This window comes from Calditrichota bacterium (assembly GCA_013112635.1).
Lineage (GTDB): Bacteria > Calditrichota > Calditrichia > Calditrichales > J004 > JABFGF01.
Genome location: JABFGF010000001.1, coordinates 922742 through 980412, shown reverse-complemented (window position 1 = coordinate 980412; position 57671 = coordinate 922742). Strand labels below are relative to the sequence as shown.

The window sequence follows — 57671 nt, the reverse complement described above, 5'->3', positions numbered from 1 at the left end:
CTCGATTTCAGATTTGAATTATCTCAAGACAAAAAACATGCACTAATTCCTGAAAACCAAAACTGGTATAGCACTTTGGCAAGCTTAAAGAATTTGCAAAAAGATTTTTCACGAGCTTTGGATCAGTATTTTCCTGAGGAAGAAAATCACCTGTTTATTTGGGAAGATAGTACTAATAATTTTTATCTCGATTATGAACAGGTATTTACGATGGATATCCGTTCAGATAAGCTTAGCCGAAATGCCAACGAGCAGTCCTATATGGCACGTGGAACGCTTAATAATGATTTTGCTTATCAGGTTAAAGTTAGTTTACAGGGAGTGCGGGGTGATGATGGATACAGGGAATCCGATCCGATTATTAAAAGTGGTTTCAGCCAGGAAAGTGAAGATGGCGATGTGGTATTCACAGATCGGACCGGTGGCGAATTAGCCTGGCATACAAAGTATATGGATGTTCATTTTGCGCATCAGGAAATAAGTTGGGGGCATGGCGAATCCGGTAAATTAATTTTGTCAAATTTTCCGGAGCAATATCCATACTTTCAGGTTTCCCGGGAATGGAGCTGGGGGAAATTCACAGCCATGCATGGCAAATTGCAATCTTTTCAATCGGATACGCTGGCTGATGAGACGCGTATTTTCCCGGACAAATGGGTTGCTGCGCATAGGCTGGAAATAGCACCATTCAGCAATTTTACATTTGGGATTAATGAGGTTTTTATTTACGGGAACCGATACGCTGACTGGGCCTATCTAATTCCATTTAACTTTTACAGGGCTGTACAGCATAAATTACGAGACCGTGACAATGCTACAATCTCACTGGATTTTGAATATATTCCAATTAACAGGTTAAAATTTTATACAACAATTTTCCTTGATGAGATGAAATTTGAAAAGCTTGGCACAAATTGGTGGGGAAACAAACACGCCATTCAAAGCGGTTTGCATATAGCAGATCCTTTTGGCTTATCAAATACCGAATTGAGGGCGGAATACTCTGCAATTATGCCCTGGGTTTATACCCATAAATTTAAAATAAATCGTTATGAATCAGATAGCCGTTCGCTTGGTCATTGGGCAGGACCAAATTCTGAAGTTATTTATTTGGCTCTTCAAAAAGATTTTCATGCTCGTTTAAAAGGCGGCATTCAGTTTTTACAGTATAAAAAGGGCGCCAATACAGACAGTGTAAATGTTGGCGGTAATTTACTAACCGGAAGAAATATCCTTGGAGCCGGACAAGAGGAGCCTAAAGAAACACGCAATTTTCTTGAAGGTAACTTAACAACCGAGCGTCGTACAAAACTGTATCTGCAATATGAAATTTTTAACGATTTATATCTCTCCGCTTCGTATATTTGGATCAACACAAAAGATAAAATTGAAGAGAAAAGCCTTAATGAAATCCACCTGGGCTTTTTATTTAACTATTAAAATTCCGGCAATATTGCTTTGGCTCAATTATCATATCCTTTATTATTTCTTGTTGTAATAGTTGCAACAACCGTTGCATTGCTTGTTACGTCTCTGGTTAAAAAACAAGCCATCAAAAATAAAATCGGCTCCTTTCCAGATGAGCGAATGGTTCATACAGGATTTATTCCCAGACTTGGCGGGCTTGGTATATTTAGCGGATTTCTTTCCGGGATCGTTTTAAGTGTAATATTATTCCAACCGGACTACATTGTAAACTCGCACTACCTGTTTATTCTTCTTGGTATTTTTGTAATAGTTGCTGTTGGCGCATATGATGATTTTAAAGGCCTTAATGCGGCACGAAAATTTTTGGGTCAGTTTATTGCTGCAACTCTTGTAATTTATTCCGGTTGCACTATAGATGTTGTTATAAATCCATTTGGTGCTGATTTATCACTGGGCTATTTTTCAATTCCTATTACATATTTATGGATAATTGGCGTAACAAATGCCGTTAACCTGCTGGATGGCCTGGATGGATTAGCAGCCGGGGTAAGTTTTGTTGTCGCGGTTGTATTTGCGATAATTGGCTTTGTTGGCGGTAATATGATGGTGATTGTTTTCAGTCTTTCCCTGGCCGCGGGAATACTTGGTTTTTTGCGATATAATTATCATCCTGCCTCTATTTTTATGGGCGATACCGGTTCGCTGTTTTTGGGATTTATTTTAGCATCATTAAGTTTAAAATCTTTTGAGAACAGTAGTACAAATATTGCCATGCTCTTACCGATTATCACTTTAGCAATCCCAATAGGCGATACGGCCGTTTCTTTTTTCCGGCGTTTGAATAATGGCAAACATCCTTTTAAACCAGATAAAGACCATCTCCATCACAGGCTTATTTTTCTTGGATTAACCCACAAACAGGCAGTTCATATAATTTATATGCTCTCGGTTGCTTATGGTGCAACAGCACTTTTAATGGCGCTGGACATACAAGTTTTAGGCTTTGTAATGTTGATACTTTCTCTTGCGTTTTCAGCCCTTGGATTAAAAAGACTTGGTTATCTCGAAGCCCGAAAAAGTAAAACCATATATGGCGATTATACCTCATTTCAGGTTGAAAATGAATTGGCACCGCTTTCTATAAAACGCTTTTTGCACAGAATGATTCTAGGGTTAAGCGACCTGATTACTCTGAATTTGTCAATGATGATTTTTATATGGGTTCGGTTCAAGCTTGGGCTAATGGCCAATACAACACAAACATTTGAAGAAATATTATCGTTGCAACCAATGATGGCAGTTACATTTACCTGGTTGTTGCTGTTTGTTTTAAACGATCTTTATTCAATGCGCTGGGATGTTTCGCGGTTTGATAAAACCCGGAGAATAAGCAAGACAATTCTATTTGGCATATTTATTTTTTTTATAGTGACTCTGGATAGTAATAATATTGTCTCTCAAAGCCGCTTAACAATTTTGCTTTATGCCGTTTTGCTAATTGTGTTTGTAAACATTGGACGTCTTTTGGTAATTGCCTTTGAGAAAAAACTGTCAATTCTTGAATATGCTCCTCAAAATACTTTGCTCGTAGGAGCTACAGAGAAATCAAGAAAGCTTTTAAAAGATATACGCAAAAATCGACACCTTTTATATAAAGTAATTGGGTTTGTTTCTAAAAGTGGCCAAAAAGAAAGTTTTAGCGATTTGAAATCTTTGGGAACTTATAAGGATATTCCGGAGATTGTACGGTCATACGGTGTCAGTGAAATTATTATTGCGATAAATGAACGATCTCGCGATGAAATTTTGTCGATATTAGCCTCTGTTGAAAATATGAAAGTTGTTTTTAAAATTATCCCCCAGTTTTATGATGTTGTATCCGGACATAAAACCGAAGAGGTTATTGGACACCCCTTAATTAGACTTTTCCCGGATCATATGCACCTTTGGCAATGGTTGAGTAAACGCTTTTTTGATATTGTTGTATCTTTTACATTACTTGCTATTTTTTTTCCTATTGGTGTATTGGTTTACATTTTAGTGCTAAGTAGCAGTGCAAATCCCAGATTAAACATTCTAAACAGTGTTGGAAAAAATGGCCATATCTTTGGTAAATTGAACTTTAATGTCTTAGAAAGGAAGTCGGTAATTCAAAGGTTCCTTTACAAAACCAATTTATATAAATTTCCAGAATTGATAAATATTTTGATGGGAAAAATGAGTTTTGTTGGGCCAAGGCCTGAATCACCAGAAGTTGTATCTGAAATGAAAGAAAAAATCCGTTTTTATAACAGACGTTTTCAAATAAGACCTGGATTTACAGGTTGGGCACAAGTAAAATACAGATATGATGATTCGCTAAAATCAAAAAGAGAACAATACAAGCAAGATTTATTTTATCTGGAAAATATGTCAATCACTTTTGATATAAGAATTTTGTTACGTTCGCTTTACATTTTTCTATTTACAAAGTTTTAAAATGAGTAAACAATCAATAAAAATATCAGTTATTATTGTAAACTATAATGTCCGTGACTTCCTTGAACAAGCTCTCGAGTCTGTAAACAGGGCGCTTAAGAATATTCCATCGGAAATTATTGTAGTTGACAATGATTCCATTGATGGCTCTGTGCAGATGATGCAAAAACGTTTTCCCGGGATTGATGTAATTGCCAGTAAAACAAATCTTGGCTTTTCCGGCGGAAATAACCTTGCCCTAAGTAAAGTGGTTGGCGAGTTTGTGGTGCTACTTAATCCTGATACAGTTGTTCAGGAAGATACCTTTCAAAAATTGCTTCAGTTTTTTGATGAAAATCCGCAGGCTTCAGCGGCGACATGCAAAATTTTAAACCCGGATGGAACCTTTTCGATTGATTGCCGGCATAGCATTCCAACTCCATCTACAGCCTTTTGGAAATTGCTTGGCCTAAACAAACTGTTTCCCAAAAGCAAAATCTTCGGACGCTATAACCTTACTTATCTTGATGAAAATAAAACTTATCCTGTTGAGGCTATTTCCGGGTCCTTTATGATGATTAAAAAGGAAATGGTTGACAAGACTGGTCTGTTGGATGAGACATTTTTTATGTATTGTGAGGATATTGATTATTGCCACCGCATCAATCAACAGGGAGGTGAAATTTATTATGTTCCGGATACACAAATTGTACACTACAAAGGAGAAAGCAGCAAAGCGAATAATCTGGATTATGTGATAACATTTAACCGGTCCTTGTATCAATTTTATAAAAAGCACTACCAGCAAAAATACATTTACCCATTTAAATGGTTTATTCTTCTTGGGGTTATTTTCCGTGGAATTGTTATTTACATAAAAAATATTGTAAAAACGTATTATCCTTTTTTATTAGATCTGGGCATTCTTAACGTAGTTTTGTTTTTCAGTTTCCTTGTAAGATACGAGCTAAAACATTCATTTCACTTACAAGATTTTTTTTCTGAATATATTATCATCAACCTGATAACCTCAGTTATATATTTTATTAGTGCGCTGTTTTTCGATCTAAGCAGAAAAGACAGGTTTAAACCTGAAAAAGTTTTCAAAGTTTTGCTCTCTACATTTTTATTTGTTGCCGCCCTTACTTTTTTCTTTAAACAGTTCGCCTTTTCTCGTTTTGTGGTTTTAATTGCTGCAATTGCCAGCAGTATTTTAATGATTGGCTGGCGGGTGCTATTTAATAAATATGCTTCAAAATATTCCACTGCGCTTGGTAAGGAATTTGTTAGAAAAAAAACCCTCATTGTTGGTGAAGATGCTGAAACCGGTAAGCTGTTAGAGAAACTGAATCATACGCTGGATTCGGGGTTGGATATTCTTGGAGTGGTGGCCACATCAAGAGAACAGATTGGAACAAAACTAGCTGGCTTTGAATTTGTTACATCACTGGATCAGCTTCAGGAGTATGTTCGGATTAAAAAACTGGATATGATTATTTTTAACACACATAACATCTCCTATGAGGCTATTTTAAGGACAATGACTGCATTGCAGGATACGCAAGTCGAATTTAAAATGGTTCCAGGCCATTTGGAATTTATGATAGGAAAGTCGAATATTGAGCGATTTGACTCCATGCCGCTTGTTGATATTGAGTACGCTTACGGAAGGATTTTTAACCGCTTTGTAAAAAGGGTTTTTGATTTGGGAGTGTCTTCATTTTTTCTGATTTTTTTAGCGCCTGTTTTGATCTTTCAATTTCTGTTTTTGAGAAAAAGCATTTTGAGAAAGAAACTTTTATCCGGGTCGAAGAATTTTTTAGTTTTTACAACATCTAAAAAATCAGGTCTGTTTAGCTTTACACTTAATTTGCTGAATATCTGGTTAGGGCAACTCTCATTTGTTGGTGCTCCGATAAGTTTTAAAAAGGATCAAAGTTCAAAGTTTGAATATAAGCCCGGGCTCACAGGCTTAATACAATTGAATTCTCAAAAAATACCTGATTCACAAACCTTCGAAAAATACGAATTGCACTATTTAAAAAACCAGTCTGTTTTTCTCGATGTAGAGCTACTTTTAAGATCAATATTTAAAAAGAAAAATTAGACTGCACAGCAGTTTGTAATATCGATTGGTTTGCTTTCAGGTTTCTGGTAAATAATTTTGCGGATAGTTTCATACTGCAAATATGGATATTCATCCTGGATCATTTCAATAATCATATATGTAGGATGGCTTATTTTAAGTTCATTAAATCTTTTGCGGATATGGTAGTCGCGAATTCCTTTTTCGCGTAAAAGGTTGTTTTTGATTAAAAACTGAAATGCATCATCGGTGAGATGTTTTTTAAGTGGGTTCTGCATCATTACTTCCTCCTAATTGTTTATTTAGATGAAAATCAGTAACAATGCTTTATAAAATATTCCTCCTTATATTTGTGGATTATTTTTTTACTTTTTGATGATAACGAATTTAAGGTAGCTTTGCAAGAGGGAAATTTTTCCCTTCTATATTATTTTGCCTTAAAAAGCCTATAAGAGTAAATTTTCACCTAATTTAAAATTAAAAAATTATATATAGAAACGGAGCAATATCAATAATATGATTGATATAAAATATTTAAGAGAAAACCCGGAAAAAGTTGTTGAGGGTATTAAGAATAAAAATGAAAATGGCAATATTGACTCTATATTAAAAAATGATCAAAAACGCAGGGATTTAATATTTGAGGTAGAAAATTTAAAACGGCAAAGGAACGAAAACTCAACACTGGTTGCTCAATATAAAAGAGAAAAGAAAGATGCCGCTGAATTAATCACAAATACCAAAACAATTTCATTGAAAATTAAAGAAATTGATCAACAGCTTCAGGAACTTGAAGAGCTTATTTTCGCAGAGCAAAGTAAAATCCCAAATATGCCACATGAAACAACTCCCATTGGCCGGGACGAATCTTTTAATAAAACAATTAAAGAATGGGGGAATAAACCTCAATTAAGTTTTGAACCCAAAGACCACATCGAATTAGGTGAAATGCATGATATATTGGATTTTAAAAGAGGTGGAAAAATAAGTGGCAGCGGTTTTGCGGTTTATAAAGGCCTTGGAGCAATGCTTGAGCGAGCCTTAATAAATTTTATGCTGGATGTACATATCGAAAAACATAATTACACTGAGGTATTAACTCCATTTATTGTAAACCGTGATAGCATGTTTGGTACGGGCCAACTACCTAAAATGGAAGATGACATGTATTTTGCGGAAAAAGATGATCTTTTCTTAATCCCGACAGCAGAGGTGCCAGTTACAAATATTCATAGAAATGAAACCTTAAACGAAGATCAACTCCCCATAAAATATGTTGCCTATTCAGCTTGTTTTCGCCGGGAGGCAGGTTCCTATGGCAAAGATACACGTGGCTTTCAACGTGTACACCAATTTAACAAAGTGGAAATGGTCAATTTTGTTCATCCCGATAATGCGGTTCAGTTTCATGAACAAATGCTGGTTGAGGCCACTGAAATTTTAGAAATGCTAAAGCTTCCATACAGGGTTCTTTTACTTTGTAGCGGTGATATAAGTTTTGCCGCAGGGAAGTGTTACGATATCGAAACATGGTCTATGGCAGATAATAAATGGCTTGAAACATCAAGTGTCAGTAATTTTGATTCATTTCAGGCACGGCGTTCCAACATTCGCTTTAAACCTTCCAGTGGTGGCAAAACAGAATTTATTCATACTTTAAACGGATCAGGTCTTGCAACATCACGATTGATGGTCTCTTTGCTGGAACATTACCAAAATGAAGATGGCACAATCACGGTCCCGGAGGTTTTACATTCCTATATGCGTGGTATAAAAAAGATTGGCTAATTTAATTACTGAAAGACAGCTAAAGCTGCACATAGTTGAGATTGGTAAAAAACTATATTCCAACAGGTACATTGTAGCTACCGATGGGAATATAAGTGCCCGGATTGGAGACTCTATTATAATTACACCTTCAGGTGCTTGTAAAGGGAATCTTTCCGCAGATGATTTGCTTGTATGTGATATGTCGGGAAATAAGATACGCGGAAACGGAGAAATTTCATCTGAATTTAAAATGCACCTCGAAGCATATAAAACACGACCGGATATTGCAGCCGTTGTTCATGCCCATCCTTTGTATTCAACTTCATTCGCAACATGTGGCCTTGCTATAGATGAACCGATTTTACCTGAAATTATCTTAACACTGAAGAAAATCCCTTTAGCAAAATATGCAACTCCGGGAAGCATTGAAGTAGGAGATTCAATTAAAAAACTAATTTTAAGCCATGACAGTATTTTGCTTGAAAACCACGGTGTTATAACTGTAGCCGATAATTTAAATAACGCTTATATGCACCTGGAAAGAGTTGAGCATGTGGCCCAAATAATATTTTTAGCAAAACAAATGTGCAGACCAACAACTTTGTCTCCGGATCAGGTAGATTCAATTATTAAATCAGGAAACGGATGAAAACGATAATTCAATTTATTCACTCAATATTGGCCTATCCTGCAATTCTCATTTCGACCATATTGGCTTCACTAGCTGCTGCTTTTTTTGGTTTTTTTAATCCGCATTCTAATTTAACCACAAGTGCTATTCGTTTATGGGGCAGATCACTTTTATGGTTAAGCGGCTCAAAACTAATTATTGAAGGTCTCGAAAACATTGAACCTGATAAAGCGTATGTTTTTGCTGCAAATCATTTGGGCGCATTGGATATTCCGGGGGTAATATTTGCAATTCCGCAAACAGCCCGTTTTATTGCAAAAAAAGAACTGTTTCGGATACCACTTTTTTCAATGGGCATGCGCAATTCCGGAATGCTGAAAATTGATCGAGGCAATAGCGAGGAAGCGCGAAAAACTCTTGACGAGGCAATCGGTACAATAAAGAATGGTTGCTCTGTTGTGATATTTCCGGAAGGGACACGAAGTAAATCAGGCCAGATACAAAACTTTAAAAAGGGTGCTTTTATACTTGCGTTAAACGGGCGAATCCCAATAATTCCAACTGTAATTATGGGAACTCAACATTCTGTTTCTAAAAATAATTTAATTAAAAGCGGTAGCATAAAGATTAAGTTTTTACCAGCGATAGATACAACAAATGCAGATTATGAACAAAGAAACAAACTTGTACAAATTGTTAAAGAAAATATTGTTTCTGAGTTTGAGCCGGATTTTAATAAAGGGGAAATATGAAAAATGTACACATCTTAAATCATCCGCTAATTCAGCAAAAACTGTTTTATTTAAGGGATGAGCGAACAATTAATCTTCATTTCCGAACGATGCTTAACGAAATTGCCGGATTAATGGTTTATGAAGTAACTCGAAATCTACCAATCCTTGAAAGAGAGTTGCAGACACCATTAGAAAAAACTACAGGGTTTGTATTGGCGCGTCCTGTTACATTAGTGCCTATTTTGCGCGCAGGCCTTGCTATGTGTGATGGAATATTAAGCTTGATTCCTAAAGCCCGGGTTGGCCACGTTGGTTTGTATCGCGATAAAGATACTTTGCAACCGGTTGAATATTATTTGAAATTCCCAACCGATTTGGCTGATTCTGAAATAATTGTTATTGATCCTATGCTTGCAACAGGCGGAAGTGCTGCTTCGGCTATAGATGTAGTTAAAAAACATGGAGGAAATTCAATTACCTTCGTTTGCCTTGTAGCAGCGCCGGAGGGTATTACAGCATTTCACAAAGAACATCCTGAAATTCCAATTTATACAGCGGCATTGGACCGAGAGTTAAATGAAAAAGGCTATATTCTTCCCGGACTTGGTGATGCCGGTGACCGTATTTATGGAACTGAGTAAAAGAAATAATTGTAAGAATTGAAATTTAAGCTATAAGGAAATAGTGTTAGGTCTTAACAGACTTAACTCTTGCAGTCATAAAATAAAAAATGCAATATTATAAAATTGATCGTAATAATCCTGATCCGGTAATAATTAAAAGAGCCGTTGATTGTCTTGAAAAAGGTGGGCTGATTGTCTATCCAACCGATACATTGTATGGTTTGGGTGTCGATGCCTACAATCGTGAAGCGGTAAACAAGCTTTTTCTTGTAAAACAAAGAGATATGCGCAAACCGGTTTCAATTCTGTTAAACTCAATCCAGCAAATCAAAGAGATATTTGGGTTCTCACCATCTAGCATAAAGAAAGATTTGGAAAAAATATTACCAGGACGTGTAACTTGTATTATTAAAAATAACCTGCAAAAAAAAGTACCGATTTTTGAAAGTGTTGAAAAACCGGGTACGTTTCTGGACAAGGTTGGAATTAGAATACCTTCAGATAAGGTTAGTAGCGCACTTGTAAATCTTTTTGATTCTCCCATCAGTTCAACCAGTGCCAATATTTCCGGCATGAGTAATTCTTTTAGTATTCAGAATGTAATTGCCCAATTTGGAGGTGAGTTGGATTTGATTTTAGATGCAGGCCCAATTCCGGAATCCAAAGGTTCATCCGTTATTGATATGACCAAATTACCATATATCATCAAACGGCAGGGTGATGTGAGCGAATTTGATTTAATGGAGCTTTTGGGCGAGGAAAAAATTATTTCCGGACGTAACAAGTTTGTAATTACTTTTGTGTGTTCTGGAAATATTTGCCGATCACCTATTGCAGAAGCAATTTTGAAAAAAATGGTCAGTAAAACCAAATATAAATATCAAATTAAAGTGCAATCAGCAGGGACACTACGATTGCAAAAATCACAAGCACACGATTTTGCAATTAATGTGTGTCATGATATGGATATTGATTTAACGAAGCATTTATCAAACCCTATAAATGATAAAATTGTACATGAGTCAGAAATAGTATTTTGCCTGGCACAAAATCATTATGAATATTTAGTTAAAAAGTTTCCGCAACATAAGAAAAAGTTTTTTTTACTGAAACAATGGAATAAATCTCAAATATTGTCTATCCCTTCGATTGCAGATCCAATAGGGCATGATCTGAAATTTTTTAAAGGAACCTACAAAGAAATATATCAGGAAATAAAAAGGATTTTACCCGCAGTTTTAACACAGGCAAGAAAGTTTAGCCAGCTTCATGAACTTAAATAAAATATCAGGCAAATTGCTAATATTGATTTATTTATAAAACCCATCTAATTATAAATTTATTGTCTCACCCTTTATAATATGGACTGTCTAAAAAGTTTTTTAGTTTTTCAAAAACCATTTCTGGCGAAATATTAAATGTGTTGTCATTACTTTTTTTATGGTTCCAGTCTCTTAAATAAAGATGGATTGGTTTATGCGAGGCACACCATTTTTCAGGATTTGAAGAAGAGCCAAAAATAGCAATCGAAGGGATTTCTTGTGAAACCGCGAGATGGTTTATTCCACCATCGTTACAGATTAAAACTTTAATTGAATGAAGAAATGCCCCTGCTTCATTAAAGGTTGTAGGCAACGCTATAATAGCCTGATTTTTCATTTTTTGTTGTATATATTCCGCATCTTCCTTTTCTCCCGGGCCCCACAAAATTACAATCTTAAAATTTAATTGCTCTGTAATCATATCTCCTAACTTGGCATAGTAATCAAGGTCCCATTGTTTTCTTTTTACCGGAGTACCCGGCGTAAAACCAATTATTTTTTCTTTATCCAGATCGGTTTCTTTCAGCCATTGTTTTATATACTCAAACGATTCATTCCTAACATGGTATTCAATGTTATGTTCAACTTCTTCAATTCCCAATGGTCTTAATAAATCAAATTTCCATCTTGAATAGTAGCGCACCGGACCTTTTTTTGCTTTTAAATTATACAGCCAATTCCAGCGGTTAAATTTTATACCCATTCGTATTAACGGCTTTTTATACTGCCATCCCAGTCGATATTTTATACCACTAAAAAGTACAAAACGCATTGAACTGGTCCCCCGTAATTGGTCTATCACAAGGTCATATTTTTCTTTTCTTATTTTTAAGATTGCCTTAATAATCGCCCAAAAGTATTTGACACCTTTTCCTTTTGGTTTGTCCATTAACACCATGTTATTAAGGTGCTTATTATCTTCCAGGATTGTTTTATAAGGCTTTTGGATAAGATAATCTATTTGTGCTTTAGGGAAATGACGCCGTAGTTCAGCGAAGTATCCAGTGTTTAATAAAATGTCCCCAAACGGTTTTTGTTGGATAATCAATATTTTTTTTATTTCTTTAAGCTGTGTTTCAGACAGTTTCTCAGGATTTATTTTCATTATTCTTTCAATTATTTGAAATTTGTTTTCGTTAAGTTTACCAATTTTAAAATAAACTATCCAACATCAAATCTGGAAATATTATCTGCTCATCAACCGATCATAAAAATATACTATTTTTTTTGAATGTAAATTTATTGCCGGGATTGAATTAGTTGGAGATTGTAATCGTAGTAGATGGTCGTATTTCTCAAAATAGCTGATTCCTAATATAGTTATTTCAAATTGAAAATAATTTTTAATATGGGTATATTAAAAGTTTTTTAAATGCAGCATAGATATATCTAAAAAAAATGAAATTTATAACCGGTTTCTTTGTTAATTAAAAATTGTATTTTGGTTCAGGGCACATTTTGAATTTATCCCAATATCTTATCTATCTTCCATATCGAACTGCCTGGTCATTTATTCATTTATTCAGGAAGAGTAAAATACTTCAATTCTATTGTGGTGGACAGGTGGATTATGTTGTAATGGAAAGTATAATAAAATATTTTCCAGATGCTGAAATAGTAGCGAAGAATAAGAAGGTTAAAAAAGAGTTAAACAGTTTTGGAATAAAGTGCAAACTTTACCCAACATTCCCTGATGTTTTAGTTATGCCACGACATACTGCCCGAAAATACCCAGAACCACGGATGAAGAAAATAGGCTTGAGGCATGGAGCTTATCATTTCAAAGATTTTGTTTCTGCTGCAAGATACCACGCATTTGATGTGTATCTTGTAACATCGCAAAAAGAGGTAGAGCTTGCCTTGGAGAAAGGGATTACCAATACTATTGGTGTTGGATTTCCTAAAATAGATCCCGCTTTTAATAATACAATAAGTGAAGAAATTTATAATCAAATCAAAAGAAGAATTAATCTTGATGACGAAAAGCCAGTCATAATTTTTACAGCAACGTGGAATAAATCGGGAATGTCAGCTATTGACATTTGGATCAATAATTTAAAAGAATTGACAAAAGATTATAATGTGATGGTAACTGTGCATCATTGGACAGAAGATTCATATAAGCAAATTATTAAACAAACTGAAGGTGTTTTCTTTATTGAGGATAAAGATATTTTACCGTATCTGGTTTTAGCGGATGTAATGATTGCAGATATGAGTTCGATAATCGCTGAGTTTTGCGCGTTAGATAAACCCATTATTACCTTTAGGGTTCCGGATAAAAAGCGGACTAGCCAGGAAATAAAGGATATGCTGGACAATATGTCCATTCGGGTAGATACTTTTGATCAACTTCAAATTGCTTTAAAAGAATCTGTGAAAAATCCAGATCAATTATCTGCTCAAAGAAAAAAATATAATAAAATAATGTTTGATGATTTGGATGGTAAGGCAGGGGAACGAGCAGCAAATATTATTAAAAAGTATCTTTAAATAAAGTTCAAACAGATGAAATTAGGAATATTAACCAGTTTCGATAAATATCAAAAATACTATATCAGGTCGTGTGAAGAGCTTGGGATTGAGTATGAAGTAATTGATATAATTGGACCTGACTGGTTGGAACAAATAAAAAAATCTACCTGTGATGGTTTTTTATGCCGCCCGCCATCAAAGTTTCATGAAAGAAATACAATGTTTGATGAAAGGCTTTATATAATAAATAAGATATTGAATAGGCCAATTTATCCAAGCTATAATGAACTTTTGATATATGAGAATAAGAGAGTAACATCGTATTGGTTGGATTTGTTTGATTTTCCAAAACCGGATACATTTATTTTTTACAGAAAAAGAGATTTTAAAAATTTTATTGAAGAGTATAATGATTTTCCAATTGTGATTAAAAGTAATACTGGTTCTACATCAAAAGGTGTAAGGATTGTAAAATCCAAAAGAAAAGCCAAACAAATTGCAAACAAAGCTTTTGGATTGTTTGAGCCCAAATTGGCTCGTGGGTATACTTCAATAAAAACAGGAAAAATAATCCCGTTTACTTCTCTTGGATCTCGCGAAAAGCATTTTATTATTGTTCAAAAATTTGAAAAAATAAAATGGGAATGGCGTGTTATTAAAATTGATGATTCATATTTTAGTCATAAAAAGTTGTTATCCGGAGATTTTGCGAGTGGCAGTTTAAAAAAAGAATTTGGTAAAGCCCCAGATAAACTTTTTTTCATGGTTAAAGATATCTGTGAAAAAGGTGGCTTTTATTCAATGGATGTTGATATTTTTGAAACAGAAGATGGAAGATTTCTTGTTAATGAGTTGCAATCTCTTTTTGGACAATATTCTGAAGATATATTAACAATTGAAGGAAAACCCGGAAGAATGGTTTTTGAAAATGATAAATTTCAATTTGAAGAAGGGCATTTTACGCAACACAAAAGTTGTAAACTAAGAGTTGAGCATTTTATAAAAATTTTAAAAGAAAAAAGGACAAAAAATGAAAATTGAAATATCGATCGGTGAACTTGTTGATAAGGTGTCGATCCTATCTATAAAATTGAAAAAAGTAAAAAATGAAGCTAAGCTAAAAAATATTCGCAAAGAGTATGATCTGCTAAAAATCTCAATGGAAGAATGTGGTATCGCAATAGACTCGGATGAATTTTTGAGACTTGAAGAAGTGAATTTGCGACTTTGGGATATTGAAGATAGAATCCGTATTGAAGAATCAAATCAACAATTTGGTGATGAATTTATTAAGCTTGCCCGCAGCGTTTATTTTGAAAATGATGTACGTGCTGATATCAAAAAAGAAATAAACGTAAAATTCGGTTCTGATTTGGTTGAAGAAAAAGAATATGTGGATTATAAAAGTAAGAAGTAAGAATTAAAAACTTAAAATGAAAAGGATATCCATTGCGGGAATCCAGGATTAATAAATGAAAAAAGTAATAACATATGGTACGTTCGATCTGTTTCATCTGGGTCATTTGCGTATCCTTAAGAGGGCAAAAGAATTAGGCGATTACCTGATTGTTGCAGTTTCTTCCGATGAATTTAATGCGGTAAAGGGAAAAAAGTGTGTTTATCCTTTTGAACATAGGAAGATGATTGTTGAGGCTATCAGATATGTCGATGAAGTAATCCGGGAAGATGTATGGGAGCAAAAGGCAGAAGACATCCGAAAGCATAGTGTTGATACTTTGGTAATGGGCGAGGATTGGAAAGGAAAGTTTGATGAGCTAAACAATCTATGCCAGGTAGTATATTTGGAGCGCACACCCGAAATATCTTCAACTGAAATAAAACATCATGTTAAAAAACATCATTAATATTTTTTAATTCTCCTCCGATTTTTTTAAATTCCTCCCTTAAAAATCAAATAATACAGGTAACCTTCCAGATTAAAATTTTTGGAAGGTTTTATCAATATTGAAAATAAATACAGAAGAAATCCAAAAAATACTAATAATTCAATATCAGCCTTTTGGCGATGTTTTATTAAACACAGGCTATCTCCCGGCTTTGCGAAGAAAATTCCCCACCGCAAAGATTGATTTTCTTGTAAGAAAACCATATCACAATGCTCTTTTGGAAAATCCGGACATTGATGAATTGGTTATATTTCAAAATGGCAAGGGAACTAAAGATTATCTTCTGGAAAGAATTAAACTGATAAGCAATATCAGGAAGCGTAAATATGATTTGGTTATCGATCAAATCAGAAATACAGGTTCTGCGCAAATAACAATTCTCAGCGGTGCAAAATATCGATTAGGCCTGGTTAATCAACGATGGCGCTCATACTATAATCTAAAAGCCGAAAGAAAAAAGCTGCGTTATTATTCAGCTATGAAATTTGACACGCTTGCTCCTTTGGGAATTGAAGAAGAAAAACACAAATTATTTTTTCATATTTCACAAGACTCCACAGAAAAAATTAAGAATTGGTTTAATGAGAACAATTTATCTGGTGATAAACTAATTTGTTTTTCTCCCGGAACACCGGTTAAAGGCAAGCAATGGGATTTGGCAAATTATGCAAAACTTGCTGATTTGATTATTGAAAAAACCGATTGCAGGGTATTATTGCTTTGGGCTCCAAACGAGAAAGAAGATGTTGAAACCGTAAAATCGTTTATGGAAAATGAGCCAATTATGGCTTTGCCAACTACATTTAATGAGGCTGCTGCAGTTTTAAAAGAATGCCGTTTACTGGTTTGTAACGATGGCGGTCTAAATCATTTGTCCGTTGCAACAGAGACGCCTTCCATTGCCTTTTTTGGCAAACATAAACCAACCCGCTGGAGTCCGGCTTCTGTTTTTAAAGGGTATCATCATTTTTATAATGAGAGTGCTGATTATAATAGTGACAAATCGCTGGGAATACCAGTTGAGCAGGTGTTTAGCAAAATAAAAGAGATTGTAGGATAAGTAGCCCGATGAAATACCTATTCTACATTTCAAAAGTTTACTCAATCCCCATTATTCAACCTCTTGCAAAATATTTAAAATCGCAAAATATTGAGTATTGTTTTTATGTTTCTGCCAAAGTTTTAAAAAATGCTCCACAGGAATGGGATAAAAAATTACTGCTCACCTTACTTGATTCAGCAAAAAAGTTTAATCCGGATTTTGTATTATGCCCCGGAAATTTTGTTGATTTTAGAATTCCAGGCATAAAGGTTCAGTTGTTTCACGGCCTTGGTGTTGAGAAAGAAGCCCATTATAAAATCCGCCATTTTTTTGATATTTACCTGACTTCCGGCCCTTTTGTAACCAAACGTTTTGAATCAATCCGTAAGAAAAATCCATATTTTTTGATTTTGGAAACCGGCTGGCCAAAAATTGATTATATCCTCAATTATAATTCTGAAAATATCAGAAAAAACCTTGACTTACCTTCTGATAAAAAAATAATTCTTTATGCCCCAACTTTTAGTACTCAACATGAGTCGGCCACATCGTTGCTGGATATAATACCTCGTATTATACAAGAAAATGAGTTTTGGCTTTTCAAATTTCATGAGCTTATGGATAAAGAGGTTATTAAGGAATTTGAAAGAATCGATCCTGAAAAAGGCAGGGTTTTGCAGAATTTAGAGATAACCCCATATCTTCATGCTTCAGACGTAATGGTTTCGGACACATCATCCGTAATTTATGAATTTATGGTACTTGACAAGCCAATTGTTACTTTCCAAACTCAATCAAGGGAAGACAAAGGAATAAATATTTTAAATCCAAATGAGCTTCAGGCTGCTTTGGATCGAAGCAAAAAAAATCCTGATGAGTTGCGTCAAAATAGATTGCAAAATCTTCAGGAAATAAACCCGAAACTTGATGGCAATATAAGCAAGACAATTTTTGAACAATTAGAAGAAATCAAAAAAGACTATAGTTTTCCCAAAAAAGGAAAACCTTTTAATTTATTCAGGAAATGGCAAATAGTGTATCACAGCATATTTAAAAAGGGCTATTTGAGATAAGCGGCAATGAAAAAGAAACCGATTAGAAGCCTGGTTCGTCCTTTAGTTATAAAACTTGGAAAGCGAATCGCAGATAAACAATTTAGCGGGACACCTATTATAATTGGTGCGTGCCCAAGATCCGGTACTACTATTTTGTTGTCGGTACTTGGTGCCCATCCAAATATTTTTGCCATTCCAAATCAAAGCTATGCATTTGATCAATGGGTTCAAGGTAAAACAAAAATTCATGGCGATAATAATCTGGTTCCATTTCGTATCGACCGGTTGTATAGGGAATTTTTGTATTCCAAAGTTCCTCCCGGCCCTACGCGCTGGTTGGAAAAAACACCAAAACATATAAGGTCATTCCATAAAATATTGGATTATATGGGTGAAAATGTTCAGCTTATACATGTAATTCGCGATGGACGCGACGTAGTTACTTCAAAACATCCTAAACACAGCCCCGGTGAATATTGGGTTCCTGTAAACAGATGGATTGACGATGTAAGCCTTGGATTAAGTTTAAAAAACCATCCACAGGTCTTAAATATCCGATATGAAGATTTTATTCAGGATTTTGAAAAAACAATGAACACCGTGTATAGCTTTCTAAATGAAGAAATTCCGTCGCTGGATGCCTGGAAAGAAGAAACAAATATCAAGAAAAGTAAACACTGGAATAAACCTGTCCAGGGATTATATAAAGATGCCATTCAACGTTGGCAGAAACCGGAACATAAAAACAGAATTGATGAGTTTATGAGTAATAAGCGGGCTGTATCTTTGTTAGAAGAGCTTGGCTACTTATAAAAAAATAAAATTAAATATGAAAATTGAAGGATTTGAAATGTCAATAATTGACACAGCCATCATATTAGCGGCAGGGCGAGGAAGCAGGCTAAAAGAATTAAGCCTGGAGCAACCCAAACCTATGACAGAGGTAAACAATACTGCGATTATTGATAACCTTATCCGGCAACTTATTGATAATAAAATGCAAAAGATTGTTGTGGTAATTGGCTACTTTGCAGAAAAACTGAAAGCCCATATTTTAAGCGGCTTTAAGGGACAGGTAGAATTTGTTTTTATTGAAAATGAAATCTACGATAAAACCAATAACATCTATTCACTCTATCTTGCCAATAAATATATGGATGATGGATTTTATTTGTTTGAAGCAGACGTTTTTTGTGAAGACACAATTTTAGCAGATTTTTTAAAATCCGGTCAGGAAAATGTTATGTTAATCGATACATTTACTCAAGAGATGAATGGAACAGTAGTGCGCTTAACAGAATCATCAGAAGTAAAAGGAATGTATTTAAATAAAGATCAGGACAAAGATTTCGACTTTTCAAATACATTTAAAACTATCAATTTTTATAAGATTAGCAAGGATTTTGTTAATCAGTTTTTTGCACAAAAGCTGGCAGCTCATATCAATGGCGAAGATGTAAATTCTTATTATGAACAGATTATAAAAGAAGCTGTAGATGGCGGCTATAAATTTTATGGCTTAAAAACGAAAACAAATACCTGGTGGGAAATTGATACACATCAGGATTTGGAAAAAGCCGAAGAATTGTTCAAAGAATAATCAGACGAAACAATGAAATTATATTTAAAAATACTCACATTTATAAAACCCTACTGGAAAGCAATATCGGGCGCGATATTACTTACACTTATTTATGTTTTGTTTAATGCAATTTCCCTTTGGGTGATGGTCGATTTTATCAATGAAATTTTTTCTGAAGATATTATTGAAAACAGGGAACTGCTGGAACCGGGCTTAGCAAAAAAAAGTGATACAATTTATGACGCGATGAAAGTAGCGATACGAAGTGTTATTATCCAGGATAATAAATATGATACTTTGCTCGCTGTTTGTCTTGTCATTTTCCTTACATTCTTTTTTAAAAATATTGCCATTTATTTCAAGCGGGTTATTCTAAATTATGTTGAGTTACAGATCATTGTAAATTTTCGAAACAGACTGCATGCTAAAATTCTACAGTTGCCATTGTCTTTCCTGGATAAAAGGCATTCCGGGGAATTAACATCTATTGTTTTTAACGATGTAAATGCACTTAAAACAGTTCTTCAAAACAGCTTTGGCAGAATGATTCTTTCACCGGTTCAAATTTTTACCAACATTATTTTGATGTTTATAATTAGTTGGGAACTATCACTGCTTACATTCATCGTTGTTCCTGTAAGTACATTTGTGATTGTAAAAATTGGTCAGGGAATGCGTCGCCGCAGCCGCAGGGTTTTTAGGCAAATAGCAAATGTAATGGCTACTTTTCAGGAAGCAATTACTTCTGTTCGAATAGTAAAGGCTTTTACCAGCGAAGCCCGGGAAATGCAAAAATTTTATGAAACAAACCTGGACTTTTTCAAGAAACAATTTCGGGCAAACAGGTTAAAATTTGCAACTTCACCAATCAACGAAGTGCTTTTAGTCTTGATGCTTGTTTTTCTGTTATGGTACGGTGGAAATTTGGTTTATTCCAAAAGCGGGTTAAGCGCTGCAGATTTTCTTCTTTTTCTGGTATATTTATTTACAATGTTTCAGCCAATTAAAGAACTTGCAGGTGTAAACAATGTTTTGCAAAGAGGTTTTGCTGCTGCAGAAAGAATATTTTCGGTTTTGGAGGAGAAGGAAGAAGTTTATGACAAAGCTGGTGCGATTGAAATAGCAACCTTCTCAGACACAATTGAATTTAAAAGCGTAAAATTTCGATACAATGATGAAAGTCCGCTGGTTATAAATGACGTTTCTTTAAATGTTAAAAAAGGGGAAATGGTTGCCTTTGTTGGCCATAGCGGTTCAGGTAAAACAACTCTGGTAAATTTGTTGCCAAGGTTTTACGAGTTATCCGAAGGCCAGATTATTGTTGATGGACATGACTCACGAGACTTAACCCTTCATTCATTGCGTGGCCAAATGAGTATTGTTACCCAGGAAACAATTTTATTCAACGATACAATTCGTACAAATATTGCCTATGGCATGGAAAATGTAACTGATACAGAAATTATTGAAGCCGCGAAAGTGGCCAATGCCTGGGAGTTTATAGAAAAAATGGAAAATGGTCTTGATTCGCATATTGGTGAAAAAGGAACACGTCTTTCGGGCGGGCAAAAACAACGCATATCTATTGCAAGGGCTATTTTGAAAAACCCGTCAATTTTAATTTTGGACGAGGCAACATCTGCTCTTGATACAGAATCTGAGAGACTGGTTCAGCAGGCAATTGACAAATTATTGGAAAGCCGAACTGTTTTGGTAATCGCGCATCGTCTTTCAACAATTACAAATGCGAATAAAATTGTTGTACTAAATGATGGCCAAATTGAGGCGATAGGAAAGCATAATGAACTTTTATCCACTTGTGATACGTATAAAAAACTATCGCAAGATCAATTTATCGAGGTTTAAGTTTTCATGATAATATTAAAAATAGTATTCCTTTTTCTGGCTGTAAGTATCTCAGCCAGTAATAAATCCAATCCTGAGAAAGCAGTTTTTAATATTGGAGATAGTGTACAAGTAGAGACTGATGTCGATTTACCTGTCCTTTCAAAAACAACCCCATTTCAAAATGGTGAAGTACTTTCATTTAGAATTCGTTATGGGTTTATAACTGCCGGATCTGCTAAAATGAAAGTTTTTACGAAAATGTATGATGACACGACACAAGTTTTTCATTTACAGACGACAGCAAAAAGCGCAAGTGGTTTTAGCTGGATTTATAAAGTAGATGATGTTGTAAATTCTTATGTTGACTTTGATGATTTTTACCCAATCCGGTTTGAGAAAAAATTACGGGAAGGTAGTTACCTGGCCGACTTGTTTACAGATTATCATCCATTAGATTCGCTGGCAAAAGTTGAAACAATCCGCTATACCAGCGATATGGAAGTTCGAAAGAGAAAAAAATACGATGTAGCTGTTCCTCCGTATTGCCAGGACATTTTATCCTCATTTTATTACATTCGAAGATTTGATTTAAAGGTCGGCGAATCTTTATTTCTTACAAATCATGAAAAGAAAAAAGTATATGATTTAGAGGTTCTTGTTCACAAAAAGGAAGTAATTGAAGTTGAGGCTGGAAAGTTTCGCTGTATCGTAGTGGAGCCGATTATTAAAGGCGAAGGATTATTTAAGAAAAAAGGACGCTTAAAAGTCTGGTTAACAGATGATGATAAAAAAATTCCGATCCAAATGAAAAGTGAAGTTTTGGTTGGCAACATCACCACTGAGCTTACAAAAATTAAAGGCGTGAAAGATAAGATCGAAGCAAAAATAAAATAGTGTTTGTATTTATTGTAAACATTAATTGACCGATCAATGTGCCAAATCTATTTAAAAACCTGCCACGAGTAAGTCATTCTATCATATAAGAAAAATTTTGAAAATGTGCTAAATTATTAAAGAGCCTGATATAATGGGCATAAACTACTTTTGATTAATTTTGGCATATTGATTGCTTTAAACTGGTTAACCAATAATAGCGATCTAATAAAATGAATAAAAATAATATAATTTATCATAAAAATATAACACTGGAGCAAGCTCTTTCCGGTGGTAATTTTTTTATCTATTTGGATAATGGAAAGAAAGTAAAGGTTAATATTCATCCGGGAGTGAACAACGGCCAAATAATCAGGTTAAAAGATTTTGGAGATTTGAGCGACACGGAGATTAAAAGTGATATCTTTATTGAGTTAAAAGTTTTAGATCATCCTTTGTATAAAATTCAAGGTGTGGATTTACATGCACCTTTAGTGGTAACTCCGGCTGAAGCTCAAATTGGATGTTCAAAAACAATGCCTGGTCCGGATGGTAAAAAATTGACAGTTGCAGTTCCTGCCGGCTCAAAACATGGTAATAAAGTTATAGTGGAAAATGCAGGAATCAGCGGTAAAGATGAAACCGGAAACATACATTTTGAAATATTGATAGAAGATATTGCCTCATTTAAAACTATATATCAATCCTTTATTTCACCCAATGAAAACAACACGTTAAATTGAAGGGAAAAAATGATTAATTCTTTTAATTTTGGAAATAGTGGAAAAACAAGTAGCTACCTTTTACTGTCCGGAATTCTTTTAATTCTTTTTGGGATAACAATAATCGTTACTCCGGAAATTTTAGTTTTTATGATTGCAACTCCTATTATTTTTATAGGAATTTTTCTTATTGCCAAATGGTTTAAATCTCACAGAAATAGAAACAATCAAACTTGGGTTGAAATTTAAATAATACCCGAAATTATATATTTTTAATATAACCATAAATATTCAATTTATAGGAGACATATAATGTCCTTTTCATTACCTGATTTACCTTATGCACATAGCGCATTAGATCCACACATAGATACACGTACGATGGAAATCCATCATGGAAAACATCACCAGGGATATGTAAATAATTTAAATGGCGCAATTGAAGGCCAGGGGTTAGACAATAAATCCCTTGAAGATTTGATTGGTGCCATTGGCGGTTTACCGGCAGGAGTCCAAAATGCAGTTCGTAACAATGGTGGCGGACACTGGAACCATTCTTTTTTCTGGAGTGTTATGGGCGCCAATGGTGGCGGAACACCTGGTGGTGATTTGGCTGCTGCGATAAACACTACTTTTGGCTCATTTGATGAATTTAAAACGGCCTTTGTAAAAGCAGGTGCAACACGTTTTGGTTCTGGATGGGCCTGGCTGATTGTTAATAATGCCGGAAACCTTGAAGTATGTTCAACGCCAAATCAGGATAACCCGTTAATGGATGTTGCCGATGTTAAAGGCAGACCAATTCTTGGTGTAGATGTTTGGGAGCATGCCTATTATCTTAATTATCAAAACAGGCGCCCTGATTATTTGAATGCCTTTTTTAATGTGGTAAACTGGGATGTTGTTGCAGAGAATTTTAAGGATTTAAAGTAAATATTTGAATGAAAAGGCCCCGATTTTTCGGGGCTTTTTTTATCTACATTCCTAACTTCATTTTGCCAGCTTCACTAATCATTTCTTGCGACCAGGGTGGATCAAAAACGATTTCAACCCTTGCGGTAAATTCCGGAAACTTGCTGTATATTGAATGCTTCACATTATTTACAATGGCATCACCAAGTGGGCAAGTCGGGGTTGATAGTGTCATAATTATGTCTACTTTTTTGTCTCCATCATAAACTATTGAATACAGTAAGCCAAGGTCTACAATGTTCAACTCAACTTCAGGATCCATAACAGTGTAAAGAATTTCTTCAATTTCTGACTCTATCTTTTTTATTTCTTCTTTTGATTTCATTATTATAAGCCTTCGGTTTTTGTTTTATGAAAAATAATTTTAAAAACATTAATATTGTAGAGTACAGCGGTTATAAGAAATAAGTAACTTCCTAAATTTATAAGAATATAATGATTAAATAATAATCCCGCTACAAGTGTAATAATTGATGAAAAATAAGTATATAAATGTAGCCACCCAATTTTCTCAGAATATAGGTCTTTGGGCATTGGGGTTTTATATTTCCCAACATATTGTTTGTATTTTTCCAACCAGATTATGAATGGCAGGGTTTTATAAGTTTGTCCAAGAATGAGTGGTGAAATCAATCCAAAGATTATTGTGAAACCATAAAGAGTAGTAACCCGCAGCAAAAAATCGTGCTCAAAGTTAAGATCTACTAATATAATTAAACCTACTGTTATCGGAGTTAATAAAAGTGAAATTGCAGCTACAGTATATTTCATCCCCACATCTAATTCTTTTCTTAACCTCTTTTTATACGACTCCATGATATACGAAAAATAGAAAAATATCCCGCTTGAAATTATGAACCAGTATAAATAAGGCAGATATTTTGAATTTAGAAAAAGCCAATCCAGAGCCAGGGAAGCAAGGCCAATATTTACGAGGAAAAAAGATATATCTAATTTCTTTTTATTTAAATTATGAGAAATTAAAAACATTGGGATTAGTGTTGACGAGACGCCAATAATTAAAAGAATAAACCAGCCAACTAGCCCTAAGTGTGCGTGAATTTTTAAATAGTGCAAATGAACTTGAGCAAGAAATGGATATTTAAAATTAATCGAAATCAGCAACCCAAATAAGACAGTTAGAAATAGCCAATAAATTGATGTTGAGATAAATCTGGATTGAATGTTTTTTTTACTGTTTTTCTTTGAGAGTAAAATATTTAGAATAAACATGGAAAAAGAGCAAAACATCAAAGAAGAGGCCAGAATTAATAAACTGTCATAGTTATCTGTCCAGAATGAGTATACTAACAACGCTGTACTTAATGAGAATATCACAGTTGTGGTTTTGGCTAATTTTTCACTGAAGAGAGCAGTTTCAAAAACAACAGGGATTAATTGGTACAAAGCTCCAAAAATAATCATTGTTCCCCAACCCAGAACAGCTAAATGGGTTATTGCCAAAATCCGGCCATTGTAATAAGGCCCCAACAGATCCGTTTCTGCCAGAATGGTTAAAACTGACAATGCGAAAAATGACAATGCACCAATCATAAATGGGGGAATAACTACACCACTGGATGGGGCATTATCTGTTTGTAAATTATTCAAAAAAAAATCCTGCTATTTGGCTTTAAAAATTAATAATTGTAAATGGTGTTCAGAGAGTTCATTAAACATTATATCGTAGTTTCTGTTTTTTAGTTCTGGCAATAAAAACTGTGGCATTTTTTTGTGCTCAACAAACAAAGCATGGTCATCATCCAAAGTTTCAATTTCTTTGAGAATTGCAACCATTGGTTCCGGCATTTCAAGATGACGAACATCTATTGTGTGTTTTTTCTCTCCGAAGAATTCAACTTTTTGTTGAAAACTTATCTCATCTGTTTCTTCAACCTCTGGCAGCTTTTCACTCGTTTTATTATCCTGTTCTTTTTTAAAAAAGGTATGTATCACGCCATCTTCCGGTCTTTCAGTCCATGATTTATAACCTCGGGCTTTCATTTTATTAATTAGCGGAATGGGTTCAAACGTGTTAATTATTTGTAAAGTATCTTCCTCGGCCAGGTTTGCCACTGCTTTCATAATTTCATTAAATGGATCATTCCCGGATTGGAGTATTGGCCGGACGTCTAAAACTATTAAATGTTGATTTGGATTGTTTTGCATACAAAGAGCCTCGATCTTTTTAATTTTATGATTGATAAAACAATTTAAATACACCAATTCTGTCGTTCAAACTATTTTAGCGTTATTTTACACGTTTTATGAATTTAAAAACAATTTCCATTTTTAAGCTGCTTTTGTACATTAGCCCATCACAAATTACTTAAGATTTATGAACATCTACCTTATCAGACATACTACCCCGGATATAGAATTAATTTATTGTTATGGTCAAACCGATCTTGATGTAAAAGACAGTTTTGATGATGAGGTTAGCAGGATTAAATCAGTTTTACCAAAGCTTGACAATTTTAAAATCTTCTCCAGCCCTTTAAAAAGATGTGCTAAACTGGCGAAAGCTCTGGATGTGGGCAAGGTTATTTTTGATGACCGTTTAAAAGAGTTCAATTTTGGTGAATGGGAAATGAAACCGTGGGATGATATTGAAAAAGAATCTTTGAATTTCTGGATTGAAGATTTTGTGAACAGGCAAGCTCCTGGAGGAGAATCATACAGGCAAATGAGCGACAGAATAATGGACTTTTTTGGAGAGCTAAAAAATAGTGATTCAGAAAATATTATTTTGGTAAGTCATGGAGGGACAATTAGGGCAATTTTGGCAAATATTCTGGAGATGCCGCTCAAAAATTTATTTAACATAAATATTGATTTTGCAGGAGTAGTAAAACTGTCGGAAAAAAATGGAAAAATAAAAGTCATGTTTATAAACAGGTAGGGAAATAAAAAAGTCAATGAGTTTAAATGCAATGGTTTTTCAAAAGTGTCCAAAGTGTGAAGATGGGAAAATGTTTAAAGGTGTTTTCCAAATGAATCAAACTTGTTCTTACTGTGGATTTAAGTTTGAACGGGAAGAGGGGTATTTTACATCTGCTATAATAATTGCAAACTTTTTATATGCTTTTATTGTTGCGCCAATAATGCTAATAATGACCGCATTGGAAATACCTTTTTGGAAAATTGGATTATTGTTGGGTAGCGTTAGTCTGGTAATGGTGCCTTTTATTTTCCGATTTGCCAGGACCATTTGGTTGCATTTTGATTTTTCAATTAACCCTGAATGATTTTAAAAATTTTGGAGGTATTATGTTAAAGTCCTTCTTTTTATTTACAGCAATAATTTTATTGATATTCTCCTGTAAATCAGAACGCCAGCAGCGAATTGAAGAAGCCGCTGAGGAAATGGAAGAAGCAGCCGAACAAATCGCTGAAGCTGCAGAACAAATGGCTGAAGAAATGGAAGAATCCATTGAAGAAAATGCAGAGAATATGGCTGAGGCCATGGAGAAATTTGGAGAGGCGATGGCCGGTAATTCAAAAGTTAAAGCAATAAATTATCGCGAACTTAAAACCAGTTTACCAAAGGAAGCTGCCGGACTTCCAAAACAAAAATCCAGCGGTGAAAGTAATGCGGCAATGGGGATAAATATCTCTGAAGTAGAGGGCTTATATTTTAATGAAGATGAAGATCCAGAAATAAAAATCAAAATTATTGATATGGGAAATATGTCCGGATTTATGAAATTGGGATCAATCGGTTGGGCCATATCAGAATTTGATAGGGAATCGGGTTCCGGGTTTGAACGTACATCAAAAATTGATGGTCATAAAGCCTTTGAAGAGTACGATTCCGATCTGCAGCGTGGACAAATTCAGATTATAGTCGCGAAGAGATTTTTGGTTGAAATTCGTGGCCGTGATATAAGATTTAAAGCAATTAAAGAAACAGCATCTGATTTTGACTTTAGTGAACTACTTGATTTGGCTGAGGATGCAGTTATTAATTAAGAAAAATATTTTACAAAATTTGTTATTTAATTTAGATCAAAGATTGCTTCTCTGGTAAAGTGGAGGTTTTATGGATTGGCAGGTTATCCGAAATGTGGATTTAGAAAAGCTTAAACAAGTTCGCTTGCAATTACACCAGGCTTCTCAATTGTTAGCGGCCACGGGTGTTTCTTTTGTTCAAAATAAGGCAGATGATAGCCATACAAATATGCAATGGCTGGATGATCTTAAAGCATTTGAAAGCTCTGCATTCGGTAGCCATATGCAATTGCGTCTTGCCATAAACTTTGAACAGCTTAAACTTATCTTAATGGATGAAGACCACGATTTTTCTGAGTTTAACCTGCATGGAAAAACAAATGAGCAAGCTATCTCCTGGTATAATAATGCATTAAAGTCCAGCAATTTTGATCCTTCAAAACTGACATTAAAGCTGCATTACGAAATTCCAAAAACAGACCAGGCAAATGGAGCACCTTATGATCTATTTGATCCGGAATTGTTTAAGGAGCACTCAAATCATTTTTCTAATGCCAATTTAGTTTTACAGAAAATTGCATCTCAATATAAAGGCGCATCAAATGTCCGGTGTTGGCCACATCATTTTGATTTGGGAATGTTAATTGTAATCGAAGAGAATACAGATCCTGAGAAAATGAAATCCATTGGAGTGGGATATTCACCGGGTGATGATAATTATGACGAACCTTATTATTATGTTTCACCCTGGCCATATCCTCATTATAGCAAATTGAAAAATGAAGAACTGCCAGGAAACGGGAAATGGCACATCACCGGATTTGTTTCTGCAATTTTAACTGCAAGTGATTTTCAAAATGAGAAAAATCAGCAACAAGCTGTTATGGATTTTTTGGAGAAAACAATCAAGATTTCTAAATCAATGATTTAACATATCTACCTGGAACTTACCAGGATTGCTATTTGCTTATGATAAAACTTCAAAATATTACTTTTTCTTACAAGCAAGAATCCATTCTAAAAAATTTTAACTTATCTATCTCTTCCGGCAAAACAACAGTTTTAATTGGCCCAAGCGGCTGTGGCAAATCAACAATTCTGCGTCTTATAAATCGACTGATCCTTCCTTCCTCCGGCGAAATTTTCATTAAAAAAGACAAAGTAGACAATTCGACTATCCAGTCCTTAAGATTGAAAATGGGGTACGTTATCCAGGAAGGTGGCCTTTTTCCAAATCTTTCAGCAGCTCAAAATGTGTGTTTAATGGCCACACGACTGAAATGGGAAAAGAAAAAAATAAAAGAGAGGCTGGAAGAGCTAGCAGACCTTACACATTTTTCCAAAGATAATTATAATCGTTTCCCGGGACAGCTTTCCGGAGGACAACGCCAGCGTGTAAGTTTGATGCGAGCACTTATGCTTAACCCAGACATACTTTTGCTCGATGAACCGTTTGGAGCGCTCGATCCAATCATCCGTTCAGGATTGCATGACAGTATGCTTGAAATTTTTAGAAGTCTTAAGAAAACAGTTTTAATGGTTTCGCATGATTTACATGAAGCTGCATATCTTGGAGATGATATTGTTTTAATGAACAATGGGCAGGCTATCCAATCCGGTACAATTGAAGATTTGTTAAAAAATCCTGTTAATACATTTGTATCAGAATTCATTCGTGCCCAGCGTAGCCATTTACCGGAGTTGGGTGATGAGTAAATTGGCCATTATTGTTATTCCCGAATACGTTTATCGCAAATCTCAAACTAGGAGATTTAGATTCCAGCTTAGAACAAACGGGAAAGACAGCTTTTCGATTCCTCTATTTACAATTATGTTATTATTTTTGATAGTATCATTTTCCTTTGGCCAAACTTCCATAAAAATCGGTTCTAAAAAATTTACAGAGTCGGTAATTTTGGGAGATATTGCCAACCACATCGCCAAATCAAATGATCTTTCTGCAGAGCATAAAGCTGAGTTGGGTGGAACGAGGGTGTTATGGGGTGCTTTGCTAAAAGGCGAAATTGATATTTACCCGGAATACAGCGGGACCATGAGCCAGGAAATATTTTCAAACAAAAAATTTGCCGATTTGTCTGAAATGAAAAACCACATGGATAGCCTTGGTATTAAAATGGTTGGCCCATTGGGATTTAATAATACTTATGCTTTGGGTTTACTTAAAAAGACAGCAGAAAAATTTCAATTGCGCAAAATCTCAGACTTGAGCAAATACACCCAGTTGAGTTTTGGATTTACTAATGAATTTATGGATCGTGGAGATGGCTGGCCTGCATTGCAAACTGCATACAATCTGCCACACAAAAATGTAAAAGGATTGGATCATGATTTGGCTTACAGGGCATTGGCCGCAGGCACATTGGATGTAATGGACTTGTATTCGACAGATGCCGAAATCAAATATTATGATCTGTCTATTCTGGAAGATGATTATAACCACTTTCCGGAGTATCAGGCCTATTTTTTGATTAGGAAAGAGTTAGTTGATAGCGTGCCGCTCTTTGTGAAAGGTTTGCAAAAATTAGTTGGCAAAATTGATGAAGCCAAAATGGCTAATATGAATGCCCGCGTTAAAAATGACAAAATTCCATCGTCCCGGGTAGCTGCAGATTTTCTCAACAAAGAACTCAAATTAAATACTGAGGTTGTTGAAGAAAACCTGTGGGATAGGTTGAAAAAAACTACAACTGAACATCTGATTCTTGTAATGATTTCACTTACTCTGGCCATACTTATTTCAATTCCTTTGGGGATAATTGCATCTAAAATTGAGAAGGGCAGCTCTATAATTTTAGGTATCGCCGGGATTATCCAAACTATTCCATCGCTTGCCATCCTTGTTTTTATGATTCCTCTTTTGGGCATTGGCGCTAAACCGGCAATGATGGCTCTGTTTCTGTATAGCCTGCTTCCAATAATCCGTAACACTTACAGCGGCATTAAAGATATTCCAACTCATATTTCGGAATCAGCAATTGCGTTGGGTTTAAATAGAACAGATCGTCTGCGTTTTGTAGAATTGCCTCTTGCGGCTCGTTCAATTTTAGCAGGTATAAAAACGGCAGCTGTTATAAATATCGGGACGGCCACACTTGGCGCACTTATTGGTGCCGGTGGCTATGGACAGCCAATTTTAACCGGTATCCGTCTTGATGACACAGCTTTAATTTTAGAAGGGGCTATTCCTGCTGCGTTGTTAGCATTGCTTGTACAAGGAGCCTTTGACTTGCTTGAGAAGTTGTTAATTCGGCATTAAGTTTCGTGGAATTTGATATTGATGATTAATCAAGCTGGATTTAAACTTTAATACCTTGTTTTGATAAGATTTTTAGAAAAGGTCTAACAGTTCATTTCTTTTAGAATTATTTTAACCAGTATCCTGGTTTCCGTTTTGTATGAGCAATTGCTATAATCCGGATATGGTCTGGCTCGATTGTATAAATAATAGCATATGGAAACTTTTTTAGAAGAATCCTTCGAAACGGTGGGTGGATAATTCTATAGAGGAGGGGAGAACTTGATATGCGTAAAACTGCGTTTTCAATACTTTGACGATACCGTTTTCCTAAGCCTTCTTTACTATCCTCATAATACCTGACAGCTTCGAGAAATTCTGATTGCGCTTCAGGGTCAAAAATGGCTTTCATTTATGTAAAAGGTTTGCCTTATGAAATACACTTTTAGCTTCAACTCCAGGCCTGTTACCTTTTTTGTAATCTTCGTAACGCCGTTCTGCTTCTTCGACCCAGGCTTCATCAACTTCAGATTGTTTGTTTTCTGAAAGAGAACCCAGCAAACGGTCAGCTAAAAAAGCCCGCTCCTGGTTTGTTAGACCTTCAATCTCTTTTTCAATTTTTTTTAACAAATCCAATTTGATCCTCCTCTTTTGGCAAATCAAATTTATGTACAACTAGCTAATTATCAAAATCACAATTTCGTTTATCAAATTTTGTAACATGTTTACAAACTATCAATCACACTTTTTAGTTTCTCCTGAACCTGACCGGCAACATCTCCAAGAGCTTCATTTTGTACAGCCTGCATAGAGGCCATTGGATCTACTGCAGAGACTTCAACACCATTTTCCTGCTGGATCACAACTATGTTGCAGGGCAGCATCACACCAATTTTATCTTCATTTTTTAGTGCTTCATAAGCAAAAGGAGGATTACAGGCCCCAAGAATTCTATAAGGTTTAAAATCAACATCCAGTTTTTTCTTCAATGTTGCCGATACATCAATTTCTGTTAAAACGCCAAAACCTTCTTTTTGTAAAGCATCGGTTACTTTACTAATTGCATCTTCAAAACTCTCATTTATAATCTTTGAAAAATAATAACTCATTTAATCTCTCCGTATATTTTTAGTTTTGGAATTTTGATGATTTTTTCCGGTAAAGGTAACAGAAGAAAAAAAATCAATTATTATTGTTTGTGCAGGTTTACTTTTTTAGCCAAATATTTTTAAGATTTTGTATATTCTCAAAATAATTTTGTAAGTAGATTACTATTGTACATGATGGAAAAGCCAATGTTTAAAAAAATTTTAATTGCCAATCGTGGGGAAATTGCTTTACGTGTTATTCGCACATGTAATGAAATGGGTATAAAATCTGTGGCAGTTTATTCGGATGTTGACAGAAAAAGTCCGTTTGTTTATAGTGCATATGAAGCTTATGCCCTTGGCGGAAAAACATCTCAGGAAAGTTATTTACAATGGCAGAAAATTTTGGATATTGCTAAAAACTGTGGAGCAGAAGCAATTCATCCCGGATATGGTTTTATGTCAGAAAATGCTGAGTTTGCAGAGGCTGTTGAAAAAGCCGGAATGGTTTTTATCGGCCCTAAAGCAGAATCAATCCGCACCATGGGTAATAAAACAGCAGCCCGAACTTTGATGATTGCCAACAAAGTCCCCACAGTTCCCGGAACAGAAGATGCAATAACTGATTCCAGTGAAGCACAAAAAGTTGCCCGTAAGATTGGCTATCCTGTTTTGGTAAAAGCTGCTGCGGGTGGTGGTGGAAAAGGAATGCGCCTTGTAGAAAAAGATGAGGATTTTATCGAGGCAGTTGAAGGGGCAGCCAGGGAAGCCAAAGCGGCGTTCAACGATGATGCCGTTTATATCGAGAAATTTGTTGAAGAACCGCGCCATATTGAATTTCAGATTTTAGCAGACAAACATGGCAACGTAGTTCATCTTGGTGAAAGGGAATGCTCCATTCAACGCCGTCATCAAAAAGTGATTGAGGAGGCTCCATCTTCACTGCTGGATGATGATTTGCGAAAAAAAATGGGGGAAGCCGCGATTAATACGGCCAAGGCATGTAATTATCAAAACGCCGGCACGATTGAATTTCTGGTGGATAAAAATAGGAACTTCTATTTCCTGGAAATGAACACACGTTTGCAGGTAGAGCATCCGGTTACAGAAATGGTAAATGGCCTCGATTTGGTTGAAGAACAAATTCATATCGCGGCAGGCGAAAAATTAAGAATTAAACAAAGTAGTTTAAAGTTTTGGGGACACGCCTTTGAATGCCGTTTATATGCAGAAGATCCGGATAATAACTGGGCACCTTCACCTGGTGTGATTGAATTTCTAAATCCGGCAGATGGACCCGGAATCCGTGAAGACAGCGGTGTAACCATGGGCAGCGAAATATCACTTTATTACGATCCAATGATCTCAAAGCTTTGTGCATGGGGCCAAGACCGCAAACAAGCCATGGAGCGTATGAAACGGGCTTTGCGTGAATACCAGATCGGTGGGATTAAAACTTCTATTCCTTTTTTGATCAGAGTATTTGAACATCCAAAATTTCAATCTGGAGATTTTACAACAAAATTCATTGAGGAATATACAGACTCACTATTTAGTGAACCACAGGAGTTCTCTGAGATTGCAGCGCTGGCGGCAATTTTAGGGCAAATGGAAGAAAAGAAAAAAGTAACACTTAACACACCCAACTCGGGAAGTTCGAAAAAATCAAATTGGAAAACAGTTCACCGCCGTAATGCACTTTAGTCTCGATTAGATGTAGCCAAGGCTGTAAACTTTGATAAAAGTGAGAGAAAATGAAAATATTTGCTAACACAAAAAACAATGAATTCCACTACGAATGGGTTGATGAAAATGGCGAAAATTATCTTGCTAAAGATGGAAAACGACTTGATGTTGAACTTGTCCCATTAGGTGAAGGACGATTCTCTTTAATAAAAGACAATATGGCTTTTATGGTAAATATTAGCAATAATGAAGATGGGTACCATGTGCGTGTTGTTGGTGATTTATTTCATGTTACCGTTGAGGATGAACGAACACGGCAGGTTAAAGAACTTGTAAAAGCTGCCTCAGGAAGTAAGGGCGAAAAAACAATTAAAGCACCAATTCCCGGTTTGGTTGTGAAAATTCAATCTGCTGTTGGTGAAGTTGTAAAAGAAGGCGAAGGTTTGCTTATCCTTGAGGCGATGAAAATGGAAAATATTATTAAAGCACCATTTGATTGCGAAATTGTTGAAGTTTCAGTTAGTGAGGCGGATACAGTTACACAAAACCAAGCTTTAATAAAAATAAAAGGCGTGGAGTAATTCTATACGCATTACTCATTTAATTAGTATTAATGCCACAAATTCTCAGATTAAAAGAATATGTTATTTGCTGAAATTTGTGAATCAGTCGCTAAATACAATCATTTTTTCAAAAGATGTAAAAAACAAAAATCTAATTAATTCAACTTTTGCCGTAAATTCACAGATTAAAAGAATTTATTTTTATTGCTCTAATCTGTGAATCAGTGGCTATAAATTAAAATATTCTTTGTTAATTAATATGTTGAAACCATGGCAAAAAGATCAAGAAGGTAATTTTATTTATAAAAGTGAAAGCTATAGAATAATTGGCTTATGCATGGAAGTACATAAAAATCTTGGAAAAGGCTTTTTAGAAATAGTTTATAAAGATGCACTTGAATATGAGTTTAATAAAGCTGGAATTCCATTTGAGCGAGAAAAAGAATATTTAGTAAATTACAAAGACGTTGTCCTTCCTCATGCATTTTTTGCGGATTTTGTCATTTATGGAAAAATTATTTTGGAGGTAAAGGGAATTAAAAGTTTAAAAGATGAACATCTTGCACAAACGTTAAATTATTTGAAAGTTTCTCATTGCCGACTCGGCTTGCTTGTTAACTTTGGAGAACTGTCTTTAGGTTATAAAAGAGTGGTATTATAGTATATCTTAAAAAGAGAAAATTTTAATTGGTGAATTATTGGTAAAAGAGAGATAAAATTGAAACAAGATAAATTTAACATAACCAAAGATTTTGAATTCCCCTCTGAAAATGATTGGCAGGCTGCAGCTGAAAAGTTGCTTAAAGGAAAGGATTTAAAAGAAACCCTTTTTACTTCAACAGAAGAAAATATTTTAGTAAAACCTATTTACACTTCTGAAGACCGGCCGGATTTGAACCTCGGGATTACAGATCGTGAAAATAATTGCCGCGTAGCACAAAAATTATTTGCTGCAAATGACACATTCAACAGCTCTGCCATTAATGCCTTATCAAAAGGGCAAACTGCTTTAAATATTGACCTTGATCTTGTTTCCCAGTTTGGTAGTAAAGCGGCACATATTCCGGAAATAATGGGCAATGTCCATCTCACAGAATATAAAGCAATGGACAAGCTGTTTGAGGGCATTGATTTAAATAAGGTGCCTCTACTTTTTGATGCCTTAAATAGCGGAAATAAAATATTTGACTGGTTGAAGAAATATGCTGTAGAAAATGATATTGACAATGCTAAAATTTCATCTGCCCTTGGAGTAGATCCGATTTCTGGAGCATTAAAATATGGTGGTTTTGATAAACCAATGGAAACCATTTTAGATACTATTCTGCCGGTCTTTAATCAAATCAATGACTTTCCAAATATTGATGTTTTTACAATCCAGGCAAATATTATTCATAATGCCGGTGGGCATAAACTAAATGAATTAAGCTATTTCCTTGCTGTCGCGGTTACTTATATAAATTACCTGGCTAATTTGGGAATCCGGCCTGAAAAGGTTATTCCAAAGATTCGAGTTAAAATATCTGTTGGAAATGATCAGTTTTTGGAAATCGCAAAACTACGGGCTTTGCGTATTTTGTGGAAAAATGTTTGTGATGCATATAATGTCGATTCTGAAGAAAACAAGTTGATGATTGACGTTGAAACCAGTTGGCGTTTTTTGAGCAAATTAGATCCGTGGACAAATATGTTAAGGGCCACAAGCGCTGCTTTTTCTGCAATTATTGGTGGCTGTGATTCACTTGATGTTTTGCCTTTTGATTTAGCTGTTGGAAAACCTGATGAGTTCTCCATGCGTCAGGCCCGCAATATTCAAATTGTTTTAGCTGAAGAAAGTAATATAGATAAAGTAATTGACCCTGCCTCTGGTTCAGGATACCTGGATAAAATGACAATTGATCTGGCGGAGAAAAGTTGGCAGGTTTTTCAGGAAATTGAAGCAGCCGGTGGAATCGTTGAACTGATCCGCAATGGCACGTTTCAGGATGATGTAATAAAAAATGCAGAAAAACAAGTATTTGCATTTGAGAAAGGCGAGCGCAAAGCAATTGGAACAAATATTTATCCAAATCCGGAAGAAGTGAAGATAGAAAAACCTGAGAAAAAAATATCATTTGATAATTTTTCCGGGAATGTTGCAGAAAAAATAAAACCGCTAATTCAATCCCGTGTTTTAGAAAAATTAGAACGAAATTCATAATATCGAATTATATTTCTATTTCTGAGATAAAATAAACAGTCAATATTGGTAAGAAAGTACAAATGAAACCTGATTTTACAAAAATTGCATTTAACACTTTTAAAGAAAAAGAATTTAATGCTTTAGATAATGAAAAGACCTGGCAAACCAATGAGCAAATTCCGGTAAAACAAATTTTTACTCGAGCAAATTCGGCGGATTTAAACCATAAAAAATACAGCGCCGGAATCCCTCCATTTTTGCGTGGCCCTTATGCATCCATGTACATTATGCGTCCATGGACAATTCGTCAATATGCAGGATTTTCTACAGCTGAAGAGAGTAATGCTTTTTATAAAAGAAACCTTGCAGCCGGGCAAAAGGGATTATCTGTCGCTTTCGATTTGGCAACTCACCGCGGTTATGATTCTGATCATCCCAGGGTTGTGGGTGATGTGGGCAAAGCCGGTGTTGCAATTGATTCTATTCTTGATATGAAGATTCTGTTTGATCAGATTCCTTTGGACAAAATTTCTGTTTCAATGACTATGAATGGTGCTGTAATCCCAATAATGGCATTTTATATTGTTACTGCGGAAGAGCAGGGTGTTCCAATCGAAAAACTCTCAGGGACGATCCAGAATGATATCTTAAAAGAGTATATGGTTCGCAATACTTATATTTATCCTCCGGCTTCATCGATGCGAATTATTGGTGATATATTTAAATACACATCCAAAAATATGCCTGCGTTTAACAGCATTAGTATCTCCGGTTACCACATGCAGGAGGCAGGGGCAACAGCAGATTTAGAAATGGCCTACACACTTGCAGATGGGTTGGAATATGTTCGCACAGGAATCGAATCTGGACTGGATATAGATACATTTGCTCCACGCCTTTCTTTTTTCTGGGCCGTGGGTATGAACTATTTTATGGAGATTGCCAAAATGCGGGCTGCCCGACTTATATGGGCCAAATTAATTAAACAGTTCAATCCAAAAAATCCAAAATCCATGGCTCTGAGAACACATTCTCAAACAAGTGGCTGGAGTTTAACAGAGCAGGATCCCTATAATAATGTTACCCGTACTTGTCTCGAAGCTATGGCTGCCGCTATGGGACATACACAATCGTTGCACACAAATTCTTTGGATGAGGCGATAGCATTGCCGACAGATTTCTCAGCCAGAATTGCGCGTAACACGCAACTTTTTTTGCAGGAAGAAACGGATATTTGCAATGTTATAGATCCCTGGGGAGGATCGCATTATGTGGAATATTTGACGGATGCGCTTATCACAAAAGCCTGGCAGCATATTAAAGAAGTTGAGGAATTGGGTGGAATGGCCAAAGCAATCGAAACAGGATTGCCTAAGTTACGCATAGAAGAAGCGGCTGCACGCAGGCAAGCGAAAATCGATTCAGGAAAAGAATCCATTATTGGAGTTAATAAATACCGCCTGGAAAAAGAAGAAAAGATGGATATTCTTGAAGTAGATAATGATGCAGTACGTGAATCACAATTGAAAAGGCTGAAACAATTGCGGGAGAACCGTGATGAACAGAAGGTTCAATCTTCTTTGAAAGCCTTAACAAACTGCGCTGAAAAAGGCGATGGTAATTTGTTGGAATTAGCGGTGATTGCTGCGCGTGAAAGAGCAAGCCTGGGAGAAATATCCGATGCGATGGAAAAAGTTTTTGGGAGACATAAAGCAGTGACAAAATCAATTTCTGGTGTTTATAGTTCCAGTTTTGGGGACGATGCTAAAATTAAAGAAGTAATTCAATTGGCAAAAAAATTCGAGGAACAAGAAGGCCGTCGTCCACGAATTATGGTTGCCAAAATGGGGCAGGATGGCCATGACCGCGGTGCAAAGGTAATTGCCACAGCTTTTGCAGATCTTGGTTTTGATGTTGATATCGGTCCGCTCTTTCAAACACCAGAGGAAACTGCGCGCCAGGCAACAGAAAACGATGTTCATATAATCGGGATGAGTTCGTTGGCGGCCGGGCATAAAACACTTCTTCCGCAATTGGTGAAAGAATTACAAAATCTTGGGCGGGATGATATTCTGGTAACAATAGGCGGTGTTATTCCAAAACAGGATTATGATTATTTATATAAACACGGCGCAACAGCCATTTTTGGCCCGGGCACAGTTATTCCGGACGCCGCAAAATTGTTGCTTGAAAAGCTAACCAAACCAGACAATTAATAAAGATCGGTTCGTTGATGGTTTGTAAGATTTGCATTCCCATTTATTACTCACTATCATATAATTAATTATAAAATAAAAGTGGGTCAAAATGAATACAAAAGAGCTTATTAAAGAAATAGATCAACTTAAAGTTGATGAAAAAATTACCTTAGTTGAAAAAATATGGGATTCTATTGCAAAACAAAACAATGTACTCCCAATGCATGATTGGCAGAAAGCCGAGTTAGATAAAAGATATGAGCTCTTTCGCCAAGGCGAACTAAAAACCTATGACTGGCAAACAGTTCACAATAATTTAAGAACAGCTGGTAAATGAAAATTCAATATACGGAAAGAGCAGCTTCTGATATTAAAATTGCATTTGACTGGTATGAGCAGCAAAAAATAGATCTTGGTATAATTTTTTTAAATAGCATTGAAGATTCACTTCATAAAATTCAGGACTATCCGGAAGTCTATCCTAAACCACATAAAAACTTTCATAGATGCATTTTAAGCAGATTTCCTTTCTCCTCCATTGAAGATAATCTGATAATAATACATTCAATATTTAATAATAGACAAAATCCAGAAAACAAACCTTGAATAATCCTTTGAATAAAACATCAAATACTTTTATCACAAGACAATATTTTCAACAAATTATTAATAAAGATCGAGTCGCTTTGGCCCGTGCTATAACGCTTATTGAAAGCAACTCTTCATCGCATTTTGATCAGGCGCAAAATCTACTCAAGCAAATACTTCCCCATTCCGGAAAATCGATCCGAATAGGAATTACAGGTGTTCCCGGTGCCGGAAAAAGTACTCTTATAGAAGCTCTTGGTTTGTTCCTGATTGAGCAAGGCCATCGTGTAGCGGTGTTAGCAATTGATCCCAGCAGTAGCAGAAGCGGTGGCAGTATTCTGGGAGATAAAACCCGTATGGAAAAGCTTGCCCAAAGCAAAGATGCTTTTATTCGCCCATCACCATCCGGAGGAAATTTGGGTGGTGTTGCTAGCAAAACCCGTGAAACAATACTGCTTTGTGAAGCTGCAGGATTTGATATTATTTTAGTTGAAACTATGGGTGTTGGCCAGGGAGAGATTGAAGTACGTTCTATGGTCGATTTTTTTCTTCTTGTACAAATTGCAGGAGCGGGTGATGAGCTGCAGGGAATTAAAAAAGGCATTATGGAGATGGCAGACGCAATCGTTATAAACAAAGCCGATGGTGATAATAAGAAAGCAGCACTGGCCGCAAAAAGAGAATTACGTTTAGCAGTTCACTATTTGTCAACATCGGTTCCTGATTGGGAAGTTCCTGTATTAACTTGTTCTGCACTTTCCGGAGAAGGTATTTCCGAGATTTGGGTTACAGCTGAATCGTTTATACAGAAAATGAAATCAGATCGGCTGTTTATTGAAAATAGAAAGAACCAGAATAAAGCCTGGATGCACAATTTAATAAAAGAGCAAATCCACCAAAAAATTTTTGAAAATGAAAATGTGAAAATGAATCTTTCAAAACTGGAAGATATGATCACTAAAAATGAAATAACCCCTTCTAATGCTGCAAATGAAATAATAAAATTATTACCAAAAATAGAATTTAAATGAAAACAATCTATTTTTATGAAGCTTTTGAAGAAGAAGAAGTTTCATTGAAAAAATTCTTACCCAAAAATGTTGAAGCAGGATTTACCTGGAAAACAATTCAGGAAGCAGGGCATGAGTTACCTCCTGCAAAAATAATCAGCACACGTACACAAAGTATTTATCCGGAATCCTGGGCAGATAAATTGGATGCCATAATATCACGTAGTACAGGTTATGATCATCTTTTGGAGTACCGGGAAAAAACAAATTCTCAAATCCGAATGGGGCATTTGCCGCTTTACTGTAATCGTGCTGTAGCTGAACATGCTTTGATGTCAATCCTTGTGTTGCTTAGAAAACTATCTGAACAAACTAGGCAATTTAGAAAATTTGAACGCGATGGTTTAACCGGATATGAGCTACAGGAGAAAACACTCGTTGTATACGGGGTTGGTAATATAGGTTATGAAATGGTTAAAATTGGCCGTGGTTTAGATATGACTGTTTTTGGGGTTGATATAGTGAAACGGCATAAAGATGTAAAATATATTTCCCCTGAAAAAGGTGCACAAATAGCGGATATTATTGTATGCGCAATGAACCTGACAAAAGACAATGTAGACTATTTTAATGAAAAGTTTTTCCAGAAGGTAAAAAAAAATCTTGTTTTTATAAATGTTTCCCGTGGTGAAATTTCACCTTCTTCAATCTTACTAAATCAATTGGAAAACCAGAAAATTGCGGGTGTTGCTCTGGATGTTTTTGATCATGAGAAAAAGCTGGCTGTTTCCCTTCGTCAAGCTCAGGGTGCGGGAAAAGCTCCCCTTCGACAAGCTCTGAGTGCGGATGAAGAAGTGATAGCTGTTCAAAAAATGATGAATATGGACAATGTTTTGTTAACACCACATAATGCCTTTAATACAAGAGAATCCGTTGAGCGGAAATCACAACAAACAATAGAGCAATTGATATTCTTTTTAGAAAACAATAAATTTATCTGGCAGGTCTAAAAAAATAGTCTAAGATGACAAAACTCAAATAAAAACCATGAAAATAGTAGACCCCAAAAAAGCTGCAAAGAAATCACGACGCATGTCTATGCTGGATATGATCATTATATTTTCCGTGGTAATTGGCATGTCCATGTTTTACAAACTAAGCGTAAACCGCACATTATCCATTCAGAAAGATGTCCAGGAAAACAATCCACAAAAAACAAAATTAAAGCAAGGCCGCGTTGTTTTTTATGATTCTTCTAATAAAAAAAAATTAGAAGTTTTAGTTGAAATCGCTGAAAATGAATATCAGCAAAGTAAAGGCTTTATGTTTCGTGAAGACATCCCGGAAAACCAGGGAATGTTGTTTACTTATGAAGATGAACTTCAACGTTTTTTCTGGATGAAAGAAACACCTGTTTCTTTGGATATAATTTTTATTGACGCCACATATAAAATTGTGAAAATTCACAAAGATACAGTCCCCCATTCCGAAAATCTATATCCTTCAGGCATTCCGGCCCAGTTTGTGGTAGAGGTCCGTGCAGGTTTTACGGATCGTTATCAAATTGATGTTGGAGATAATATATCATGGGAAAGGTTATAAGCTTCAATAAATCGTTATAAAAAATCCAATTGACATAAATAAAAAAAAAGAAAACTTGTGGTAATTCAGGCCGAAAATAAGGTGATTGAATTAAATATTTTTGTACGCCCTTTTTTGGATAGTTTTCCAATATGGAAATTGAGTTGAAAATAAAAAGGCTTTTATACAATGGATTTAATTCCTAAAAAAACATAAATTCGAGTTCGTATCAGAATGTATCACTATTTGAATGACAATACATAGGATTTGTCAAAATTCAAATGGTGAAAAATTTGTGCCTTTTAACATGGATGGATTTTTTAGAGAACGGACTCGGGTAATAACTAATCAACGATAGAGCTTTTTATTAGTATGATACTTGTAGTCGATATTGGTAACACCCACACAGTTTTTGGATTGGTTGTTAATTCAGAAATAAAAATTCACTGGCGTATTACTTCCTCACTGGCCAGAACCGAAGACGAAATCGGTATTCTTCTTAAAGATTATTTCCAACACAGCAATTATAATTTCTCTGATGTTACTGGCGTTTGTATCTCCTCGGTTGTTCCGGATTTATCGCAGGCATATGTCTGGATGAGTCAAAAATATCTTGGTATTGATGCAATGATCATTAATTCAGATTTGGATCTGGGAATGAACGTGAAATACCGTGATCCAAAAACTGTTGGTGCAGACAGACTGTGCAATGCTGTGGCTGGTATTAAAAATTATGGTAAGCCCCTTATTATTTTGGATTTTGGAACAGCTACCACATTTGATTGTATTGACCAAAGTGGAGATTATATTGGTGGTGTAATTGCACCTGGAATTGAAACCTCAATTGGCGCTTTACATAGGAGAGCTGCAAAACTCCCGCTAATTGAACTAAAGATTCCAGAGTTTAATATTGGGCAAACTACAGAAGAGAGTATTCAGGTTGGAATATTAAAAGGTACAATCCATTCTGTTGAAGGAATTATCAAAGATATTCGGTCAGAATTAGGACAATCTGCTAAAGTTATAGCAACAGGTGGGTTAGCTAAGGTTATCGCAAAAAAAACCGATATTATCAATGAAGTAGTTCCCTTTCTAAGTCTTGAAGGTATCGCATTAATTTATAATCGAAATAAAATTTAAAACTCACATTCAATATAAGCCGATCATAAGATGTTATATAAACAGAAAATTCTTCTGATTCACAAAAATAAAATCTTAAAAAAGAAGATTGCAGAATATTTACGTGAAATTGATTTTGCAGTGATGATAGCTGAAAATATTGAAGATGCCTTTAGTCTGGCAAAAAGTATTGAGCCTGATATAATACTATGGGGTGCCGCTCTTACTGCAGATGCAAAAAAAATATTGCGCAAAATCAAGCGGTCAAAATTTTGTAGAAATGCACCCGTTATTGCAATGATTGGTGATATTGAACTTTATGACAGAATTGAACTTGAGAAAAACGGTATAAGCGATGTTATTAACGCTGACCCAGTTTTGACTGATTTACGTTTAAAAATAAGATTACATCTTGAATACCGAAAAAAGCAGGAAAAATATGAAAAAGAAATAAGCCGCCTGCAAAATATTTCTGAAATTCAATATAATATTTCCATTGTAAATGACTTAAACCGGCTTTGTGAACTTTTTGATGACTTTCTTTACAATGATTATCCGTTTGACTTTATCCTGCAATTAATATACAACCCAAAATCAGGAGACTATGATTATAATAACTTTATAACAAAGGATCCTGAAAATAATGAAAATGCTTCTGATATTTTTGAAGGGCCTGTATGGAAAGAAGTTTATTTTTCCAAGAAATATGAAGGTCCCGAAAGAATTTCGAATAAGAAAGTTCTCGATTTTTTGGCAACGATTGGGCTGAATTCAGAAGTTTATTACCAGATGCCGCTTCATGCTAATAAAAAACCTGTTGGCGTTATTATAGCTGGCAGCACAATAAAACAAGCATTATCAAATGCCGAATTTAATGATCTATCGGTACTAGTTAATTCTGCAGGACAACGTATTTTTGAATTGCGCAAAATTTATGGCGAAAGAAATGTAGCCCCGCAAGGTGAACCAACAGAAAAAAGGGATATTTTCCACCGTTTTAATGATGATGAGATTTTTGAGTATTTAACAAAACAAGTACTTGAAAAATTAAAAACCGATGTAAGCATTTATTTTAATTATAATAAAGGGTTTCGGTTTTTATATCCGCAGTATTGCTACCAGGCCGGTAGTGAAATAAATCTTTTTGATGATGATAAACCGCCGGTATTAATGGCAAAAGATTATCCCACTTTTGAGAAGTTCCTGGAATCTAAGAAAAAGAATGCTGTATTTAATCTGACAAAAAACGCGCTACCGGATTTAGCTGCAATGACAGAACTTGCAGGCGGCACTTATAATTCCATCCTTATTTTTACTGTTGAAATAGCCAATGAAGTAAAAGGCTATTTGATCACTGCAAATGAAAACAGCATGAAAAGGTTTTCCAGCGTAATTATTAAAGAAGCAGAAACAATTATTCGGAAAGCAACAGATGTTTTGATGGAAGGCCGTTTAGTTAAGCAAGCCAACCAGACAATAAAACAGTTGGACAGGGTATTTGAACTTGGCAAAGATTTAACTCTCGAAAGCCACATAAGCGAGTTGTTGCCAAAAATCGCAACAGCAATCCGGCGGACGCTTGGCTGGAATATTGTAATGCTGGACCGCAAAAATGTGTATGAAAATAAATTTGAAAATGTCTGTTATTTTGGCGTTAAAGAAAAAGTTTTTAAGAGCATTCAGGACAAATATCCTAACACGATGTATTCAAAGTTAAAATCGCGTTGTTTCCATCAAAGCAACTCATATTTTCTTGACCATAAATTTGCCCAGATTGAAATAAAAGAAACAGATATTGCTGTATTTGAAAGAAAAGTTGGCAAACAGTGGAATGATCGCGACTGGCTATTTATCCCGATTTTAAGTCGCGGCAAGGAGTTGGGTGTAATCTCAGTAAATGATCCTGTTGATAGGATTAGGCCAAATGATGACAGAGTTCGCAGTCTGGAATATTTTGCTAACCAGGCAGCAGTTGCATTGGAAAATGCCAGTTTATTTGAAAGTCTCAAAACTTCCGAAACAAAATACCGTGATTTGGCTGAAACAATGACGATGGGCTTGATAACTTGTGACATCAAGGGTGATATAATTTATAACAATCCAAGTTTTGCCAGCTTAATGCGTTATGAAAACAGTTCAAGTTTAGTTGGGCGCAATATTTATGAACTGGCTTCAGACAAAGCCAGCACCGAACTTGAAAAATACGTCGTTTATGAAAGTAATGATGATAAGGACGATGAATCCGCATATGAGTTTGGTTTAGAAGTTGAAATGCTCGCTAATGACAATAAATTTGTTCCCTTCAAAATATTTCTTACCAAATCTCACGAACATGGTGAGAAGGGCGGGTTTTTAGGAGTATTCTCAGACCTAAGACCTCAAAAAAGAATTGAGCGTTTAAAAGCCGATTTCAACTCTATGGTGGTGCATGATTTAAGATCGCCGCTTAATATTATCCAGGGCTACATTGATATTGTACGAAATAAAGTAGTAGGTGATATCAGTGATGAGCAGGAAGAGTTGTTAAGCATAGCAAAAGAAAACTGTTACAAAGTTTTAAAACTTATTGATAACTTCTTGATTGCGTCCAAGCTGGAGGTTGGTCAATTCCAGGTTACACCTGAAGTAAATGCCCTAAACACGTTGATTGAGTCTGTTTTTGAAAACCATAAAATTTTGGCAGAAAAGAAAAACATTCAGCTGGAATTAAAAATTGACAGGCAGGTTCCTCTGATTTCATTTGATAAAATGCGCGTTGAACAAGTTCTTACAAATTATATCAGCAATGCCTTAAAATTTACAACCCATGGTGGCAAAATTGAAATTGGAAACAGGATGGTAAGTGTGGAAAAAGAGCTTACCGGTGAAAAGCAAAAAGAAATCCGTGTATGGGTAAAAGATAGCGGTGTTGGGATTGATCTAGAGGAACAAGACAAAGTTTTTAATAAATACGAACAGACAGAAGCCGGTAAGGATGCATCGCTAAAAGGAACTGGTCTGGGGCTGGCCATCTGTAAAGAAATTATTACTCTTCACCGCGGAAAAGTGTGGGTAGAAAGCGTTCCACAAGAGGGCAGTACGTTTTATTTTACATTGCCTGTTTTTACGCCAAATTAGATTTTTAGATAAATAATAAAGTTTTTTAATCAGATAGATTCTTTCCTTCCATTTTTGTATTTTTGGCCTCATATTTAATATTCTCACGTTATTCAATTTCAACAATCAATTGATAAATCAATGTCTAAAAAGCAGGCCAAAACAACTCCTTTAATGGAGCAATACCTCAGTATAAAAGCAGAATATAAAAATGTGCTGTTGCTTTACCGAATGGGCGATTTTTATGAAACGTTTTACGAAGACGCCAAAACCATTGCTAAAACTATAGGCATTGCCTTAACAAAAAGAGCACATGGTAAATCTGCAGATGTACCATTGGCGGGGTTTCCATATCATGCTTTGGATAATTATCTTCCTAAATTATTAAATGCGGGTTTGCGCGTAGCGATTTGTGAACAGGTGGAAGATCCCAAGCTGGCTAAAGGAATTGTTAAACGGGAAGTTGTGGAAATTGCTTCACCAGGCGCCACACTGAGCGACAAAATACTGGACAGCAAGGCTAATAATTTTTTACTGGCGCTTACTTTTGATGACAATATCTGTGGCATTTCAATAGCCGATGTTTCAACGGGTACATTTCTTTTGGCAGAGTTTCCTACAAATTTTTTACTGGATAATCTTGTGCGGTACCAGCCCCGTGAAATTCTGGTTGCCAATAAGGATTATGACTTTATTCATAATCTTATTCAAAACAGGCTTGATGCTATTATAACAAAAAGGGATGACTGGGTTTATAATCGCGAATATGCTTATGAAACCCTGATTAATCATTTTAAATCACATTCGCTTAAAGGCTACGGCTGTGATGAGATGGATAAGGGCGTATCCGCAGCCGGTGCAATAATCCACTATATTAATGAAAATTATAAGACCCGGCTTGGGCATTTTGTAAGTTTAAAAGTGCTCAATTTATCGGAATTTATGGTTTTGGATGAGAGTACCCGCCGAAATTTGGAAATATCCCAATCCAATACTATGCAGGCAGGAACACCAACCTTGCTTTCTGTTTTAGACTTTACTATTACACCGATGGGCGGCCGAATGATGAAACAGTGGCTGCAACATCCATTGCTTTCAAAAAAACAAATCATAACCCGCCAAAAATGTGTTGAGGAGCTTCTTGGCCATAAAAATAAACGTGAAGAGCTGGCAAAACTTTTACAGGAAGTTTTTGATATGGAGCGTTTATTAGGAAAAATTGTAACCGGCCGTGCTAATGGCCGCGATGTAATTAATCTAAAAAACTCTCTGGCTATTTTAAAACCGGTTAAACAACTTTTAGCTTCACAGCCTTTTAAAACCCTTGCAAAAATCGCAAAAGAAATAAACATTTTAGGAAAGCTGAAAGATGAAATTGAAGCAGCGATTGTTGAAACACCGCCAAATTCACTTCAGGAAGGTGGTTTGATAAAGCCGGGTTTTTGTAAGGAGCTGGATGATTTACGCGATATTGCAGAACATGGCAAAGACTGGCTTATTAATTATCAGGAAAAAGAACGCGCGGCAACAGGTATTTCTTCTTTAAAAATTAGCTACAACAAGGTTTTTGGCTATTACCTGGAAGTTACAAATGTGCATAAAGACAAGGCACCCGATTATTATATCCGCAAACAAACCCTTGTAAATGCCGAAAGATATATCACGCCCGAACTTAAAGAATGGGAAGAAAAAATTCTTGGCGCTGAAGACAAAATAAACCAGATTGAGTACAAAATTTTCCAGGATATCCGCGAAACGGTCTCAGAGTACACAACGGATATTCAGAAAAACAGTACATCTATTTCTGAGATTGACTGCTTGAATAGCTTTGCAACCGCGGCGTATGAAAATAATTACATTAAACCAGAAGTAACTGAAAGTCAGGATTTATTAATCGTTGATGGCAGGCATCCTGTTGTTGAGAAAAACCTGCCACCCGGTAGCGATTTTATTGCAAACGACACAAAGCTTGATACTACAAGTCAGCAAGTCTGGATAATCACCGGGCCGAATATGTCTGGTAAATCAACCTTTTTGAGACAAGTAGGGTTGATTGTACTAATGGTTCAGATTGGTAGTTTTGTTCCGGCCAGAAAAGCCAAAATCGGCATTGTTGATAGGATTTTTACGCGGGTTGGTGCATCGGATAATCTGGCTTTGGGCGAAAGTACTTTTTTGGTTGAGATGAATGAAACTGCAAATATTCTAAACAACGCTACTCCCAAAAGTTTAATTTTACTAGATGAGATTGGACGTGGTACATCCACTTTTGACGGACTTTCCATTGCCTGGTCTGTGGTTGAATATATTCACAATAACAGTGCCATTAAATCAAAAACCCTGTTTGCCACACATTACCATGAACTAACTGAGCTGGCATTATTATATCCGCGTATCCACAATTATAATGTGGCTGTTGAGGAATGGGAAGATCAGGTTGTTTTTCTGCGCAAAATTGTTGAAGGCGGAACAGACAACAGTTATGGTATTTATGTTGCTCAGTTAGCAGGATTGCCGTCAGAACTAATTGAACGGGCAAAGGAAATACTTTCAAATCTTGAAGCTAATGAACTAACCCCAAATAGTAAAAAACCAAAATTGGCCCAACGCAGGGCAGGGCATAGAGTGGATCAAAACCAGATTAACTTATTTGAGGTAAAAGAAAAGGCCAAAATAGAAAAAGAAATGGAACAGATTGATGTAAACAATATGACACCGCTGCAGGCCTTGCAAAAATTAAATGAACTCAAGCAAATGATAAAATAGCTCTTTCGTGCGAATTAAGCACCCTCAAAAATTCTCCGGGTTATCTTATAATTATTTCTCGAATTAAATTTAGATATAAGGAAATATAATTATTGTATTTTCTCCAAGTATATTGTCTATCTTGCGGAATATATTGACACTTTTAATTGAAATTTGTAAAAGTTATATAAAAATTGTAATAAAAATAAAGATTAAAATGGTGTAGCCGAAATATGGTAAAGTTTGGCTTTAATACGGCTTAAATTATTGGAATTATTGGATATAAAGCTTGCTTTCAAAAAAAGATGGCTTTATTTTAAACGTCCCAATTAATCCTAAATAAAATTAGAGATTTTGACATTACGGAGGAGCGGATGAGAACGGTGACAAAAAAGGACGTTGCCAAAAGAACTGCCCTGGAATTAAATAACAGTTTAGGTGAGAACATAAAAATCTATACAGCAGAAAAATTTGTTGATGCTGTTTTTTCATCTCTACGAAAAATTCTGAGTGAAGCTGATCCGGAAGTCCGTATAGAAATTCGTGACTTTGGCGTATTTGAAGTTAAAAAGACCAAGCCGAAACCAAAAGCAAGAAATCCCCGAACAGGTGAGATTATCTATGTACCTGCCCGCCGCAAAACGCATTTCAAAGCTGGTAAAATCCTTAAGGATGAATTGAAAAAAGAAACCTTTGAGGGTGAACCAAACGTAGCTGAATAATCGCCCTCCTTTATTGCACCGTTTCCGCAACTATTGATTTATTGCGTCTTTTATCTTTTTAAGTAGTGCATTTACAGAAAATGGTTTTTGCAGAAAGTTTATATCTTTTTCTAACTCTCCTGTATTAACAATATGGTCATCAGTATAACCGGAAGTAAAGATAATTGGTAAATTTGGCCTTAAATTACTCACTTTTTCAGATAGTTCTTTGCCGTTCATATCCGGCATTATTACATCCGTTAACAATAAATCAAAATCAAAGCTATCATTCTTTATCAAATTAAGTGCGTCCCGACCATTTGAGCATGAATGAACATGATAGCCAAATTCAACCAAGGTTGAATCTGCAAATTCTCTTACATTAGAATCATCTTCAACAATTAATATGGTTTCATTGCCTTTTAGGTGGGTTGTACTTAAGTGAGTATTTTTTTCGTTTTTATGCCAGTCCATTGTAGTTGGCCAGTATATTTTAAATGTTGTTCCCCGCCCGGGTTCGCTATAAACAAAGATACTGCCATTGTTCTGTTTAACAATTCCAAAGACAGTGGAAAGACCTAAACCAGTGCCTTTTCCTTGCTCTTTTGTAGTAAAAAATGGTTCAAAGATTTTATCCTTAACATCTTGCTCCATACCAATTCCATTATCGCTTACAGAAATATAAACATGATGCCCTGTTTTACTGCCGATATGTTGCCTGGAAAATTTTTCATCCAGAAAAATTTGCCCGGTTTTTATTGAAATGTTTTTTTCGGAAGCTTTTTTGGTTTTTTGGTTAATAGCATCCCGGGCATTAATAAATAAATTCATTAAAACCTGTTCAAGCTGGCTCGGATCGGCATTTATATTATCGATGCCTTGAGCAAGCTGAATATTAACATTAATATCTTCCCCAATAACTCTATGGAGCATTTTGTCTAAATCAGAAATTACCAGGTTTATATCAATTACCTGCGGCTGATAAATCTGTTTTCTACTAAATGCTAAAATTTGACGAGTTAGTTTTTCTGCTTTTTGGCTGGCAGATAATATTGTAGAAATAGGTTTTCTAATTTCATTATCTTTGCATTTTATTAGGGCCAGTTCGGAGAAACCGGTAATAATTGTTAAAATATTGTTGAAATCATGGGCGATACCGCCTGCAAGAGTTCCTATTGAATCCATTTTTTGAGACTGGAAGATTTGTTGTTGAAGCAGCTTCTGTTCAGTTATGTCCTCTTTTAATGCAAGAAAGTGAGTGGTTTTACCATTTTCATTTTTTATGGGCGAGATAAATGCGTTTACCCAGTAAAGCTCACCATTTTTCTTTTTGTTATGTATTTCGCCGCGCCAATCTTCGCCTGCTAAAATGGTTTCCCATAATTCTTTATAAAAACTATTGGACATTTGGCCAGACTTTAATAATGATGGTTTTTTACCTAATACCTCATTAGGCGAATAACCTGTTACCTCAATAAATTTTGGATTTATATATTCTATTTTCCCCTCTAAATCAGTTATTACAACCAGTGCCGGGCTTTGCTCCATAGATGTAGACAATATTCTAATTTGTTCTTCTGTTTGTTTCTTTTTAATTGAGATTGCTACTTGTTGTGAAACAAATTCCATCATGCGCAGGTCATTTTTTGTATAAGCATTTGGATTACTATAATGCTGCACAACCATCACACCAATCGTTTTGTTATCTACAATTAAGGGGACGCCCATCCAGGTTGCAGAAGTAGCTCCAATAAAATCTATTTGTTTTTCCCTGGCAATTTCTTCTGCTTTTCTTTTATCAATTAACTGAGCCTTTCCACTTCTTAAAATATATTCTGTCCAGCCATTTCCTGGTTTTCTTTCAGGTGCTTTGTTGTCTTTTTGATCAACGTAATATGGAAATCTGATTAAATTTTTCTTTTCATCAAATAAGGCAATATAAAAGTTTTTTGCATCCATAACCGATAGCATATTTTGATGAATTGCAGTATAAAGTTCATTTAAATCATAAGAAGAGTCCGCCGTTTGAGATATTTTATAAACAGCATTTTGCAATCTTTCAGCCTGTTTACGTTCAGATACATCTCGAACAATTGCCTGAACAAATAATTGCCCATCTAATTCCATTGTGTTCAAACTTACTTCAGCATCAAAGGGTGTTTTATCAAGGCGGCAATGTTTCCATTCAAAAAACTGTGGTTTGCCGGAAATCGCAGCGGTAATTTTTTCAATAGCACTTTCTTTCGAAGTACGTCCATCAGGTTGTCTTTCAGGTGAAAAATCGTAAGGAGGTAAATTAATAATTTCCTCTCGAGTACATTTAAACATTTCAAGAGTTTTAGAATTACAATCAACAAACCTTTCACCACGCATCAAGAAAATGGCATCATTTGCAGAATCAAATAAGCTTTTATATTTTTGCTCGCTCTGAATAAGATATTTATCTTTTTTTCCTGCTTTTGAAAACCTTTTAATATTTACAAAAATTAATATTGATAAAATAATAAGGAGGATTATGTTAATAATAATGCTATAATTGTTCAGGTTGAAATCTTGAAAATGATTTGTTAGCATTAAAATAATACCAATAAAATTTTTTACAAGAACGATTACCATTAAATATAAACCTTGATATTTTTATTTAAATTTATGTATTCAGTTTTAGAACTGAATAATCGTTACTATTAATATAAACTCAAAGATTGTATAATATTTTATTATACATTTTTATTTTACCATATTAAATCCATCTTTCTTATATTTTGCACTTAAGCAAGCTCACTTAATATTTATTAAAATACTGTCATTTAAATAAGTCATATGATAGTGTTTTAAACATTCAATAATTCACATATAAAATATGGTAAAAAAAGTAATTGCATTAGATATTGGCGATGTGCGAATTGGTGTATCAATTAGTGATGGATTAGGGCTGATGGCGCACCCACTAAAGACAATAAAGTGGAAAAATTTTGAATCACTAAAAAGTGAGCTGGAAACAATTATTTCAGAAAAACAAATTTCGATAATTGTAGTAGGCATGCCATATACATTAAAAGGGGAGTTATCACAACAAACCAAAAAAGTAATAGAAATTATTGATAAATTGAAGAGTAATATAGCAATTCAAATTGAAACGATCGATGAACGTTTAACAACCAAGCTGGCTGAGACGATGCTTAAAAGTACCGGAAAAAAAGCAAGCAAAAACAGGCATATAATCGACCAAATTGCCGCTGTAAACATTTTACAAACGTATTTAGATAAAAACCGAATTTAACAGGAGCATTAATGGTAATAATTATTGAAAAAGGCGCCAAAGAAAAAGTAATAGAGGCGATTATAAAGAAACTGGATGATGGTGGATTTGATATTCATCGGTCAACGGGTGTTGATCATACCATATTGGGTGTAATTGGCAATACAAACAGTTTGGATATTCGTGATATCCAATTGATGGAAGGGGTTGCTGATACATACCGGATTTCTGCTCCTTACAAATTAGTTAGCCGAGAGTTTAAATCATCAAATACAGTTTTTAAAGTAAAAGATGTTGAAATTGGTGGAAAAGAAACTGTAATAATGGCTGGTCCATGTTCGATTGAGTCCAAAGGCCAGATCATGCGGATTGCTGAACGCGTTGCGAAAGCAGGGGCCAAAATTCTTCGGGGCGGGGCATTTAAACCAAGATCTTCTCCTTATAGTTTTCAGGGCCTCGGTGAAAAAGGATTGGAATATATGCGTGAAGCGGCAGATAAGTACAATCTTGCAATGATAACGGAAGTAATGGACAAAGACCAGATTGAGCTTGTCAGTAATTACACAGATATCATTCAGGTAGGTGCACGGAATATGCAGAATTTTTCATTTATCCGCGCACTAGGTAAATCCAAAATACCTGTTTTTTTAAAAAGAGGAATTTCTGCAACAATCGAAGAGTGGCTGATGTCTGCTGAGTATATAATTTCCGGTGGAAATAAAAATGTTATTTTTTGTGAGCGGGGAATACGTACCTTTGAAACATATACTCGAAACACAATGGATATTAGTGCTGTCCCAATTATTCAAAAACTTAGTCACCTACCTATATTTGCAGACCCATCACATGGCACAGGGTTGCGTAACAAAGTTATTCCTATGGCCCGCGCAGCCGTGGCGGCAGGAGCAAATGGATTGATGATTGAAGTTCATGATGAACCGGATAAAGCACTTTCTGATGGCGCACAAAGTTTATACCCCGACCAATTTGATGATCTGATGAAGCAAATACGCATTATCGCTGAGGTAATTGGACGGAAAGTTGCTCAGGAAAAGTAAATGAAAATTGTAATTTCCGGGCTTGGCGTAATGGGTGCTTCTTTAGCGATGGCTATTAAAAATAGCAAACTTAACGCCACAATTTATGGATTTGATTTTCCAGATATTTTAATACAAGCAACCAAAAAAAATATTATTGATAAAGAAATACATAATTGGCCGCAAGATTGCTGCGACGCGGATGTTATCTTTTTGGCAACTCCAATTGCTGTAATAAAAAATCACTTGGCAGATTTAAATAATATCGTTTCAAAAACATGTGTAGTTACAGACTTGGGCAGTACAAAAAATGAAATTGAAAATCATTGCAAAACAATAAACTTTAGTGGTGAGTATATTGGCAGCCATCCGATGACCGGTGCGGAAAAGAGCGGTATTAACGCGGCAAATCCACTTTTATATGAAAATGCGGTTTACATATTATCCGGTCAAAAAGAGAGTGTTAACAAAGAAGTTACCAGAAAATTAATCCCTGTTTTAGAATCAGTAAAAGCCAGGATATTTTTTCTCGGGGCAGAAGAGCATGATAAAACCCTGGCATATATTAGCCACTTGCCTCAGATAGTCGCAGTTGCTTTGATGAATTCAGTCGGGTTTAAAAACAACGAGCTCGAGCATTGTTTCGATCTTGCTGCCGGTGGATTTCGTGATCTTACACGAATTGCATCAAGTTCTCCGGAAATTTGGCAGGATATTGTTAACTCGAACAAAAAAAATATTGAAGATTCTATCGATATTTTTATTAAACATTTGACTAAGCAAAAAACAAATCTTGGAAATTTAAAAGAAGGGTTTGAAAAAGCTAATGATTATAGGAGCTTAATTCCTAAAATTAACAAAGGATTTTTGTCTCCTTTGACCGATGTTCTTGTATATGTAAATGATCAAAAAGGGGTTATTGCAAAAATTTCAAACGAGCTTTTTTCTAAAAATATAGACATTAGAGATATCGAGTTGTTAAAAATCAGGGAAAAAGAAGGTGGTGTTTTTATGTTGTCATTTGAAAATGTTTCCAAAGCATTGGAAGCTGTTAAAATATTAAAATCCATAAATTATAATGCTTTTATTAAGGAGTAGAAGTAATGGATAAATTGAAAATTGCTGTGGTCGGGGCTGGAAGTATTGCACAAGTTGCCCATCTTCCTAATTGGTCTAAAATGGAAAATGTTGAGCTTGTTTCAATTTGTGATGTTGACAAAGGCAAGGTTAGCTTATTAACTGAAAAGTTTAATATACCACGTTGGTATTTTGTATTGGATGAGATGCTTCGGCAGGAAAAATTGGATGCTCTCCATATCTGCGCTCCAAGTCTGCATCATTTTCCTATGACACAACTTGCTTTAAGCAAAGGGGTAAATGTACTTGTAGAAAAGCCAATTGCTTTTAATGCAAAAGATGCTGAAAAACTTACAAAACAGGCTGAACAAAATAACCTTACTTTAATGGTGGGTATGCATAACCGGTTTAGAGATGATGTGCAGATTTTAAGAAATTTTTTAGCACAGGATGAACTGGGTGAGATATTTTATATAAAAACCGGCTGGCTAAAGAAATGGGAAAAGAAAGAAATGTCCGGCTGGTATTCAGAGAAAAAGTCTTCAGGTGGCGGGGTTTTGATCGATCTTGGTTTACAATTGATGGATCTTGCTTTTTTTATTACAAATTTCCCTGCATTAAAAAAAGTCAGGTTATATGATTATTTCCTGAATCCGGAATTTGAGGTAGAAGATGCCGCGCTGGCCGTTATTGAAACCAAAACGGGCCAAACCATTACAATTGAAATAAGCTGGAAAATGCATCTTGAAAAAGACACAATGTATACTCATGTATTTGGAAAAAATGGTGCTGCAAAACTTAATCCCCTAAGGATTCATAAAGAAATGCACAATAATTTGGTTAATGTTTCGCCTTTTCATCAAACTTCAAAAATAGATCAGTTTAAAAAAGCATACAGCAAAGAATTAAAGCATTTTATAAAAGTATTAAATGGTGAAGAAAAGAATATCTCTTCCGGAGCAGACGCATTACGGGTAATGAAAATTCTTGATGCTTTATATGAATCTGCAAAGCGGGGAGAAGAAATTGACATTGACTGATTGGCGGGGTTTTAATTGAAAATTTTTGTAACAGGTGGGGCAGGTTTTATTGGAAGCCATTTGGTTGATAAACTTGTTGTACTTAATCATGAAATAATTGTATTTGATAACCTTTTTCGTGGGAAAGTTGAAAACATTGAATCTCATATTAAATCAGGAAAAATCCGATTTGTAGAAGGCGATATCAGAGATGTGAACTCAGTTATTAAAGAATCTGAAGGATGTGATATTGTTTTTCATTTAGCAGCACAATCAAACGTCATGGGTTCAATTACGGATATAGATTACTCGTTTCAAACGAATGTTGTAGGAACTTACAACGTTTTACAAGCGGCACATAAAAATGGCATAAAAAGATTTATATTTAGTTCATCTCGTGAAAGTTATGGTGAAGCAAAATCTGTTCCGGTAAAAGAAGACCATGTTCTGGATTCAAAAAATTCTTACGGTGCCAGCAAAGTTGCAGGGGAAAAATATTGCCAGGTTTTCCAAAATATGTATAACATGGAAATTGTAATTCTTCGTTTTGCCAATGTTTATGGTACTCGAGATTTTGCTCGCGTAATTCCGATATTTATTGATAATGTTTTGAAAAATAAAAACATTAATATTTTTGGTGGAAAACAAGTCATCGATTTTATATCTGTCGAGACAATTTGTGAAGTTCTGATAGATTGTATTACAAATTCATTGGTCTTAAAAGGACCAACCAACGTCGGGTCAGGTAGGGGAATGACCCTTTTTGAGCTTGCTGAGAGAGTGAAAAACCTTATCCCAACTCAAAGTGAGATAAATGTTGAACCGGCAAGATCGGAAGAGGTTGTTAGGTTTGTGGCATCACTTGAGAGGTTTAAGCAAGTTTTTGATATAAACATAGATGAAGATCCTTTGATAAACCTATTTAAAGTAGCAGAATTTTCAGAAAAAAAGCAGTAAAGTGTTCTTTTAAAAAAAAATGTTCAATTTTCTATTTAATATCCGACTATAACTGTATAAGTAAGCGAAATGGCAGTGATAAAGTAGGAGTTATAGAATGAGCTTCAATTTTGATATTGAAAATGATATTTTGATTGTTAAGATTAATGAACAACGGGCAACAGTTGAAATTTCAAGTAAACTTAAGGAAGAGTTGCTGGAAAAAATTGAAGAAGGTAATCAAAATATACTTGTTGATTTAAGTTCTTCTGATTTTGTAGATAGTTCTTTTCTGGGGGCATTGGTTGCCGGATTAAAAAAGGCAACAATGAAAAGCGGAGACTTAAAAATTGTTGGTTTACAAGCTCCTGTTCGTGCAATGTTCGAATTAACCCGCTTATACCGAATTTTTGACATTTTCGATACAATGGAAGAAGCCAAAAATAGTTTTACATGAGAATTTAACTGTTAAAACTGTACTTCACTATCACTTACCAAATCTTGCCTTACTAAGGGATTTTTGAATACTACAATGCAACCTTGTGTTTTAATTGCTAAATAGCGTTGCCAATAAGGAATATAAAATGGATATATCCCTGAAAAAGGAATTTCTAAACAATATTGATAAATCCGCAAATATTGAGTGGCTGGAAAAAAATAACCATGGTATTTACTCCAGTTCAACCAGCATTGGAATGAACACCAGGCGTGAACATGGATTATTTGTGGTTCCAGACTCCTCCCGTGAAAAAAAAGTTGTTCTGCTTTCCAAATTTGAAGAGTCTGTTTTTATTGAAAACAGGTTACACGAAATTTCTACAAATAGATACTCTGGAGGAATTTTCCCTACCGGATATACTTATCTAAAAGAGTTCCGAATGAAACCTTTTCCTTCTTTCATTTATGAAATTGAAGGGAGAATAATTGAGAAAACAGTCTTTTTACTTTCCGATTATCCATTATTAATGGTTCGTTATGAATTAAAAAATCAGGGACTTCCCATAAACCTTATCGTGAAACCTTTTCTTGCAGATCGTTATAGCACAGAATTA

56 protein-coding genes (2 of these 56 running past the window's edge) are annotated in these 57671 nt (G+C 35.2%); 47 read left to right on the top strand and 9 right to left on the bottom strand.

What is annotated here, in order from left to right; translation table 11 throughout:
- The 3 genes in view from HND50_04000 to HND50_03990 are tightly spaced (at most 18 nt apart) and all read left to right on the top strand, a layout consistent with a single transcriptional unit that may run on beyond the window.
- Window positions 1–1440, top strand: partial view of a hypothetical protein gene (locus HND50_04000; protein ID NOG44365.1) — the 3' portion only. The gene continues 261 nt to the left of window position 1, outside the view; 1440 of the gene's 1701 nt are visible here — the last part of the coding sequence; the start codon falls outside the window, past its left edge; the stop codon is at window positions 1438–1440.
- An 18-nt stretch (window positions 1441–1458) separates the two neighbouring features.
- Complete coding sequence (locus HND50_03995) at window positions 1459–3906, top strand: hypothetical protein (GenBank protein ID NOG44364.1); 2448 nt, start codon at window positions 1459–1461, stop codon at window positions 3904–3906.
- 1 nt (window position 3907) lies between these two features.
- Complete coding sequence (locus HND50_03990) at window positions 3908–5992, top strand: glycosyltransferase (GenBank protein NOG44363.1); 2085 nt, start codon at window positions 3908–3910, stop codon at window positions 5990–5992.
- Here HND50_03990 and HND50_03985 read toward each other — a convergent pair.
- On the bottom strand, window positions 5989–6252 hold the full coding sequence (locus HND50_03985; GenBank protein ID NOG44362.1) for a hypothetical protein: 264 nt from the start codon (window positions 6250–6252) through the stop codon (window positions 5989–5991). The genes HND50_03990 and HND50_03985 overlap by 4 nt on opposite strands.
- A gap of 235 nt (window positions 6253–6487) precedes the next feature.
- Between HND50_03985 and serS the strand changes: the two genes are divergently transcribed.
- The 5 genes from serS (at window position 6488) to HND50_03960 (ending at window position 11012) form a co-directional block, all read left to right on the top strand.
- A complete protein-coding gene (serS, locus tag HND50_03980) occupies window positions 6488–7759 on the top strand; it encodes a serine--tRNA ligase (GenBank protein NOG44361.1) in 1272 nt (423 codons plus the stop codon).
- Complete coding sequence (locus tag HND50_03975) at window positions 7752–8390, top strand: class II aldolase/adducin family protein (GenBank protein NOG44360.1); 639 nt, start codon at window positions 7752–7754, stop codon at window positions 8388–8390. The genes serS and HND50_03975 overlap by 8 nt, the downstream gene beginning before the upstream one ends.
- Window positions 8387–9124, top strand: a complete 738-nt coding sequence (locus HND50_03970; protein NOG44359.1) for a 1-acyl-sn-glycerol-3-phosphate acyltransferase — start codon at window positions 8387–8389, stop codon at window positions 9122–9124. The genes HND50_03975 and HND50_03970 overlap by 4 nt, the downstream gene beginning before the upstream one ends.
- Window positions 9121–9747, top strand: coding sequence for a uracil phosphoribosyltransferase (gene upp, locus HND50_03965; GenBank protein NOG44358.1), 627 nt, complete (start codon window positions 9121–9123; stop codon window positions 9745–9747). The genes HND50_03970 and upp overlap by 4 nt, the downstream gene beginning before the upstream one ends.
- A gap of 89 nt (window positions 9748–9836) precedes the next feature.
- Window positions 9837–11012, top strand: a complete 1176-nt coding sequence (locus tag HND50_03960) for a threonylcarbamoyl-AMP synthase (protein ID NOG44357.1) — start codon at window positions 9837–9839, stop codon at window positions 11010–11012.
- Between the two features lie 64 nt (window positions 11013–11076).
- Here HND50_03960 and HND50_03955 read toward each other — a convergent pair whose 3' ends face one another.
- Complete coding sequence (locus tag HND50_03955; protein NOG44356.1) at window positions 11077–12156, bottom strand: glycosyltransferase family 9 protein; 1080 nt, start codon at window positions 12154–12156, stop codon at window positions 11077–11079.
- Between the two features lie 353 nt (window positions 12157–12509).
- Here HND50_03955 and HND50_03950 point away from each other — a divergent pair, with 353 nt between their 5' ends.
- From HND50_03950 to HND50_03895, 12 genes are all read left to right on the top strand, one after another.
- Window positions 12510–13544 (top strand): hypothetical protein, encoded by a 1035-nt coding sequence (locus HND50_03950; protein ID NOG44355.1) that lies wholly within the window; start codon window positions 12510–12512, stop codon window positions 13542–13544.
- Between the two features lie 15 nt (window positions 13545–13559).
- The gene (locus HND50_03945; protein ID NOG44354.1) at window positions 13560–14567 is read left to right on the top strand and encodes a hypothetical protein; all 1008 of its coding nucleotides are present in this window, start codon (window positions 13560–13562) and stop codon (window positions 14565–14567) included.
- A complete protein-coding gene (locus HND50_03940; GenBank protein ID NOG44353.1) occupies window positions 14557–14943 on the top strand; it encodes a hypothetical protein in 387 nt (128 codons plus the stop codon). Before HND50_03945 ends, HND50_03940 begins: the two co-directional genes overlap by 11 nt.
- A gap of 55 nt (window positions 14944–14998) precedes the next feature.
- The gene (gene tagD / locus HND50_03935; GenBank protein ID NOG44352.1) at window positions 14999–15391 is read left to right on the top strand and encodes a glycerol-3-phosphate cytidylyltransferase; all 393 of its coding nucleotides are present in this window, start codon (window positions 14999–15001) and stop codon (window positions 15389–15391) included.
- A 100-nt stretch (window positions 15392–15491) separates the two neighbouring features.
- On the top strand, window positions 15492–16493 hold the full coding sequence (locus tag HND50_03930; GenBank protein NOG44351.1) for a glycosyltransferase family 9 protein: 1002 nt from the start codon (window positions 15492–15494) through the stop codon (window positions 16491–16493).
- A gap of 8 nt (window positions 16494–16501) precedes the next feature.
- Window positions 16502–17548 carry a hypothetical protein gene (locus HND50_03925; protein ID NOG44350.1) on the top strand — a complete coding sequence of 349 codons (1047 nt, stop codon included), beginning with the start codon at window positions 16502–16504 and terminating at the stop codon, window positions 17546–17548.
- Between the two features lie 6 nt (window positions 17549–17554).
- Window positions 17555–18343: a sulfotransferase gene (locus HND50_03920; GenBank protein NOG44349.1), complete on the top strand. Its 789-nt coding sequence runs from the start codon at window positions 17555–17557 to the stop codon at window positions 18341–18343.
- 37 nt (window positions 18344–18380) lie between these two features.
- Entirely contained in the window at window positions 18381–19130 is a 750-nt protein-coding gene (locus tag HND50_03915) for a phosphocholine cytidylyltransferase family protein (GenBank protein ID NOG44348.1), read from the top strand.
- A gap of 12 nt (window positions 19131–19142) precedes the next feature.
- The gene (locus HND50_03910) at window positions 19143–20978 is read left to right on the top strand and encodes an ABC transporter ATP-binding protein (GenBank protein ID NOG44347.1); all 1836 of its coding nucleotides are present in this window, start codon (window positions 19143–19145) and stop codon (window positions 20976–20978) included.
- 6 nt (window positions 20979–20984) lie between these two features.
- The gene (locus HND50_03905) at window positions 20985–21854 is read left to right on the top strand and encodes a DUF3108 domain-containing protein (GenBank protein NOG44346.1); all 870 of its coding nucleotides are present in this window, start codon (window positions 20985–20987) and stop codon (window positions 21852–21854) included.
- A 212-nt stretch (window positions 21855–22066) separates the two neighbouring features.
- The gene (locus tag HND50_03900; protein ID NOG44345.1) at window positions 22067–22576 is read left to right on the top strand and encodes a hypothetical protein; all 510 of its coding nucleotides are present in this window, start codon (window positions 22067–22069) and stop codon (window positions 22574–22576) included.
- Between the two features lie 291 nt (window positions 22577–22867).
- A complete protein-coding gene (locus tag HND50_03895; GenBank protein ID NOG44344.1) occupies window positions 22868–23488 on the top strand; it encodes a superoxide dismutase in 621 nt (206 codons plus the stop codon).
- 43 nt (window positions 23489–23531) lie between these two features.
- On the opposite strand, the gene HND50_03890 is transcribed toward HND50_03895, so the two are convergent.
- From HND50_03890 to HND50_03880, 3 genes are read right to left on the bottom strand one after another with little or no spacing between them, the layout of a single operon-like run.
- The gene (locus HND50_03890; protein ID NOG44343.1) at window positions 23532–23852 is read right to left on the bottom strand and encodes a DUF59 domain-containing protein; all 321 of its coding nucleotides are present in this window, start codon (window positions 23850–23852) and stop codon (window positions 23532–23534) included.
- A 2-nt stretch (window positions 23853–23854) separates the two neighbouring features.
- Window positions 23855–25138: a hypothetical protein gene (locus tag HND50_03885; GenBank protein NOG44342.1), complete on the bottom strand. Its 1284-nt coding sequence runs from the start codon at window positions 25136–25138 to the stop codon at window positions 23855–23857.
- A gap of 12 nt (window positions 25139–25150) precedes the next feature.
- Entirely contained in the window at window positions 25151–25696 is a 546-nt protein-coding gene (locus tag HND50_03880; protein ID NOG44341.1) for a DUF2249 domain-containing protein, read from the bottom strand.
- A gap of 169 nt (window positions 25697–25865) precedes the next feature.
- On the opposite strand from HND50_03880, the gene cobC reads away from it, so the two are divergent.
- From cobC to HND50_03850, 6 genes are all read left to right on the top strand, one after another.
- Entirely contained in the window at window positions 25866–26429 is a 564-nt protein-coding gene (cobC, locus tag HND50_03875) for an alpha-ribazole phosphatase (protein NOG44340.1), read from the top strand.
- A gap of 91 nt (window positions 26430–26520) precedes the next feature.
- Window positions 26521–26775: a DUF983 domain-containing protein gene (locus HND50_03870; GenBank protein NOG44339.1), complete on the top strand. Its 255-nt coding sequence runs from the start codon at window positions 26521–26523 to the stop codon at window positions 26773–26775.
- A gap of 22 nt (window positions 26776–26797) precedes the next feature.
- Window positions 26798–27499, top strand: coding sequence for a hypothetical protein (locus HND50_03865; protein ID NOG44338.1), 702 nt, complete (start codon window positions 26798–26800; stop codon window positions 27497–27499).
- A 70-nt stretch (window positions 27500–27569) separates the two neighbouring features.
- Window positions 27570–28409 carry a hypothetical protein gene (locus tag HND50_03860; protein NOG44337.1) on the top strand — a complete coding sequence of 280 codons (840 nt, stop codon included), beginning with the start codon at window positions 27570–27572 and terminating at the stop codon, window positions 28407–28409.
- A 38-nt stretch (window positions 28410–28447) separates the two neighbouring features.
- A complete protein-coding gene (locus HND50_03855) occupies window positions 28448–29194 on the top strand; it encodes an ABC transporter ATP-binding protein (GenBank protein NOG44336.1) in 747 nt (248 codons plus the stop codon).
- Window positions 29195–29309: 115 nt separating this feature from the next.
- Window positions 29310–30755: an ABC transporter permease subunit gene (locus HND50_03850; protein ID NOG44335.1), complete on the top strand. Its 1446-nt coding sequence runs from the start codon at window positions 29310–29312 to the stop codon at window positions 30753–30755.
- Between the two features lie 106 nt (window positions 30756–30861).
- Here HND50_03850 and HND50_03845 read toward each other — a convergent pair whose 3' ends face one another.
- The 3 genes from HND50_03845 to HND50_03835 all read right to left on the bottom strand — a co-directional run bounded on the left by HND50_03845 (window position 30862) and on the right by HND50_03835 (window position 31843).
- Complete coding sequence (locus tag HND50_03845) at window positions 30862–31146, bottom strand: type II toxin-antitoxin system RelE/ParE family toxin (GenBank protein ID NOG44334.1); 285 nt, start codon at window positions 31144–31146, stop codon at window positions 30862–30864.
- Window positions 31143–31370, bottom strand: coding sequence for an addiction module protein (locus HND50_03840; GenBank protein ID NOG44333.1), 228 nt, complete (start codon window positions 31368–31370; stop codon window positions 31143–31145). Before HND50_03840 ends, HND50_03845 begins: the two co-directional genes overlap by 4 nt.
- An 89-nt stretch (window positions 31371–31459) precedes the next feature.
- A complete protein-coding gene (locus HND50_03835) occupies window positions 31460–31843 on the bottom strand; it encodes a DUF302 domain-containing protein (GenBank protein ID NOG44332.1) in 384 nt (127 codons plus the stop codon).
- Between the two features lie 186 nt (window positions 31844–32029).
- On the opposite strand from HND50_03835, the gene accC reads away from it, so the two are divergent.
- From accC to HND50_03765, 14 genes are all read left to right on the top strand, one after another.
- Window positions 32030–33526, top strand: coding sequence for an acetyl-CoA carboxylase biotin carboxylase subunit (gene accC / locus HND50_03830; GenBank protein ID NOG44331.1), 1497 nt, complete (start codon window positions 32030–32032; stop codon window positions 33524–33526).
- 50 nt (window positions 33527–33576) lie between these two features.
- Window positions 33577–34089, top strand: a complete 513-nt coding sequence (locus HND50_03825) for a biotin/lipoyl-binding protein (GenBank protein NOG44330.1) — start codon at window positions 33577–33579, stop codon at window positions 34087–34089.
- A gap of 241 nt (window positions 34090–34330) precedes the next feature.
- Window positions 34331–34732, top strand: a complete 402-nt coding sequence (locus HND50_03820; GenBank protein NOG44329.1) for a GxxExxY protein — start codon at window positions 34331–34333, stop codon at window positions 34730–34732.
- Window positions 34733–34789: 57 nt separating this feature from the next.
- Window positions 34790–36271 carry a hypothetical protein gene (locus HND50_03815; GenBank protein ID NOG44328.1) on the top strand — a complete coding sequence of 494 codons (1482 nt, stop codon included), beginning with the start codon at window positions 34790–34792 and terminating at the stop codon, window positions 36269–36271.
- A gap of 62 nt (window positions 36272–36333) precedes the next feature.
- The gene (scpA, locus tag HND50_03810; GenBank protein ID NOG44327.1) at window positions 36334–38469 is read left to right on the top strand and encodes a methylmalonyl-CoA mutase; all 2136 of its coding nucleotides are present in this window, start codon (window positions 36334–36336) and stop codon (window positions 38467–38469) included.
- 91 nt (window positions 38470–38560) lie between these two features.
- Window positions 38561–38788, top strand: coding sequence for an addiction module protein (locus HND50_03805; protein ID NOG44326.1), 228 nt, complete (start codon window positions 38561–38563; stop codon window positions 38786–38788).
- A complete protein-coding gene (locus HND50_03800; GenBank protein NOG44325.1) occupies window positions 38785–39057 on the top strand; it encodes a type II toxin-antitoxin system RelE/ParE family toxin in 273 nt (90 codons plus the stop codon). The genes HND50_03805 and HND50_03800 overlap by 4 nt, the downstream gene beginning before the upstream one ends.
- Window positions 39054–40070, top strand: coding sequence for a methylmalonyl Co-A mutase-associated GTPase MeaB (gene meaB, locus HND50_03795; protein ID NOG44324.1), 1017 nt, complete (start codon window positions 39054–39056; stop codon window positions 40068–40070). Before HND50_03800 ends, meaB begins: the two co-directional genes overlap by 4 nt.
- Window positions 40067–41059 (top strand): hydroxyacid dehydrogenase, encoded by a 993-nt coding sequence (locus tag HND50_03790; GenBank protein ID NOG44323.1) that lies wholly within the window; start codon window positions 40067–40069, stop codon window positions 41057–41059. Before meaB ends, HND50_03790 begins: the two co-directional genes overlap by 4 nt.
- 37 nt (window positions 41060–41096) lie before the next feature.
- Window positions 41097–41651 carry a DUF192 domain-containing protein gene (locus HND50_03785; protein ID NOG44322.1) on the top strand — a complete coding sequence of 185 codons (555 nt, stop codon included), beginning with the start codon at window positions 41097–41099 and terminating at the stop codon, window positions 41649–41651.
- Between the two features lie 351 nt (window positions 41652–42002).
- Window positions 42003–42770, top strand: coding sequence for a type III pantothenate kinase (locus tag HND50_03780; protein NOG44321.1), 768 nt, complete (start codon window positions 42003–42005; stop codon window positions 42768–42770).
- 30 nt (window positions 42771–42800) lie between these two features.
- Entirely contained in the window at window positions 42801–45866 is a 3066-nt protein-coding gene (locus tag HND50_03775) for a PAS domain S-box protein (GenBank protein NOG44320.1), read from the top strand.
- A gap of 153 nt (window positions 45867–46019) precedes the next feature.
- Complete coding sequence (mutS, locus tag HND50_03770) at window positions 46020–48611, top strand: DNA mismatch repair protein MutS (protein NOG44319.1); 2592 nt, start codon at window positions 46020–46022, stop codon at window positions 48609–48611.
- 353 nt (window positions 48612–48964) lie between these two features.
- Window positions 48965–49312, top strand: coding sequence for an integration host factor subunit beta (locus HND50_03765; GenBank protein NOG44318.1), 348 nt, complete (start codon window positions 48965–48967; stop codon window positions 49310–49312).
- Between the two features lie 30 nt (window positions 49313–49342).
- Here HND50_03765 and HND50_03760 read toward each other — a convergent pair whose 3' ends face one another.
- Window positions 49343–51907 carry a PAS domain S-box protein gene (locus tag HND50_03760; GenBank protein NOG44317.1) on the bottom strand — a complete coding sequence of 855 codons (2565 nt, stop codon included), beginning with the start codon at window positions 51905–51907 and terminating at the stop codon, window positions 49343–49345.
- A 244-nt stretch (window positions 51908–52151) separates the two neighbouring features.
- Between HND50_03760 and ruvX the strand changes: the two genes are divergently transcribed.
- From ruvX to HND50_03725, 7 genes are all read left to right on the top strand, one after another.
- Window positions 52152–52571 carry a Holliday junction resolvase RuvX gene (ruvX, locus tag HND50_03755; GenBank protein NOG44316.1) on the top strand — a complete coding sequence of 140 codons (420 nt, stop codon included), beginning with the start codon at window positions 52152–52154 and terminating at the stop codon, window positions 52569–52571.
- 11 nt (window positions 52572–52582) lie between these two features.
- The gene (gene aroF, locus HND50_03750) at window positions 52583–53608 is read left to right on the top strand and encodes a 3-deoxy-7-phosphoheptulonate synthase (protein NOG44315.1); all 1026 of its coding nucleotides are present in this window, start codon (window positions 52583–52585) and stop codon (window positions 53606–53608) included.
- On the top strand, window positions 53609–54685 hold the full coding sequence (locus tag HND50_03745) for a prephenate dehydrogenase/arogenate dehydrogenase family protein (GenBank protein ID NOG44314.1): 1077 nt from the start codon (window positions 53609–53611) through the stop codon (window positions 54683–54685).
- A gap of 5 nt (window positions 54686–54690) precedes the next feature.
- Complete coding sequence (locus HND50_03740; protein NOG44313.1) at window positions 54691–55704, top strand: Gfo/Idh/MocA family oxidoreductase; 1014 nt, start codon at window positions 54691–54693, stop codon at window positions 55702–55704.
- Between the two features lie 15 nt (window positions 55705–55719).
- Window positions 55720–56640 (top strand): NAD-dependent epimerase/dehydratase family protein, encoded by a 921-nt coding sequence (locus tag HND50_03735; GenBank protein NOG44312.1) that lies wholly within the window; start codon window positions 55720–55722, stop codon window positions 56638–56640.
- A 97-nt stretch (window positions 56641–56737) separates the two neighbouring features.
- A complete protein-coding gene (locus tag HND50_03730; protein ID NOG44311.1) occupies window positions 56738–57076 on the top strand; it encodes an STAS domain-containing protein in 339 nt (112 codons plus the stop codon).
- A 127-nt stretch (window positions 57077–57203) separates the two neighbouring features.
- A protein-coding gene (locus HND50_03725) for a hypothetical protein (protein ID NOG44310.1) crosses the window boundary here: on the top strand, window positions 57204–57671 show its 5' end (the start). 1497 nt of this gene lie beyond the right edge of the window; only the first 468 of its 1965 coding nucleotides appear in the window; its start codon is at window positions 57204–57206; its stop codon lies beyond the right edge, outside the window.

Coding starts and splice junctions, on each gene's coding strand:
- HND50_03990 (NOG44363.1), top strand. CDS start 3,908: ATGAGTAAACAATCAATAAAAATATCAGTTATTATTGTAAACTATAAT.
- HND50_03985 (NOG44362.1), bottom strand. CDS start 6,252: ATGATGCAGAACCCACTTAAAAAACATCTCACCGATGATGCATTTCAG.
- serS (NOG44361.1), top strand. CDS start 6,488: ATGATTGATATAAAATATTTAAGAGAAAACCCGGAAAAAGTTGTTGAG.
- HND50_03970 (NOG44359.1), top strand. CDS start 8,387: ATGAAAACGATAATTCAATTTATTCACTCAATATTGGCCTATCCTGCA.
- upp (NOG44358.1), top strand. CDS start 9,121: ATGAAAAATGTACACATCTTAAATCATCCGCTAATTCAGCAAAAACTG.
- HND50_03960 (NOG44357.1), top strand. CDS start 9,837: ATGCAATATTATAAAATTGATCGTAATAATCCTGATCCGGTAATAATT.
- HND50_03955 (NOG44356.1), bottom strand. CDS start 12,156: ATGAAAATAAATCCTGAGAAACTGTCTGAAACACAGCTTAAAGAAATA.
- HND50_03945 (NOG44354.1), top strand. CDS start 13,560: ATGAAATTAGGAATATTAACCAGTTTCGATAAATATCAAAAATACTAT.
- HND50_03940 (NOG44353.1), top strand. CDS start 14,557: ATGAAAATTGAAATATCGATCGGTGAACTTGTTGATAAGGTGTCGATC.
- tagD (NOG44352.1), top strand. CDS start 14,999: ATGAAAAAAGTAATAACATATGGTACGTTCGATCTGTTTCATCTGGGT.
- HND50_03925 (NOG44350.1), top strand. CDS start 16,502: ATGAAATACCTATTCTACATTTCAAAAGTTTACTCAATCCCCATTATT.
- HND50_03920 (NOG44349.1), top strand. CDS start 17,555: ATGAAAAAGAAACCGATTAGAAGCCTGGTTCGTCCTTTAGTTATAAAA.
- HND50_03915 (NOG44348.1), top strand. CDS start 18,381: ATGTCAATAATTGACACAGCCATCATATTAGCGGCAGGGCGAGGAAGC.
- HND50_03910 (NOG44347.1), top strand. CDS start 19,143: ATGAAATTATATTTAAAAATACTCACATTTATAAAACCCTACTGGAAA.
- HND50_03905 (NOG44346.1), top strand. CDS start 20,985: ATGATAATATTAAAAATAGTATTCCTTTTTCTGGCTGTAAGTATCTCA.
- HND50_03900 (NOG44345.1), top strand. CDS start 22,067: ATGAATAAAAATAATATAATTTATCATAAAAATATAACACTGGAGCAA.
- HND50_03895 (NOG44344.1), top strand. CDS start 22,868: ATGTCCTTTTCATTACCTGATTTACCTTATGCACATAGCGCATTAGAT.
- HND50_03890 (NOG44343.1), bottom strand. CDS start 23,852: ATGAAATCAAAAGAAGAAATAAAAAAGATAGAGTCAGAAATTGAAGAA.
- HND50_03880 (NOG44341.1), bottom strand. CDS start 25,696: ATGCAAAACAATCCAAATCAACATTTAATAGTTTTAGACGTCCGGCCA.
- cobC (NOG44340.1), top strand. CDS start 25,866: ATGAACATCTACCTTATCAGACATACTACCCCGGATATAGAATTAATT.
- HND50_03870 (NOG44339.1), top strand. CDS start 26,521: ATGAATCAAACTTGTTCTTACTGTGGATTTAAGTTTGAACGGGAAGAG.
- HND50_03865 (NOG44338.1), top strand. CDS start 26,798: ATGTTAAAGTCCTTCTTTTTATTTACAGCAATAATTTTATTGATATTC.
- HND50_03860 (NOG44337.1), top strand. CDS start 27,570: ATGGATTGGCAGGTTATCCGAAATGTGGATTTAGAAAAGCTTAAACAA.
- HND50_03855 (NOG44336.1), top strand. CDS start 28,448: ATGATAAAACTTCAAAATATTACTTTTTCTTACAAGCAAGAATCCATT.
- HND50_03850 (NOG44335.1), top strand. CDS start 29,310: ATGTTATTATTTTTGATAGTATCATTTTCCTTTGGCCAAACTTCCATA.
- HND50_03845 (NOG44334.1), bottom strand. CDS start 31,146: ATGAAAGCCATTTTTGACCCTGAAGCGCAATCAGAATTTCTCGAAGCT.
- HND50_03835 (NOG44332.1), bottom strand. CDS start 31,843: ATGAGTTATTATTTTTCAAAGATTATAAATGAGAGTTTTGAAGATGCA.
- accC (NOG44331.1), top strand. CDS start 32,030: ATGTTTAAAAAAATTTTAATTGCCAATCGTGGGGAAATTGCTTTACGT.
- HND50_03825 (NOG44330.1), top strand. CDS start 33,577: ATGAAAATATTTGCTAACACAAAAAACAATGAATTCCACTACGAATGG.
- HND50_03820 (NOG44329.1), top strand. CDS start 34,331: ATGTTGAAACCATGGCAAAAAGATCAAGAAGGTAATTTTATTTATAAA.
- scpA (NOG44327.1), top strand. CDS start 36,334: ATGAAACCTGATTTTACAAAAATTGCATTTAACACTTTTAAAGAAAAA.
- HND50_03805 (NOG44326.1), top strand. CDS start 38,561: ATGAATACAAAAGAGCTTATTAAAGAAATAGATCAACTTAAAGTTGAT.
- HND50_03800 (NOG44325.1), top strand. CDS start 38,785: ATGAAAATTCAATATACGGAAAGAGCAGCTTCTGATATTAAAATTGCA.
- HND50_03790 (NOG44323.1), top strand. CDS start 40,067: ATGAAAACAATCTATTTTTATGAAGCTTTTGAAGAAGAAGAAGTTTCA.
- HND50_03785 (NOG44322.1), top strand. CDS start 41,097: ATGAAAATAGTAGACCCCAAAAAAGCTGCAAAGAAATCACGACGCATG.
- HND50_03780 (NOG44321.1), top strand. CDS start 42,003: ATGATACTTGTAGTCGATATTGGTAACACCCACACAGTTTTTGGATTG.
- HND50_03775 (NOG44320.1), top strand. CDS start 42,801: ATGTTATATAAACAGAAAATTCTTCTGATTCACAAAAATAAAATCTTA.
- mutS (NOG44319.1), top strand. CDS start 46,020: ATGGAGCAATACCTCAGTATAAAAGCAGAATATAAAAATGTGCTGTTG.
- HND50_03765 (NOG44318.1), top strand. CDS start 48,965: ATGAGAACGGTGACAAAAAAGGACGTTGCCAAAAGAACTGCCCTGGAA.
- HND50_03760 (NOG44317.1), bottom strand. CDS start 51,907: ATGGTAATCGTTCTTGTAAAAAATTTTATTGGTATTATTTTAATGCTA.
- ruvX (NOG44316.1), top strand. CDS start 52,152: ATGGTAAAAAAAGTAATTGCATTAGATATTGGCGATGTGCGAATTGGT.
- aroF (NOG44315.1), top strand. CDS start 52,583: ATGGTAATAATTATTGAAAAAGGCGCCAAAGAAAAAGTAATAGAGGCG.
- HND50_03745 (NOG44314.1), top strand. CDS start 53,609: ATGAAAATTGTAATTTCCGGGCTTGGCGTAATGGGTGCTTCTTTAGCG.
- HND50_03740 (NOG44313.1), top strand. CDS start 54,691: ATGGATAAATTGAAAATTGCTGTGGTCGGGGCTGGAAGTATTGCACAA.
- HND50_03730 (NOG44311.1), top strand. CDS start 56,738: ATGAGCTTCAATTTTGATATTGAAAATGATATTTTGATTGTTAAGATT.